This is a genomic window from Stenotrophomonas sp. RS-48, assembly GCF_030053245.1.
Taxonomy (GTDB): Bacteria; Pseudomonadota; Gammaproteobacteria; order Xanthomonadales; family Xanthomonadaceae; genus Stenotrophomonas; species Stenotrophomonas maltophilia_P.
This window is the reverse complement of the sequence record NZ_JASGBV010000001.1, coordinates 1-42,101: the sequence shown is the minus strand read 5'-3', so window position 1 is coordinate 42,101 and position 42,101 is coordinate 1. Positions and strand designations below refer to the sequence as shown.

Genomic DNA, 42,101 nt, shown 5'->3' with positions numbered 1-42,101 from the left:
GGCCGGCGTGGTGAAGCTCTGCCCGGTGACCGCGCCGCGCTCGGCGATGACGGTGGCGAACGCGGCACTGACCTCGGCGAAGCGTTCGCCGCTGACCCATTCCACAAGGTCGCACCAGTGCGAGCCGATATCGGCGAACACGCGCGAGGTGCCGCCCAGCGAGGGGTCGACACGCCAGTTGTTGCTGGCCGGATCCAGCAGCCAGTCCTGCAGGTAGCTGCCGTGGATCAGGTGCAGTGGCCCCAGCTCGCCCTGCGCGATGCGTGCGCGTGCCTCGCGGACCACCGGGTGATAGCGGTAGACGAAGGGGACCGTAGCGACCAGACCGGTCCTGGCGGCCAACGCGGCCAATGCCTGGGCGTCTTCCAGGGTGGTGGCCAGCGGCTTCTCGCAGATCACGTGCTTGCCGGCTTCCAGCGCGGCCTGCGCCATGGCGCGGTGCAGATGGTTGGGCGTGCACACATGCACGACCTGCACCTGCGGATCGCTGACCACCTCCTCGATATCGCGGTAGGCATGCGCGACGTTCCACGCCTGCGCCACCTCCTGTGCGCGCTGCGGGGAAGAGGCCGCCACGCCGCGGACCTCGGCCCCGGCCAGCAGTGCCGCGCGGCGATGCACCGCACCGATCATGCCTGTGCCGACGATGGCGATTCCAAGCTTGGACATCCGATGGGATCCTCAGGGTGCGGTGGGAGCGGCCGCGACAGCGGGGCGGTCGCGGAACAGCAGCAGGAAGGCGATCAGCACCACCAGTGCGACGCCGGCCGGGAACAGCCAGATCTGCTGCCAGTCCGGACCCGCCGCCGTGGTGAAGTGCTCCACCACCGCACCGGACAGGAACGTGCCGATCAGCATGCCTACGCCGTACGTCGCCAGGGTGATGAAGCCCTGCGCGCTGCTGCGCGCGTCGGGGCCGGCGTGTGCGTCGGTATAGATCTGGCCGGTGACGAAGAAGAAGTCGTAGCAGATGCCGTGCAGCACGATGCCGATCACCAGCAGGGAGAACGCACCGCCCGCATCGCCGAAGGCGAACATGACATAGCGCACCACCCACGCGGCCATGCCCACCGCCAGCATCGTCTTGACCCCCAGGCGGACGAACAGGAACGGCATGGCCAGCATCAGCAGCACTTCCGAGACCTGGCCCAGCGACTGCAGGCCGGCCGCGCCGCGCACGCCCAGGTCGTTGAGATACGGATTGGTGAAGTTGTAGTAGAACGCCAACGGAATGCAGATGGCGATGGAGGCGAGGAAGAACACCAGGTAGGAGCGCGACTTCAGCAGCCGCAGCGAGTCCAGGCCCAGGATCTGCCCCAGTCCCGCATCGCGCTGCCTGGCCAGCGGCGGTGTGTGCGGCAGGGTAAAGGCATACAGACCCAGGGCCAGCGACGCCATCGCCGCCATGCGGAAGGTCAGTTCGAGCCGATGCGCCTGCTCCCAGCCCAGCCAGCCGATCAGCACGCCGGCCACGATCCAGCCGACACTGCCGGCCACGCGCACCAGCGGGAACTGCTTCTCAGGCGACTGCATATGGCGCATCGCCACGCTGTTGGCCAGGGCCAGCGTCGGCATGAAAAGCAGCATGTAACCCATGACACAAGCGAAGAACGTGTTGAAGTCCGTCGCCGTGGATGCGAACCACATCAGCACCGCACCGGCCAGGTGCAGCACCCCGAGAATGCGCTGCGCCGCAAAGTAGCGATCGGCTATCAGGCCGACCAGGAACGGGGCGACGATGGCACCGATGGACTGGCTGAGGAAGGCGGTGGCCACCTGGCTGGCGCTGGCCTGCAGCGGGCCCTGCACCAGATACGTCCCCAGGGTCACGAACCACGCGCCCCAGATGAAGAACTGCAGGAACATCATCGCGCCCAAGCGCGACATGGCGTGCGTCATGGCTTGCCCTCCCGGGGCGGTAGTGGCTCAGAGTCCCAGCATGCGGCGCAGTGATTCCGGCGGCGTGCCGCTGCCGGCGAAGTCGTCGAAGGCATGTTCGGTCACGCGGATGATGTGGTCACGGACGAAGGCGGCTCCCTCGCGTGCGCCGTCCTCCGGGTGCTTCAGGCAGCACTCCCACTCCACGACCGCCCAGCCCGGGAAATCGTACTGCGCGAACCGGGAGAAGATCGCCTTGAAGTCGATCTGGCCGTCGCCGAGCGAGCGGAAGCGCCCCGGCCGGTCGATCCAGTCCTGGTAACCGCCATAGACGCCGCTGCGCGCGCTGGGCCGGAATTCCGCGTCCTTGACGTGGAAGATGCCGATGCGATCGTGATACCGGTCGATGAAGCCCAGGTAGTCGATCTGCTGCAGCAGCAGGTGGCTGGGGTCGTACAGCATCTTCGCGCGTGGGTGGTGGTCCACCACATCGAGGAAGCGCTCGAAGGTGGCACCGTCGTGCAGATCCTCACCCGGGTGGATCTCGAAGCACAGGTCCACGCCGCTGGCGTCGAACGCCTCCAGGATGGGGCGCCAGCGCCGGCCGAGTTCGGCGAAGGCTTCTTCCACCAGTCCCGGTGGGCGTTGCGGCCAGGGATAGAAGTAGGGCCAGGCCAGCGCGCCGGAGAACGTGGCATGCGCGGTCAATCCCAGGCGCTGGCTGGCGCGGGCAGCCAGCTTCAACTGTTCCACCGCCCAGGCTTGGCGCGCGGCGGGGTTGCCGCGCTTGTCCAGCGGCGCGAAGCCGTCGAACAGGCTGTCGTAGGCGGGGTGGACGGCGACCAGCTGTCCCTGCAGATGGGTGGACAGCTCGGTGATCTGCAGGCCATGGTCGGCCAGCATGCCGCTGATGTCGTCGCAGTAGGCCTGGCTGCGCGCGGCCTCGGCCAGATCAAACAGATGCGGCGCGTTCGTCGGCACTTGTACGCCACAATAGCCCAGGCCCGCAGCCCAGCCGGCCAGCGTGTCCAGCCGATCAAAAGGAGGTGTTTCGCTGATGAACTGCGCCAGGAACAGCGCCGGACCCTTGAGCGTCTTCAACGTGGTTCGCCCGCGATGCAATCGATTGCATTACCCTAGCAGGGTCTCCCGCAAACCCTGTTGTGCACTGCACAGCGGAAACAAGAACTGACGCCATGGCCACCATCTACGACATCGCCAAGCACGTCGGCGTCTCCGCCGGTACGGTGTCGCGGGCGCTGTCCCGGCCGGACAAGGTGCTGCCGGCGACGCGCACGCGCATCGAACAGGCCGCCGCCGCGCTGGGCTATGTGCCCAATACGGTCGCCCGCACGCTGAAGACGCAGCGCAGCGGCAAGATCCTGGTGACCGTGCCGGACATTGCCAACCCGTTCTTCGCACAGATCCTGCAGGGTGCCGAAGACGCGGCCCAGGCCGTCGGCTACGCGGTCCTGCTGGGCGACACCCAGCATCGACCCGACCGCGAGGAGCGCTATGCGCAGATGCTCCGTCGCAACGAGGCCGATGGCCTGATCGTACTGGGCCATCGCCTGCCGCCTACCGCGCGCGCGATCGTCGAGCAGCAGGGCGCCGCCGCGCCGGTGGTCAATGGCTGTGAATTCGACCCCGCGCTGGGCCTCCCCAGTGTCCACATCGACAACGCTGCCGCCGCGCGTGCGGTGATGGAGCACCTGTACGGACTGGGACATGAGCGGATCGCCGTGGTGAGCGGGCCCCCCGACAACCCCCTGCACCAGCAGCGGCTGGAAGGGGCACGGGCGGCGGGCAGGGCGCGCGGCCGACTGCGCCAGTTGAGTGTTGTGCCGGGTGACTTCTCCGTCGAATCCGGCCATGCGGCGGCGACGGCACTGCTGGCCGCCGCATCGGCGCCGACCGCGATCTTCTGCTTCAGTGACCAGATGGCACTGGGAACCCTGGCGGCCTGCCGGGAACTGGGCGTCCGCGTGCCCGAGGAACTGTCCATCGTCGGTTTCGACGATCTGGCGTCGTCGCGTTACCTCACGCCGCCGTTGACGACCATCCGGCAGCCCATGCGGGAGATCGGCGACCGCGCAGTCAAGCTGCTGCTCGCCATCATCGAAGGTGTCGATGTCCCGCTTCAGCAGACGCTGGACTTCAGTCTGATGCTGCGTGGCTCGACAGCGTCGCCCGGGCACAGGTGAAGGCAGCAGGCAGGAACCCCGGCAGGCCTGCGCCTGCCGGGGATGTTTCATTGCCTGTGATCGCAAGCGCTGGCCCCAATTCCATTCATTTCGGTGTCCGGAGCGTTCCACTACCATGGGCCACCCCGCCCGGACCCATGCCATGCAAGACGCCCTCGTTGCCCAGCCCCGGCCTCCCGTTGCAAGGATCGCGGCCTGGTCATTGATGCTGCTGGGGATGTGGCTGGTACTGAAGCTGGGCCTGGTGGTGACGCTGCTGTCGGGCCTGCTGGTGTTCCAGTTGACCCACCTGCTGGCGTCGACAGTGGAGGGGCGCCTGCCGCCCGGGCGCGCGCGTGCGATCGCGGTGATCGTGCTTTCGGCCGTCATCATCGGCGTGCTCGTGCTGGCCGGCATCGGCGTGGCGTCCTTCTTCCGCACCGAAACCGGCGGGCCGGATGCGCTGCTGGCGCGCCTGATGGACATCCTCAACACCTCGCGCCACCAGGTGCCGGCGCTGCTGCAGCCCTATATTCCCGAGGACATGCCGGCACTGCGTGCGGCATTGAACGAGTGGGCGGCAGAGCATCAGCGGCAGCTGGGCGTCGCCGGCACATCGGCGGTGCAGATCGGCGTGCGCGTGCTGATCGGCATGGTGCTGGGGGCGATGATCGCGCTGTACGACGAGCTTCCATTGCCGACGATGGGGCCGCTGGCGCAGGAACTGATCGGCCGTACCGGCCGCCTGGCGACCGCATTCCGCCAGGTGGTGTTCGCGCAGGTGAAGATCTCCCTGCTCAATACCGTGTTCACCGCGATTTTCCTGCTGGGGGTGCTGCCGCTGTTCGGCGTGCACCTGCCCCTGTCGAAGACGCTGGTACTGATCACGTTCATCGCCGGCCTGCTGCCCGTGGTGGGCAACATCATCTCCAATACCGTCATCACCATCGTTGCCCTGTCGGTATCGTTCTACGTGGCGGTGGTGGCGCTGCTGTACCTGGTGGTGATCCACAAACTCGAGTACTTCCTCAATGCCCGCATCGTCGGTGGCGAGATCCAGGCCCGTGCGTGGGAACTGCTGCTGTCGATGCTGGTGATGGAAGCCGCCTTCGGCCTGCCGGGGCTGGTCGCTGCGCCGGTGTTCTATGCCTATGTGAAACGGGAACTGGTGGACCAGCGCTGGATCTGACAGTTGCCGGTGCCAGCGGGCGCCACTGCAGGGCCACGGTGGGCGCTTGTGGGTGCCGCCAGCCGGCAGCTACAGTGACCGGCAATTCAGGGGAATGGTGAATGGCCCGCAAGGTGTCGCCGATCGGGTTACGGACTTGGGTCTGGATCCTGGCCGGGCTGTTCGTGGTCTGCACGCTGCCCTTGATGGTCATCGCCCTGGTCCAGGGCACGCTGCGCTACACCGCAGCGGAGGACAACCTCGTCAGCCTGCACCGGTTGCGACAGACCTTTGATCTGGCCAATCTGGCCTCGGCCGAGCGCGGGCCTGCCAACAGCCTGCTCGGCAGCGATTGCGCCGATGCCGGCGAACGCGCGCGGCTCGCGGCCGGGCTGGCACAGGCGCGAAAGCGGGTCGATGTGGCGATGACGCAGATGGATGCCGTGATCCTGTCCGGGCCCTCCCTGCCTGACGAGCGCCGCACCCTGTTCGAGGCCCAGCATCAGCTCCGCCAGGCGCGCGGGGCGGTGGACCGGGTCGTGGCCAAGCCGGCAGACGCGCGGACGGTCGACGACGTGGAGCATGCGATCAACAGCATGTTCATGGTGACCGATCGCCTGCATCGCCTGGGTTCGGCGCAGATCAACGTGCTGGTGGCCACCGGGCGCGAAGCGGCGATTCCGGCGATCCAGGGCCAGATCCTGATGGACCTGCGCGAGCATGGCGGCCGACTGGCGTCGAATGTGATGGCCCCGGTGGCGGTTCCCGGGGCCTGGCACTTCCGGCAGGTACGCGCGGCGCAGCAGACCGAGGGCCGCCTGCTCGAGCTGTGGCGGCTGGCAGCCAGCCACGAGTCGGTGTTTCGCAGTGATCCCGAGCTGTCGTGGCACTGGGACATGGCACGCCGGCAGTTCTTCGCCGAGTCGCTGCCGATGATCGAACAGCTGATCGAGGACGGTCGCCGTGGACGGCCTCCGCCGTGGAGCACCGCGGAATTCACTGCGCGCTACGTTCCGACGCTGCAGTCACTGGAGGCGCTGCGCGACGGCTACCTGAGCATGTCCATCGTTCGCTTCGAACAGGCACGGAATCGTGAGGCGACACGGCTGGCCGTGTTGTGGGCCACCGCGCTGGGCACGCTGGCGGTGCTGGGCGTGGCCCTGCGCATCGCCCACCGGCAGATCCTCAGGCCGCTGCTGCAGGCACAGGAACAGGTGGTGCAGATCGCGTCCGACGCGCCGGGCCCCGCGCAGCACGTCACTCATCCATTGGCAGAGATGCAGCGGCTGTTCGACGCGATTGAAGTGCTGCGCGAGACCTCACGTGAGCGTTCCGCACTGACCAGCGAACTGCGCCAGCTGGCCGGCACCGATGCGCTGACCGGGTTGCTCAATCGGCGCGCGCTGGACGAACACGTGCAGCAGCGGCACGCCGCAGGCAACGGCATGGCGGTGGTGATCCTGCTCGACGTCGATCATTTCAAGGCAATCAACGACGGCCATGGCCACGCCGCAGGCGACGAGGTACTGGTGCAGGTTGCGCAGCTGCTGCGCAGGTACCTGCGGCACACCGACAGCATCGCCCGCTACGGTGGCGAGGAGTTCCTTGTGCTGCTGGCGGATGGGGATCTCGGCGCGGGTGGCCGGTTGGCCGAATCGCTGCGCGTCGCACTGCAGCAGTCGGATATCGTGCTGGGCAATGGCAACGTGTTGCGTGTCACTGCCAGTTTCGGTGTGGCCGAGGGCAGTACCGATGCACTGGGCTGGCGTTCCCTGCTGCGTGCTGCCGATGCCGCCATGTATCGGGCCAAGGCACACGGACGCGACCAGGTACGGATTGCCGGTGCACGCTGAGTGCCACGGCGCTGGCGACGCCGGTTAGGGCGGTACATCAGGGGCAGCATGCCCCCTTGCGCCGCACTTCATCTGCATCGCACAGGGCGCGGCCTAGACTTGCAGCCTGACACTGCAGGAGCCCGCCATGTCCGTCGATCCCGCCTTGGCCAGCGCGCAGCCGGCATCCGTGCTGGCGCGCACCGACGCCGATGCGCCACGCCCTCCGTCGCCGCGGCGCCGCGGTGACGGTCGTGTGGCTGTGCAGTGAGATCGGCCATGGCGATGCTGGAGATTCCCACGCTGCATGCCGCACGGTTGCGCCTGCGCCCGCAGCGGCTGGATGATTTCAACACCTATGCGAGCTTTCTTGCATCGCCCCGTGCGCGCGGCATGGGCGGTCCATTTGGTGAGGTCGCGGCCTGGGGACAGTTCTGTCACGACCTGGCCAGCTGGCCCTTGTTCGGCCACGGCGCGCTGATGATCGAACGGCGCGACAGCGGCGCCTGCATTGGACAGGTCGGCATCAATCACGGCCCGTTGTTTCCGGAAAAGGAACTGGGCTGGCTGCTGTACGACGGCCACGAAGGGCAGGGCTTCGCCAGCGAGGCCGCGGCCGTCCTGCGCGACTGGGCGTTCACATCGCTGCAGTTGCCGACGCTGGTGAGCTACATGGCGCCGGACAACCTCGCGTCGCAGGCCGTGGCCCGGCGGCTGGGCGGTGTGCTGGATGCGGACGTGCTGCGCAACGATCCGGACGATCTGGTGTTCCGCTACGCGCGTTGAGGTGAGGGCCCGTCGCGGACTGCTGCGGGCCGGGAGCACGCTGTTCATCCACGGCGCGTGGTTCCTGTGGTATATCGTTTATCGATAAATCCACCCCGGGGCGGCAGGACCACCCCAATACCGGAGGCCGCTTGACCGCTCGTCCCGCCCGCGCCAGACCCGCGCGAGGCTTGTTCACCCTGGCCCAGACCGCCGTGCAGGCCGTGCGGGCCATGTGCTGGCTGGGCATCCTGGCCGCACTGCTGGCCGTGCCGCTGGTCGCCTACGACCGCCGCTGGCTGCTGGATGCCGTGCATGATGCACGCACTGCCGCCGCCCACGGAGGCGATCTGTTCCTGCACTTCTGCATCGGCCTGGGCACCATCGTTGCCCTGCTGGTGCTGTGCCTGGTGTTCCTCCGACACCTCGCGCGGATGCTGAGGTCCGCTGCCCGCGAACGCCCCTTCACCCATGCCAATGCCCGGCGCCTGCAGCGCATGGCCTGGTTGATGCTGGCGATGGAACTGCTGTCGATCGTGATCGGCCTCTACGCTGCCTGGATGGGGCCTGATTTCGCCTGGATGGAGGTGGGCGGAGGCATGTCCATCACCGGTCTGGTCGCGGTACTGATGCTGTTCGTGCTGGCGCGCGTGTTCGCGGTCGGCGCGGCGATGCGCGACGACCTGGATGGCCTGATCTGATGGACCTGACCTGATGGCCGTAGTGATCACGTTGGACCGCATGCTGCAGGCGCGTGGCATGACCCTGTCCGAGCTGGCGGGGCGCATCGACATCACGCTGGCCAATCTGTCCATCCTTAAAACCGGCAAGGCCCGCGCCATCCGCTTTTCCACGCTGGATGCCATCTGCCGGGAGCTGCAATGCACACCCGGCGACCTGCTCGGCTACGACCCGACGCAGGCGCACGATGGCGGCTGAAGCGTTTGTTTTTCCCCCTGACCTACTGACGAAACGGACCCGAAATGGAATGGTTGGCTGACCCCTCGATATGGATGGGACTTGCAACCCTGGTAGTGCTCGAGATCGTGCTCGGCATCGACAACCTGGTGTTCATCGCGATCCTTGCCGACAAACTGCCGCCGCACCAGCGCGACCGTGCGCGGGTGATCGGCCTGACGCTGGCGCTGCTGATGCGGCTGGTGCTGCTGGCCGCGCTGGCGTGGATCATGAAGCTGACCGAACCGCTGGTCACGCTGTTCGGTCACAGCTTCTCCGGACGCGACCTGATCCTGCTGGGCGGTGGCCTGTTCCTGCTGTTCAAGGGCACCATGGAGCTGCATGAGCGGCTGGAGGGCCGCAGTCACCAGGAAGACGGCAAGAAGGTCTACGCCAGCTTTGCCATGGTGGTGGCACAGATCGTAGTGCTGGACGCCGTGTTCTCGCTGGACTCGGTGATCACTGCCGTGGGCATGGTCGACAACCTGGGCGTGATGTATGCCGCGGTGACCATCGCGATGGCACTGATGCTGGTGGCCAGCAAGCCGCTGACCCGCTTCGTCAACAAGCATCCCACGGTGGTGGTGCTGTGCCTGGGCTTCCTGTTGATGATCGGCTTCAGCCTGGTCGCCGAGGGGCTGGGTTACAAGATTCCAAAGGGCTACCTGTACGCGGCGATCGCGTTCTCGATCCTGGTGGAAGCCTTCAACCAGTGGGTGCGCTTCAACCGCGAGCGCAACGAGCGTCGCCAGCCGTTCCGTCAGCGCACTGCCGATGCCGTGCTGCGCCTGCTGGGCGCCCGTCCGGCCAATGGCCACGACGATGCCAGCGAAGAAGACCACGGTGATCCGGAGGAACGCCTGCAGCCGGCCGAACACGAGATGATCCGCAGCGTGCTGGGCCTGGCTGACCGGCCTGTGTCCAGTGTGATGACCGTGCGCGCCGACGTGCAGTGGATCGATCTGGCGCGCGGCCAGGACGACGTGGTGGCGCGCCTGGTGGCGTCGCCGCACACGCGCCTGCTCGTGGGCGAGGGTGATCTGGACAGCCTGCGTGGTGTGGTGCAGAGCCGCGACCTGCTGGCCGACCTGCTGCAGGGCAGGCCGCTGCAGCTGGAAGCCAACCTGCGCCAGCCGCAGTACGTGCTGTCCAGCGCCAGCGCGTTGCAGGCGCTTGAACTGATCCGCCTGCACCCGGTACCGCTGGCGGTAGCGGTGGACGAGTACGGCAGTGTGGAAGGCCTGGTGACCGCCAATGACCTGCTGGCGGCGATCGCGGGCGATCTGGTCGATACCCAGGACGAGCGTTACGGCGTAGTGGCGCTGGACGAGGGCCAATGGGAGGCCGACGGCGCGTTGACGCTGGATGACCTGCAACGGCTGGCCGGAGTGTCGCTGCCCCGCAGTGCCGACTACATGACCATCTCCGGCCTGGTGCTGGACCAGCTTGGCCGCCTGCCGGATGTGGGCGATGCGGTCGAAGTAGCGGATGCCCGCATCACCGTACTGGCCATGGAGAAGCGGCGCATTGTCCGCCTGCGGGTGGAGCGCCTCGGGCTTCCGTAGCGTCCAGCGTGCTCGACTGCGAACTGAGCAGCCGGGCATGGCCCGGCTCTACACAACGCTGTCCGCAGCCGTCACCATGGCGGGCTCTTGTCTTCGTCCAGGAACGTCGCAGTGCTGAGTACGATTGGTTTGCTGATGGGCGTGTATGTGGCCCTTCGCCTGTTCTGGCCGCTGCGCCTGCCCGTGTGGTTGAAGGTACTGCTGTCCCTGCTGCTGGTCGCCATCGCCGTCCAGCTGCGGATCGTGGCCACGTTCTGGGGCACGATGGCCTCGCCGGAAATCCCCAAGCTGGCCATCGCCGTGCTCGCCACCGGCTCCACTGCGGTACTGCTGCTGGCACTGGTGATGCTGGTGATGGACGTGGGCCTGCTTGGCGCGTGGGTTCTGCGCAGGCCCCGTGTGACCGCAGCGCTGCGCGCGCCGTGGCTGCGCCCGGGCGCAGGCCTGCTGGCTCTGCTGGTCAGTGCCTGGGGCGTGAGCCAGGGCATGGCGGTGCCCAAGACCCGACAGATCGAGGTGGCCATTGCCGGCCTGCCTGCCGCGTTCGAGGGTTACCGCGTACTGCAGCTTACCGACATCCACGCCAGCCGCCTGCTGACCGGCGACTGGGTGCGTCAGGTCGTGGCCGAAAGCAATGCCCTGGCGCCCGACCTGGTCGTCATCACCGGCGACCTGATCGATGGCACCGTGCAGGCACGGCGCAATGACTTCCGGCCCCTGGGTGAACTGAGGGCGCCGGACGGGGTGATCGCCATCACCGGCAATCACGAGTACTACGCCCAGTACAGCGAATGGATGCAGGCGTTCCGTGCGCTGCACATGCAGGTACTGGAGAACAGCCACGTGCAGGTGCGGCGTGGGGATGCGGCGATGACGATCGCCGGTGTCACCGATCCGGTGGCCGCGCGCTATGGCCTGCCGCTGCCCGATCTGGAGGCGGCGCTGGCGGGTGCGGATCCGGCCGCCCCGGTGATTCTGCTCGACCACCGCCCACGCAATGCGAAGGACGCGGCCGCACGCGGGGTCAAGCTGCAGCTGTCCGGCCATACCCATGGCGGCCAGATCCTCGGCATGGACCAGCTGGTGAAGCGTGCCAACGGCGGTTTCGTCTCCGGACGGTACCGCGTCGATGACATGACGCTGTATGTGAGCAACGGTGCGGGACTGTGGGCCGGCTTCCCGGCACGCATCGGCGTGCCCTCGGAGATCACCCTGATCACCCTGCGCCGCGCACCCTGAGCCGTCTGCGGTCCGCGCCCGTCGTGCAGCGGGTCCACCGTGCCGTCACCCGCGTGGTGGCACCCTGCGCACGGACCGCAGACAGGGAAACGATGGTGGCGAAGGCGAACAGGCGATGAGTGCGACACAGCAGCGCTCGATGTGGGTCGCCGGCCTGTCCACCGTGGTGGAGTGGTACGACTTTACCCTGTACCTCTATTTCGCCACGGTGCTGTCGCGGGTGTTTTTCGGCGGCGGCGAACAGGCGATGCTGGTCACCCTTGCGGGATTTGCCGTGTCCTACCTGATGCGCCCACTCGGCGCGCTGTGCTTCGGTCACCTCGGTGACCGCTTGGGGCGGCGCTGGATGCTGCTGGCCTCGATGGCGCTGATGGCTGCAGCCATGCTGGCCACCGCGCTGCTGCCTACCGCCGCGACGGCGGGCACGACGGCGGGTGTGCTGCTGCTGGTGCTGCGGTGCGTGATGGCATTCTCGGTGGGCGGTGAATACACGGGCGTAGTCGCCTATCTGCTGGAAAGCGCTCCGGCACGCCGGCGTGGATTGGTGACCTCGTTGGCCTCGGCGGCCAGCGAAGTGGGCGCGCTGCTGGCGGTGGCGATCTCCGCACTGACGGTCGCGCTGCTGCCGCAGGTACAACTGGACAGCTGGGGATGGCGCATTCCGTTCTTCGTCGGTGCTGCACTGGCGCTGGTCATCCTGATCGCGCGTTCGGGCATGCATGAATCGCCGGAGTTCGAGCGGCAGCGTCGCGAGGGCAGCATTCCTGCCACGCCGCTGCGCCACGTGCTGCGCCACCATCCGCAGGCGGTAGCGCGCACCTTCGCCATTTCCGCGCTGGGCTCGATCACCTACTACGTCGGCATCACCTATGTGCCCGCGTTCCTGCACGCACAGGGGCACGACGAGGGCGATGCCCTGTGGCTGTCGACGATCGCGGCGGTGGCCGTGATCGCCATCACTCCCTTGTGCGGTGCGTTGTCCGATCGCTTCGGCCGGCGCCCGCTGCTGTTGGGCCTGACGGTACTGGCGGCGTTGCTGCCGCTGTCGTTGTTCGGCTGGATGGCGCATACCACGCCGTTGGGTATCGCCGTTGCTGCGGTGCTGCTGGCCTGCGTGGCCGGTGGCGTGAGCGCGGTCGCGGCACCGGCCACGGCCGAGCAGTTTCCGGGCGAGGGCCGGGTAAGCGGGCTGGCACTGGGCGTGACCATGGCCACGGCGGTCTTCGGCGGTGCGACACCGTGGCTGGCGCAGTGGTGGGTGGAGCGCAGCGGCTGGGCGGCGGCACCGGGCGCGATGATCGCGCTGGTCGCATTGCTGGTGTTGCCGGTGCTGTGGACGCTGCCGGAAACGGCATCGACGCGGAAGACCCGCCCTGGCAAGCAGGGCGGATCCTAGCCGGTCACACCTTCAGCGTCTGCTCGATGTCGGCCAGCACGGCGGCGGCATCCACGCCAATGGCAATCGACTGCACCACGTGGCCGTCCCATACGCTGGGGCCGAATGCCAGGCCTTCAGGCTTGGGAATGGTCATGCCACGGGCGACGCCGTCGGTGGCCACGCGCACGCTTGCGCGCTCGAAGCGGAACAGCTCCGGGCGGGTGAGCGCGATGCAGGCGCAGCAATCGTGCACGACCATGCCCTTGTGGCCGGCCTGCAGGTAGAAGTCCACGTAATCCTGCGACAGCGCACGCACCAGTTCGGCATCGGCACCCCCGACCGCAGCCAGTTTGTCCAGGCCGTCACGGTCCATCTCGACGCGGGTGGTCACGTCCAGGCCGATCGCGGTGACCGGCCACTGTGCGGTGAACACCACGTCGGCGGCTTCCGCATCGCCCCAGATATTGGCCTCGGCGGCCGGGGTGATGTTGCCGTTGACGTGGAAGGCGCCCCCCATGATGACCACGCCACGCACCAGGCCGGCGATCTCCGGTGCCTGCTGCAGGGCCAGGGCCAGGTTGGTCATGCGGCCGACCGCGACCAGCGTGACCTCGCCTGGATGGGCCCGCACCAGATCGATGATCAGCTGGTGCGCAGGACGGGCGTCGGCGGTCACGTCCAGCTGGGCGGGCACCGGGTGATTGCCCAGGCCATTGTGGCCGTGGATGTGCACCGGCCAGGCTTCCGGAGTGGCATCGGGCTGCAGTGGGCCCGCGGCGCCACGCGCGACCGGCGCAGTCAGCGCCCAGGCCTGCTTCAGGTACAGCGCGTTGTGGGTGGTGGACTCCACCGAGGCGTTGCCGAAGGTGGTGGTAACGCCGATCAGGTCGATCTGCGGATGCTTGTGCAGGTACAGCAGGGCCAGGGCGTCGTCGACGCCCGGGTCGGTATCGAAAATGACTTTCAGCATGTTGTTGTTCTTCTTCTTCCGTGTGGTGCGGGGGGCCCCGGCGGCCAGGAGGCAGGCCGGCGCGCGCTACATTGTCCCATCTTCATGACAGGCAGGGCCATTGGCGGGGCGGCGGGCCATAATGGCGTCGATATCCATGCCGGGAGACGCCTGGTGCTGATCGTGACCCTTCTGCTGGTCCTGCTGGTGCTGGGCCTGAATCTGCTGGCGAGCTGGGTCATTCTGCGTCGGCAGGAATTGTCGTCGGGCAACCGGGCCGCGCAGGTGCTGGTGATCTGGCTGCTGCCGCTGATCGGCGCCGTCGTCTGCCTGCTGGTGGCAGCCGCCGAGGGCCCGCTCGGACTGCAGGCACGCAGCCAGGACGGCGCGATCTGGGCCAGCGATGGCGCCCACGAGGGCAATGCCCCCTCTGCGGACTGTGGCAGCGACGGCGGTAGCTGCGGCGATTGACGCCACAGGAACAGGGTCAGCCACCGCCCGCAATGCGGGCCACGCCCGGCGGGGCGACAGCTCGCTCAGGCACCGCCTTCGGTCGGCAGCGGCGCCGGTACGTTCAGCAGGCCCCCGGCCGCCACGTAGGCGGCCAGTGCCTGGCCCTGGCTGAGCAGGTGCCGCTCCATCGTGCGCTCTGCCGCGTCGGCGTCACGGCGACGGAAGCACTCCATCAGCTCGCGGTGCTCGGCCAGCGACTGCGCAGTGCGTCCGGGCGTCAGCAGCTGCCGGCCGCGATGCATCTTCAGGATGCGGTGCAGGTCGTGGGTGATGCGGATCAGCCACGGATTGCCGGCATAGTGCTGCACGGTTTCGTGGATGAGGTAGTTGTTGCGGTAATACTCGGCGATGTTGCCGTCAGCCGCCGCCGCTTCCATCGCGGCATGCAGGGATTCCAGCTGGGCCACGCCCGCATCATCGATATGCCTGACCGCCTCATGCGCGCAGCGGCCCTCCAGCATGGCCATCACCGGGAACAGCTGGTTGAGGTCCTCCAGCGTCAGCCGGGTTACCCGGCTGCCGCGCCCGGCGTCGATCTGCACCAGGCCTTCGGCTGCCAGCAGCTTCAGCGCCTCGCGCAGGGGGGTGCGGCTGATGCCCAGTTCACTGCACAGCGCAGGCTCGTCGATCCATTCGCCGGGGGGCAGGCGATAGTCATAGATGCGCTCACGCACATGTTCGGCGACCTCCTCGTACAGAGGGGCGCGCTTCTTCGGGGACCGTGGAGCAGGGGCGATGGCCATTGGCAGAGTGTACCCGCTGGCGGGCGTGCCGGCCGTCAGCCGGCACGACCGGTCATCGCCTACATCCAGCCCGGCACCACGAACACCAGCCAGGCCAGCAGCGGCCCCAATGCCACCACCAGGCCGCTGTAGACCAGGAAGCGGCGGAACAGCGTCTCGCGTTCTTCCTTCGCCGCCGATGCCACGACCAGTGCACCGTTGGTGGAGAAGGGGCTGACATCGACGATGGTGGACGACACTGCCAGTGCGCAGATCACGCCGGCTGCACCCAGGTGCCCCTGCATCAGGAACGGCACCGCCAGTGGAATCGTTGCGCCGAGCACCGCCGCGGATGATGCGAATGCGGAGACGATACCGCCGACGTAGCACACCAGCAGAGCGCCCAGCAGCGGAATGCCGATGTTGGAGACGCCGTTGCCGATGAAGTCGACCGCGCCCGCATGCTCTAGCACGCCGATATAGGTCACCACGCCACAGATCAACAGCACGGTCGACCAGCTGATGCCATCCACCGCACCCTTCTGGCTCTGCGGCGAGAGCAGTGCCAGCGCCACTGCGACGGTGATCGACACCAGGCCGACGTTGAGGTTGTAGATCAGTGCCGCCACGCCCAGGCCGAGCAGGCCGACCAGGGTGAACAACCGCTCCCGGGTCAGACCCACTGCATCCAGCGCCGCCGGATCGTTGCTCAGGGTGCCGCCGCCGGCCGCCACCAGCGCGCCATGGCCTTCGATGGCGAACTGCCGCGACGACGCCTGCGGACCACCGGCCATTGCCAGTTCCGCACCGCCCGCGGTGATCGAGCCACGTCGCATCAGCGCGATGCCGCCGAAGGCGAGGAAGCAGATGATCGCCATCATGAAGTTGAAGCCGAGGCTGGTCAGGAAGACCGCCATCTCGGTGACCTCCAGCCCGGCCTTCTGCACCACGCCATTGGTGATGCTGCCGTACACGCTGATCGGCGAGAAGCCGCCGGCCTGCGCACCGTGGATGACCAGCAGGCCCATCATCAACGGGTTGATGTTGTACTGCTTGGCGAAGCGCAGCGCGACCGGACCGATGATCGCCACCGCTGCCGGGCCGAGGGCGCCGAAGGCGGTCAGCACCGCGGTGACCACGAACATCACCCACGGAATGGCCACGATGTGGCCGCGCACCGCGCGTACCGCCCAGTGCACCAGCAGGTCGATGGTGCCGTTCTTCTGTGCGATGGCGAACAGGTAGGTGATGCCGACCAGGGTCAGGAACAGATCGCCGGGAAAGCCGGCGAGGACTTCCTTGCCCCCCATGCCAACCCAGACACCACCGATGATGAAGGCCAGTGCGAAGGCCACTGCGCCCATGTTGATCGGCAGTGCGGTGGCGACGATGAACATGATCACCAGACCGATGATCGTTGCGATTTGTGGACTCATGCGCCCTCCCAGACACGTGGCTCACGTACAGCGCGGATGGAGACCCGCCATCCCCGGGGTAAGGCGACGTACTGCAGTGTTGCGTGATACGTACTGCTCGAACCCGTTACTGCAGGCGCTGCAGCGCACTGCGGACCCATGCCGCAGCGCCATGCAGGCTCTGAAACTCTTCCACCGCGCGGAACTCGCAGCAGGGATAGGACGGCGCGACCATGCGTGCGAGCGCATTGCCCGGGCCCAGCTGCAGGAACACCCGCGCGCCGCGCTCGAAGGCCTGCCGCATCACCTGTGCCCACTCGATGGTCTGTGCCAGCTGTGCCGACAGGCTGTGCACCGCCGTTGCGGCATCGCGCACGGGCCGTGCATCGACGCCCGCCAGCAGCGGCAGGCGGGGTGCCCGCATGCCCGAGCGCTCCAGCGCGGCGGCGAAGGGCGCCACCGCAGCCGCCAGCAGGGGCGTGTGGGCAGCGACGTGGACCGGCAACGGACGCACCTGCGCACCGAGCGCGTGCGCCGCATCGGCCAGCGGCTGCAGGGTGTGCCGGATGCCTCCCACAATGAAGTGATCCTCGCCGTTGACGATGGCGATGTGGGTGCCCTGCGCATCGCACAGCGCTTGCAACGTCGTACGATCCAGGCCCAGCACCGCCAGCATGCCGGCGCCTGCCGCGCTGGCACCGTCCATCAGATGCGCGCGCTGTGCTGACAGGGCCAGGCAGCTGCCAGCGTCGAAGGTGCCGGCAATGGCATGCGCCGCCAGTTCGCCGATGCTGTAGCCGGCCACCACGGTCGGCACCGGCAATGCATCGCGCAGGGCGTGCCACTGCGCCAGACTGGCCGCGCACAGCAGCGGTTGTGCCTGCGCATTGTCGAACCGGTCCTCGGCCGCAGCAGCGGTGAACACGTCGCGCTGCAGCACCTCGCTGGCGGCGAGCAGCACGCCATGCGCGGCGTTGTTGCCGCGCACGTGATCGAACATCGCAGCATGCTGGGCACCTTGTCCCGGACAGAGCAGGGCCAGCATCACGCCTGCTCCTGCAACAGCAGGAAGACGCTGCAGGCCAGCAGATCGGCGCTGCCACCCGGGCTGAGCCGGCGTGCGACGAAGGCATCGCCGATGTCCTGCAGGCGGGGTTGCCAGCCGGCGGCAAAGGCACCGCCGGCGTCGAGGAATCCGCGTGCCTGCTGCTGGGCCCAGCGCAGTCCGGCAACACCGCCCCGATGCAGCAGGTTCAGATCCTCGACCTCTGCGACCAGATGCATCAGGGTATGGGCCAGTGCAGCTTCGCGTGGCAGCCCTGCGCCCAGCGCATGGCGCAGTGCCGGCAGGGCCAGCCCACGCAGCAGGGGATATCCAGCGGCCGCCTGCTCGCGTACGCCGGGCACGCCGTGACGGGCGCGCGCGCGCTGCCCCGGACTGTTCACATCCAGGGGCGAGGTGGCGAAGGCGTCCGCCCATTGGCAGACCGCCTGGCATACCTGTTCACCTGTCGCGGCTCGGCCCAGACGCGTGCGGCACGAGGCTGACGCTGCCACCAGCAAGCCCAGGCTGAAGATCGCTCCGCGGTGGGTGTTGACGCCGCCGGTGGCGCGCAGCATCGCCGCTTCGGCGGCCAGGCCGTGGTCGCGCAGCCGATGGAACGGCGCTTCCGCGGCGCCATCGCGGGCAACCGCAGTGAAATAGTGGCGCAGGGCAAACAGGCTGCGCAGGAACGTACCGGCATCCATGTCGTCATGGCTGCCGCTGTCGAACGGCGTGACCAAGCCGGGCTTGGGCGCACAGGCCAGCTCGGCCTGCAGCGCGACGATCGCCATGCGGCCTAGGCGTGCACTGTCGGGCGCGGTGCTGCGGCCGGCAAGGCGCGGCGCGACGGCGTTCATGCGGCCACCCCGCTGCCCTCGAATAGACGGTGGCGTGCTTCCAGGGCTGCGCCGTCAAGGCGTTTGACCAGCAGTTGACGGCTGCTGCCGGCGTACTCGCGCCAGTTCACCGCAGCGCCACGGGCCAGGCACAGCTCGCCGTCGACCCGCTGCGGATGCTGCGCTTCCCACGCCCGCAGCCGTGTCACCAGCGCATCGGCCCGTGCCGCATCCGGGACCTCCCAGAGCAGGTCGATATCGGAACGGTCATGCACATAGGGCAGGCCAGTAACGTGCTGCCAGGCGAATGCGCCGAACACACGGGCCGGCGCGAGCGTGGCGAGAGCGTGCAACGGTGCCTGCCAGGCGGGGCATACGCCTGCCGCCAGGATGTCGCTCAGTGCCGGCGGCGCCTGCCGACGCTGTACATCCTGCAGCGGCACCCGCAGTGCAAGCCGCTGTTTGCCTTCGCCCGGTGGCAACGGCACACCCAGCCGCAGGCGGGAATCGGGGTCGTCTGCCGCGCGTCGCGCGACCATTGCCGGCAATCCCTGCGCGAACCATGCGGCGAGCCGCGGTTCCTGCGCAGCGACATCGGCCCGCCAGTCGGCGTGGGCCGACAACCAGACCAGCGTGTGGCGGGCCAGACGCTCAGGCATCGCCGTTGGCCACCGCGCCCGCGACGGCAGCCGCCTGCAGGCGGCCCCCCCGTTCGGCACCCAGTGCGGCACGGTGGTCGCCGTCGGCCGGCGCGCGCAGGGCATCCAGCAAGGCCTGCGCCAGCTCGCCCGACCACAGCGACCGTACCGCACCCATGGCCACGTAGTTTTCCACCCCGGGTGCGAACACCGGCGAAGTCAGGCTCAGCGCCTGCAGCTTTTCCAGCGGTTGCTTGGTTACGCGAGCCATCGCCCGCAGGTCCATCACCCGAACCTGGGCATCCGGCAGCGCATGGATCGTGTCCGCCATCAGGCCGAACGAAAGGAAGCCACCGCTGACCGACTCGCCATGGACTAGGGTCACCAGCCGTGCGCCGCGTCGCCGCGCGACGTCCAGGCATTGCGCGAGGTGGGCGAAGTAACCGTTGATGCCGAGCAGTTCGTCGCGGCGCGAAAGGCGTTGGCCTGCGGTATCCACCAGCATCACGATCGGTCGCTGCGGATGTGCGGCGGTGCTGGCGAGTACTGTTGCCGCCAGTGCCAGCGCATGATCGACACCGACTTCCAGCTTGTCAGTGGTGCCGATGACCGTGACCTCGCCATCTTCGGTACTGGCGCTTCCCGTCAGCACGGAATCGTGCACGGTTACGTCGTGGCCGCGCGGGAACAGCGCGTCAAGCAGGGGCTGCAGCTGCGCGGTCATGGCAGTTTCCTGTGGGCGGTGGCGGCGAGGAACGCGTCGGTGTCCAGCAGCGGCAGGCGCTCGGGATGATCGATTCCCTGGCGTGCCCAGATCTCCAGACCATCGCGGCAGTCCCCCCAGGCCTCTGCCCGGGCCTGCAGGGCGGCATGTCGCTGCTGCAGCGCGGCCAGCGCGGCATCGGCGTCTGCGCTGGCGGCGTCTGGCTGCAGCGCCTCGAATGCGGCCTGGGCGAATGCATCGATGGCATCGGGAACCAGAACCTGCGCCTGGTCGATGAGGTAGCGGTGCTTGCCGCCTGTCACCCGCCATACGAGGGCACGGTCACGCGAGTCGAACTCCTCTACGCCGCGCACGGTCTCGATCACTTCCGGCCCGGACAGCGACAGTCGCCCTTCCTCGGACATGATCACCGTGGTGCAGCAGCGGGCGACGATGCCCATGCCGCCGAAGGCGCCGTTGCCGCTGCCGATGAGGGCCACCACCGGCACGCCGGTGGCGCGCGCGTCCAGGGTCGCGCGCATGATCTCGGAGATGGCGATCAGGCCCGCATTGGCTTCATGCAGGCGCACGCCGCCGGTGTCGAGCAGCAGCAGCACACCGTCGGGCCTGTGTTGCGCGGCCCGGCGCAGCAGGCCGGTCAGCTTGGCGCCATGTACTTCGCCGACACCGCCCCCCATGAATTCGCCCTGCTGTGCAGCAATCAGCACGCGCCTGCCACGCAGCGAGGCCGCACCGACCACGATGCCATCGTCGAACGCGGCGGGTTGGTCCAGCTGTGCCAGGTGCGGGCTCATGGCGCGCCGGGCCGGCCCGAGATACTCGGTGAACGATCCGGCATCGACCAGCCCGGCGATACGGGCACGGGCATCGGCCTCGTGGTAGCTGCGTCGTGGCATCGGATTCATCGCGGTTCTCCGGCGAGCAGTGTCTCCACCGCCTGGTCCAGGCGCAGGCTGACCACCGCCGGGGTGGCACCGGCATCGTTGATCGATACGCGCACGTCGCGCAGCGGATGCCGCCGGGCGAAATCACCGATGACCGCCTGCCAGATGGTGCCGAAGCCCTGCGCGGCGGTGACGACATGTACGGTCATTGCGCCGTCCTGCGCGGCAGGTTCCAGCAGGACTTCCAGATTGCCGGACGCCAGCACGCCCACCAGCACTGCGTCGTGCGGGAACCGCACCGGGGTTCTTCCGTCGAATCGATAGTCGAGGGTTTCCATCGCGTGCCCCTTACCAGTTGCGGAAGCGCTTGGGCGGGTCGTAGAGACCGCCGGACCAGCGCACCAGGTCTTTCACCGAGCGCGCGGCCAGCAGGTCACGACTGGCGTCGCGCACCGAAATGCCGAGATCTTCCGGCCGCCGGATCACGCCCCGGTCGCGCAGGTTCTCCACCATCGCGCGATCGCGGCCCAGACCGACCGTGGTGTAACCGGCCACGCCGCGGATCGCCTGTTCGCGCTCCTCCGCGGTGCGGCACAGCAGCAGGTTGGCGATGCCTTCCTCGGTCAGCACATGGCTCACGTCATCGCCGTAGATCATCACCGGTGGCAGTGGCATGCCAGCGCGTTCGGCCAGCGCCCACGCATCGAGGCGGTCAACGAACGCGGGTGCCATGTGTTCGCGGAAGGTCTCCACCATCTGTACCACCAGCTTGCGCCCGCGTGGCATCTCGCCCGGGCGTGCGGCCTGCTGGCCGGCCTTGATCCAGGCGTCGCTGGCATGACGGCGGCCGCGCGCATCCGAGCCCATGTTCGGCGCGCCACCGAAGCCGGCGATGCGGTCGCGGGTGGCGGTGGAGCTGTTGCCCTGCAGGTCGACCTGCAGCGTCGAGCCGATGAACATGTCGCACGCATACAGGCCGGCGGTCTGCGAGAACGCGCGGTTGGAGCGCATCGAGCCATCGGCGCCGGTGAAGAACACATCACCGCGCGCGGCGATGTACTTCTCCATGCCCAGTTCCGAACCGAACGAGTGCACGGACTTCACGAAACCCGACTCGATCGCGGGAATCAGCGCCGGATGCGGATTGAGCGCCCAGTGCTGGCAGATCTTGCCCTTCAGGCCCAGCGATTCGGCATAGGTCGGCAGCAGCAGTTCGATCGCGGCCGTGTCGAAGCCGATGCCGTGATTGAGCCGGTTCACACCGTATTCGGCGTAGATGCCCTTGATCGCCATCATCGCCATCAGCACCTGGATCTCGGAGATCTGTGCCGGGTCGCGGGTGAACAGGGGTTCGATGTGGTTCGGGCGCGGTGCCTGCACGACGAAGTTGACCCAGTCGGCGGGGATATCGACGCGGGGGAGGGTGTCGACGATCTCGTTGACCTGGGCGATGACGATGCCCCCGCGGAAAGCGGTCGCCTCGACGATCACCGGCGTGTCTTCGGTGTTCGGCCCGGTGTAGAGGTTGCCGTCGCGGTCGGCGGCCTGCGCTGCGACCAGGGCCACGCGCGGCGTGAGGTCGATGAAGTAGCGGCCGAACAGTTCCAGGTAGGTGTGGATGGCCCCGATCTGGATCCGCCCTTCGGCCACCAGGTTGGCCAGTCGCACCGATTGCGGGCCTGAGAAGGAAAAGTCCAGCTTCGAGGCAATGCCCCGCTCGAACACGTCCAGATGCGAGGGCAGCGACAGCACCGACTGCACCATGTGCAGATCATGCACGCGGGCGGGGTCCAGCCCGGCAAGGCATTCGGCCAGGAAGTCGGCCTGCTTCTGGTTGTTGCCCTCGAGGCAGACCTTGTCGCCGGGTTCAAGCAGGGCGTGCAGCAGCTCGCCCACATCGTCGGCGGCCACTGCACGGCCTCTGCTCCAGGGCGCAGCCCGCTGCAGACGTGCCTGGCGGCTGCGTTCCAGCGTGTCCCAGCTCGGGTTCATCGACCGGCTTCCGATTGGCGTTGAGATAATTACGACATAATTACGGAAGGCGACGCAACCTGCAGCGCAGCAAAAAGAAGGGCCCGCCAATGGCGGGCCCATTCAGGTTGCAGGCTTTCAGCCGGTCGTTCTCAGAACTTCCAGCGCAGGCTGGCGGCGACGAAGCGCGGTTCGCCGTAGTTGTTGTAGTCCAGGTTCGCCCAGTAGGTCTTGTCCAGCGCGTTGCGCACGCTCAGCGTTGCCGTCCAGTTGTCGCTGATGCGGTAGTTGGCGTTGAACTGCACGAGCGTGTAGGCCGGCTGGTTCACGGTTACCGTGCCGCCCAGCGGGTAGGGGATGTTGTAGCCCTGCACCTTGCTCTGCCATTGCACGCCGGCGCCCAGGCTCAGGCGTTCCAGTGCACCGCGCAGGCGCACCTGCGTGTTGAGCTGCAGCAGGTCTTCGGGCGGGTTGGCGTACAGCAGGTCGGTGGCGGCGCGGGTCACTTTGACATGGGTGAAGCCGGCGTTGACCGTCCAGCCCGGCAGGATCTCGCCGTTGACGTCCATTTCCCAGCCACGCGACTTGGTGCCGTTGACGCCGATGTAGGCCGAGGTGCCATCGCTGAGCGAGCCTTCCGGCACTCCCATGTCGCGCACGGCATAGTTGTCCTGCTTGGCCTCGAACACAGCGGCGTTGGCGGTCAGTCGCCCATCGAACCACTGCGTCTTGATGCCCGCTTCCAGATTCGAGCCCTGCACCGGCGCCAGCAGGTTCTCGTTGCGGTCCTTGAAGTTCTGCGGGTTGAAGATCTCGGTGTAGCTGGCATAGACCGAGAACTGCGGCGTGACGTCGTAGACCAGTCCCACGTACGGGGTCACTTCATCACTGACCTTGTAGGCCCCGCTGGTCCCGGTATACGCACCGGCCACGCTGTAGGAGCGGCTGAGGGTTTCCCAGCGGCTCAGGCGCGCACCCGCGATCAGCGACAGCGGATCGGCCAGGCGCAGGCGCGCGGCCAGGTAGACGCCGCTCTGCGTGGTCTTCTGCACGCGGCGCGCGCCGGTACGGGTGTAGGTCACCTCGGGGATGTCGCCGTTCCAGTCGTACACGTTGGGGATGTAGTAGCAGCGTTCGCGGCCGCAGGTGGCCCAGTCGCGCGGGTAGTTCAGGGCAACAGTGTGGGTGGTGCCTTCCAGATCGGACCACTGGGCACCCAGGGTGACGTCATGCTCGCGGCCGAACAGCGGGAACGTGCCGGTCAGGTAGGCATCGATGTTGCGGCGGGTGTCCTCCGAGTCGCCAGCGGCAGTGCGCAGGTAGATGCCCGCACCGGTGGCCGGATCGGGATTGCCGGTGCCGTACAGGCGCATGTTCTGCACATTGCCACGGGTGTGGGCGGTGTTGATCTTCAGCAGCCAGTCCTCGCCGAAGCGCTGCTCCAGGTTGGCGAACACCGTGCTGGTCTCGCGCTGCCAGTAGCTCCATTTCGGTGCCAGGTTGGTCGAGCGCGGCAGGTGCGCGAAGTCGCCGCGGCTGTCGAAGAACGGCACGGTACCCCAGGTCGAACCGACCGGGTTGTTGTCCTGGGTCTGGTAGCCGAGGGTGACCGTGGTGCTGTCGGTCAGGTCGCCCTCCAGCACCGCCATGCCGGCCATCTTGTTCTCCTTGTAGCGGTCGTAATAGAAATCACGATCGGTATAGGCGGCGACCACGCGGCTGCGGAACCGGCCATCTGCGGTCAGCGGCGCGGTGACGTCGGCCTCCATGCGCCGGTAGTCCCAGCTGCCGGCGCTCACCGAGAACGAGGCGTCGAAGTCCTTGCCGGGGCGCTTGCGCAGCAGGTTGACCGTGGCCGAAGGCACCCCCGCGCCGCTGAGCAGGCCGTTGGCACCGCGGATCACTTCGATGCGGTCATAGAAGGCGGTGTCGTATTCCTGGTTGGTGGAGCCGCTGTAGGTCGGAATGCCATCGACCTGGAAGTCCGTGATGGCAAAGCCGCGGGCGTAGTACAGCGGGCGCTGGGTGTCATAGAAGGACACGCTGACGCCGGTGACGTTGCGCAGCACGTCGTTGATGCTGAACAGCGATTCGTCCTGCAGGCGCTGCAGGCTGATGGCCGTGGCCGACTGCGGCGTTTCCTGCAGGGTGATCGGCAGGCGGGTGCTGCTTGAGGGCGGCGCAGCCTGGTCGGCGCGTACGCTGACGCGGTCCAGGGTCTTGGCATCGGCTGCGGCATCGCCGGCGGCGAACGCTGACGGTGTCGACAGGGCCAGGGATGCGAGCAGCGCGGCCGGCAGCAGCGCGCGACGGAGCGGGCGGGTAGGGGAGTGCAGGGACATCTTGGTGGGCTCGATGCGGGAGAGTCGGAAGGGCGGCAACAGCCGGGCGGTACCCGGGGCGGCGGCTTCGGGCTGGGTCAGGTCCGTCTGGTGAGCGCGGGCGGTCCGCGCGAGGCGCAAATGTAAATCGTTCTTAACAACATTACAATTCGCCCGGGCTGGTCGATGCCTGGGACACGCACCGCGAGCCCCGGCAGAGCCGAGCTCCCTGAATGCGAACGGCCACCCGAAGGTGGCCGTCCGTAGGTGTCATCGAAGAACCGGGCTCAGAGCGCCTGCAGTTCCTCGTTGGCGTTGCGCTTTTCCTTGCCCGGCGCCGGCGTCGGCGCCGGCGGTGTGGCCGGTGCAGCCGTGGCATCGGCCGGCACTTCCAGGTAGGGCAGCTTCAGGGTCTGGCTGGTCATCGAACGGATCTCGTTGACCAGTGCCGCACTGTCGTTGAGCTTGCGCCCGTAGGAGGGCACGATCTCACGCAGGCGCGCTTCCCAGCCGGCCTTCATCTGCTCGGGGAAGGCCTTGGCCATCAGATCCAGCATGATCGGCGGCGACGTCGAGGCACCGGGCGAAGCGCCCAGCAGCGCAGCGATGGTGTGGTCCTTGTCGGTCACGATCTCGGTACCGAACTGCAGCACCGCACCCTTCAACGGGTCGCGCTTGATGATCTGCACGCGCTGGCCTGCGGTGACCAGCTTCCAGTCGCCCGGCTTGGCATTGGGGAAGTACTTGACCAGTTCGGCCTGGCGGTCGGCATCATTCAGCCGCGCCTGGCTCATCAGGTACTGCACCAGGTCCAGGTTGTCCTTGCCCACTTCCAGCATCGGCGCAACGTTGTTGTGGGTCACCGACGAGTACAGGTCCCACCACGAGCCGTGCTTGAGGAACTTGGTGCTGTACAGCGCGAACGGTCCGAACAGGACCACCGGCTTGCCGTCCAGCTTGCGCGCATCCAGGTGCGGCACCGACATCGGCGGCGAACCGGTCTCGGCCATGCCATAGGCCTTGACGCCATGGCGCGAGGTCACGTCCTGGCCCTGGAAGGCGAGGAACTGGCCGCCCACCGGGAAGCCGGCGTAGTCCTTTGACTCGGGAATGCCTGACATCTGCAGCAGCTTCAGCGCGGCGCCGCCGGCACCGATGAACACGAAGCGGGCGTGGGTGGTGCTCTCGGTGCCGGCCTTGAGGTCCTTCACCGTGACGTTCCAGCTCTTGTCCGCGTTCTGCCGCAGTGCCGAGACTTCGTGGTTCAGGTGCAGGCTGAAGTTCGGACTGCGCTGCAGGCCGGCGGTCAACTGGCGGGTGATCACGCCGAAGTTGACGTCGGTACCCAGTGGCATCCAGGTCGCAGCGACCTTCTGCTTCGGATCGCGGCCTTCCATCATCAGCGGAGCCCACTGCCGGATCTGTGCCGGGTCTTCCGAGTACTGCATGCCGTAGAACAGCGGGTTCTTCACCAGCGCCTGCTGGCGCTTATGCAGGTAGGCGATGTTGTCATCGCCCCAGACGAAGCTCATGTGCGGCGTGGGGTTGATGAAGTCGCTGGGCTCGCTGAGCCGGCCTTCCTTCACCTGGTGCGACCAGAACTGGCGCGAGACCTCGAACGATTCGGCGATGCCGACCGCACGCTTGGTCTCGATGCTGCCGTCGGGCAGTTCCGGGGTGTAGTTCAGCTCGGCGAATGCCGAGTGGCCGGTGCCGGCGTTGTTCCAGCCGTCGGAGCTTTCACCGGCGACGCCGTCGAGGCGTTCATAGACCTGGATGTTCCAGTCCGGCTGCAGTTCCTGCAGGTAGGTGGCCAGGGTGATGCTCATGATGCCGGCGCCGACCAGCACAACGTCGACAGGCTTGTCGTTGCTGGCGGCGGGTACGGAGCGCTGGGTCAGCGGCCAGTACAGGAACACGGCGGCAGCCAGCAGGAACAGCACGAGCAGGGCGAGCAGGGCCTTGCCAAATTTCTTCATGGGGGCGGGATCGTTGGCGGAGGGGAGGAGATCAGGATGCGCGCTGGGCAGGGGAAGGGCGTGAAGAAACAACGCCTTGCAGCATCCTTGCAGAGGATTCTACCCGGAACGGGTCCGGTTTTTGTGCAATGCATCATCCTGCCGGCGGTCGCTCCGGGGTAGACTTGTCGGCTGATTCCAGAACGACCACCGGCCACGGAGGGGCCGCGCAACGATGTCACGGATGCTGATCGTGGTGGGTGACGCCCTGCAGACGGGCGGTTCGGTCCTTACAGGTTCCCCGCATACCGATATCGAAGGGCGCGCCGTGGCGCGTGTCGGCGACCGTGTCATCTGTGCACGCCATGGTCCGGGTTCGATCGTTTCCGGCGATGCCACCCTGGTCATCGATGGCCAGCCGGTCGCCCGCGACGGCGACAGGGCCAGCTGCGGTTGCGCACTGGTATCGGGCAAGCAGCAGCGCGCCCACGTGGTGGCCGGCGGTGGAGGGCGCGCCGGTGCAGGCGCCGGAGTGGCGGCGATCGCAGCGATCGTCGCGCCGTTGTTGAAGCCGACCCTGCAGACACCCCCCTTCGCAGCGCCCGGCACCGCCGTGCGCGACGAGGACGCGCCGCAGTGCTGGGTGGCGGACCATGATGCGCAGATCGACCGTGACGTGGACGGGCGCTACTACGAAGCCTATGACGTCAATGGCGACAAGCATGACTATCCTTTCCAGGTCAGCTACCGCATCGATGTTCCGCTGCAGGCCCAGGGCGAGGTGGTGGTGTCGATCAAGGTGCAGGTGATGCCCAAGCCCGGCGTCACCGCTGCCGAGGTGGCGGCGGTCAAGGCGCGCATGGAGCGCGGCATCGATCAGTTCTGGAACGGCCGGTTCACGCTGGACGTCCATGATCCCGCGTGCGGCACCCGCAGCTTCCCGATCCGCTACGAGGTGCGGTGGGTGCAGGGCGGCAGCGACTACAGGCTGATCGTTCATCGCACCTATGACCGGGAGCAGGTGGAATTCCCGGATATCGATGTCTCCGTGTCGACCACGGCCTGGACCTTCGCCCACGAGTTCGCCCACACCCTGGGCGTGCCGGACGAGTATTCGTATAACGACCCGGACGAAGAGACCGTGCGTTACGTCCAGCCCGATGGCACTCTGGATCCGGAGTTGCTGGTTGCCGTTCCGGATTCCCGTGAGCTGACCGATCCGGCGGCGACCATCATGAATTCCGTGGACTGCGCGGTGACCCGGCCGCGTCATGCCTGGAACATCGCGCGGGAAGTACGTGAACTGCTGAGCCGGGAAATCGGCCGGGAGATAACATGCACCGTCAAGTGATTTCGTTGATTGCCACTTTTGCCGCTGCCGCAGCGCTGCCGGCCCACAGCAAGGAGCTTCCTCCCATGATCGAACTTCATGCGCGCTGCGTGGACGATGCCCAGTGCCGTTTCCGTGGCGACACCCTCAACGTCGAACTGGAACTGCGCAACAGCGGCAGCGAGCCTGTGTCGCTGCCGCTGGAGTACATCCGCAGCCGTGGCCCGTCGGTCAGGGTGAAGGACAACCACTCCGAGAAGACCACGGCGTTGCGCAGCGGCATGGCCTCGGCCGCGCTGCGGCAGCAGATGCAGGAGCTGCGCGCGGGCCAGTCCCTGCGCATCGGTTTCCCGATCAAGCCGCAGGAGCTGACACGCTTCGCCCTGCGCCCGATGGATGTGACCCTGCAGTTCTCGATCAATCTGACACCCGGTTCCACCGGCGCCGAGGCGCAGGTGGTCCAGGCGCAGCTGCACGTGGTCGACGCCGACTGACCGCAGCGGCCGGCACTCCGCTTGGGGTCAACGCAGTTCGAGAATCTCGTCGCCGGTTTCGTCGATCTCGCCCGTCGGGCACCAGCCGAGATGGCGGTAGAAGCCATGCGAGCGCGATCGCGGGTCGGCCGAGCACGCAAGGAACAGCCGGTGGTGACCGGCATCCCGGGCCAGGCTGACCACATCCTGCAGCAGACGTCGGCCGATGCCCAGATTCTCGTACTCCGGCAGCAGGGCCAGAACCAGCACCTCGCCGCTTTCGCGGTCGGCAAACCCGTAGCCGGCCATGCGCTCGCCGTCGCAGGCGATGCGTCCGATGAAATCTCCGTTGCAGATGCCTTCGGCCCAGCTCTGCGTCGTGATGCCCAGCTCGGCAAGCTGCGCGGCACTGAAGGCATTCTCGCGGGTACGCCCGCGCAGGTCGATGCAGGCGGCGGCATCGTCGGGATGGGCATCGCGGTAACGGATGGTCATGGCACCTCCTTGTGACCGGGCGCTGAAGGAACTGCCCGTCTCGTTCAATCGTTGCCGATTGTGAAGTATTCGGCGGTGAAATAGCCGATCTGGTAGAGCAGGGTGGCTGCGGCCAGTCGCAGCTGTGCCCGGCTGGAGTGCAGTTTCCAGCCCAGCAGGACCACCAGCAGCATCAGCAGGGTGTGGACCGGATACGCCGCGCCCAGCAGATGCCACCGGCTTGTGCCCTTGATCGCGGTGTCCACCAGATCCAGCAGCGTCAGCGCGCCGATCACGCCGAATATCCAGCGTCGGCGCTGCATCAGGTAATTGCCGTAGCTGCCGTAGTCGCGCAGGTCATCCGGGAACAACAGGGCGCAGAGCAGGAACCAGGTCGCGCAGTAGCAGATCACGAACAGATAGGTCTCGAACGTCCACCGGTGGACTTCGATCAGGCGGAACTCCCACCACCAGAAGGTGACCAGCGACACCAGCGTCCATGCCACCCAGCACAGATGGAGTGCCGAGCAGCCGCGTCGCTGCGGATGCTCGATGATCTGCGCAATCCCTTTCAGCAGGGTCGTGATCGACAGGCCCAGGATGATGCCCATCACCACGCGGATATGCAGGAACAGCGGATCGGTCTGCATCGCGGCGCTCCGTGTCGGTTGCTTCGATGCTGGCACAACTGGGCGACCCTGAACGGACCTCGGTCACGCGGAGAAGAGAGGACGGAGGGCGCCAAGTCGCTTTGCCTTGGTTTGTCCACGGCTGGCGCCGGGCAAGTCCTGGCTGCCAAGCGCTGCATTCCCAACGCTCGGCTGCCTTGGTGGCATCAAGGCGAAATGAGGCCCTGCTGTCGCAGCAAGGCAAGGTACTTACTACCGTCATCATCGGCGTCGAATATGTCCTCGCCATCCAACGCGTACGCCCTTAGCAGGTATTCAAGGGCCTGGTCGCGTTTCCCCAGTAGTTCATTGCATTGGCCAATGCGATACAGGATGAAGGGATTGATATGCCCGTCCGGGCCATTCAGCGCATCCATGAAGTACTTTAGGCCCACCGGGACATCGCCGGAAAGAAGGCTCGCGTCTCCTAGTGAGGCGCACAGCCAGGTATAGGCCTCCCAATCCTTCGCAGGCGCTGGCAGCATGCCCAATGCCTGCAGCCAACAGCGCATCGCACCAGCATGATCATGGGCATCCATGCGGACGTTTCCCTGCTCCGAGAGATCAGTGACCCGCTGATAGATTTCGTCAGGAAGTTCCATTCGGTTTGACTCACAGTTGATGAACCTTCCAGCTTACGTAATACAGTTGCTCCGGTCGGCGGGCAATGACGCCACACCGTGTCGTAATTGCCGCAATTTCTAAGGTTGCGGCGCGAAGACCCTGTCCACCAAAGTCGCTGCATCTGAGTACAGTCAGCAATTCAGCGCCTGCGCCGCACCAGCGTCGAGGATGCCTCCAGCACCGCGCGGGTCAGCAGGGCCATGGTCTGTACATCGCCCTTCCAGTGCTGCCAGTACAGCGGCACGTCCTCCCACGCGCGCTGTCGCACGTAGACCAGGCGGCCGGCATCCAGGTGCCGCTTGACCAGCGGCAGGGGGTTCATGGTCCAGCCCATGCCGCCCAGGTTGGCCTGCACGAAGGCACGGGTGGAGGGAATCCACCAGGTCGGCGCGGTGCTGGGCAGGTCATCGCCGGCCATGCGCCGGGCAAAGCGCGACTGCATTTCGTCCTTGCGGTTGAACACCAGTACCGGTGCCTGTGCCAGCGCCTGCGCGGTCACGCCCTTGGCGAAGTGCCGTTCGCGGAACTCCGGCGTGCAGGTGGCCGCGTAACGGATGCTGCCGAGTGCATGGATCTGGCAGCCCTGCACCGGCTCGTCCAGGGTGGTCACCGCGCCGAGCACCGTGCCTTGCCGCAGCAGCTCCACGGTATGGTCCTGGTCTTCCACGCGCAGGTCGAGCGTGGTGCCGGTACCCAGTGCGAACTGCTGCGCTGCCTGCGGAAACCAGGTTTCCAGGCTGTCGTGGTTCACCGCCACCGGAATGCTGGCCTGGGGCAGATCTTCATCGGCCAGGCCCATCCGGTGCAAGGCGTCATGCTCGAGCAGGGCCGTCTGCTCGGCCAGCTGCACCAGCACCTGGCCTTCGGCGGTGGCAGTGGCGGGGGCGCCACGCTTCACCAGAAGGCGTCCGACACGATCCTCCAGCGCCTTGACCCGCTGCGAGATGGCCGAGGGGGTGACATTCAGCGACTGCGCCGCGCGATCAAAGCTGCCTTCGCGGATCACGGCGGCGAGCGCGCGCAGCTGGGCATGGTCGATGCGCATGGTATTAAGTTCCGCTAATGTTGGTTTAGGAAGTTTAGCTCGTCTTTTCTATGTTGCGGCGCGACAATGGCGCCCGTACCCGGTGCTGTCCGCCTTCGCGAGGCACCGTCCCCCCAGCAAGACAAGGCAGTGAATCCCATGTTTTCGGTCATCTCCGCCGGCACCGGCCTCGGTGCCTGGTTCTCTGGTGCAGCCACCGGCATCGGCCTGTTCGCCGTGGTCGGTGCCCAGAGCGCCTTCATCCTGCGCCAGGGCATCCTGCGCAAGCACATCGTGCCGGTGGTCGCCACCTGCGCGGCCATCGATGCGTTCTTCATCTTCGCCAGCGTGGCCGGCCTGCGCACGTTGACCTCGGCGCTGCCGTGGCTGACTTCGGCCGTGCTGTGGACCGGCGTGGCTTTCCTGGCCTGGTACGCGATGAAGTCGGCGCGCCGCGCCATTGCCGGTGGCGGTGGCATGGGTGAAGCCGACAGCGACGACGGCAGCCGCCGCGCGGTGCTGATGGCGGCGGTCGGCTTTTCGCTGATCAACCCGCACTTCTGGCTGGACATGATGGTCATCGGCTCCATTGCCGAGAACTTCGGCCACGCACGCATGGCCTTCGCGGCCGGCGTGGTTACCGCAAGCTGCCTGTGGCTGACCGCGCAGGGTCTCGGTGCGCGCCTGCTGGCGCCGCTGTTCACCAAGCCCAGCACCTGGCGTGTGCTTGACGGCACCATCGCGGTGATCCTCAGCATCCTGGCCCTCACCCTGGCGGTGCGCGGGGTCCGCTGACCCGGCGCACGCCCCCCGAACCCACGTCCTGACTCTCTCTCCAAGGCAGTGGCAACGACGGCACCGGCAACGGTGCCGTCGTCTTTTCCGGCTCTGGCGGGACAGACGGCGCCTGCCTAGAATCCGTGTACAGGACAAGGTGTCCATCGGAGCAGGGGGAAGGATGCGCAGGACGATGTTGACGGCCGCACTGGTCGTCGTGGGTAGCGTTGCCGCGGGCAGCGCATGGGCGGTGGATCTGACGCAGTTCCTGCGCCAGGAGACCTTCACCGACATCAAGATATCGCCGGGGGGCGAGTATGTCGCTGCCACCGTGCCGATGGAGGACAGCACCGCGATCGCGGTGATGCGGCTGGCCGACAAGCAGCTCGTGGGCAGCTTCCGCCCGCCGCAGAAGAATCACGCCTACGAATTCGACTGGGTCAGCAACGAACGGCTGTTGATCGGCCTGGCCGAGAAGTGGGGCGCGCTGGATAAGCCCAATCCCACCGGCGAGCTCTACGCCATCGATGCCAACGGCAATCGCGGCGAGCTGCTGGTCGGTTACCGCGTCGAAAGCAAGGGCCCGGGTACCCGCATCCAGCCGAAGAAAGTCGAGGCGGTCGCGGCGTTCCTGGCCGATGATCTGCCCGGCGACGAACGCAACGTGCTGGTGACGGTATGGCCGTTCGCGGAGGATCCGTTCACCCGCGTCGAACGCATGGACGTGGCCAGCGGCAGGCGCGTGCGCATGGCCTCCTCGCCAGTGCGGCGCGGTGAGTTCACCACCGATGGCCAGGGCGAAGTCCGGTTCGTCCACGGGTCCGGCAGCGACAATGTCAACAAGCTGTACTACCGCGAGCGATCGGGCGACAGCTGGAAGATGATCAACGATGAGGCAGTGAGCAAGCGCATCGAGACCGCGATCGGCTTCTCCGCGGATGGCAGCCTGGCGTACCTGCAGGCCGAGCAGACGCAGGGGCCGGATGCCATCGTCAGCTGGAATCCGCAGACCGGTGAGCGCGCTGTCGTGCTGCGCGACGAGGTGGTCGATCCGTACCGCATCATCCACCGGCCCGGCACCCATGTGCCGGTGGGCGCCCTGTACATGGGCGACACACCGCGGACCCGGTTCTTCGACGAGAAGTCGCCGGAGGCTCGCCTGTACCGCAGCCTGGAGGCGGCCTTCGGGGGGCCGGTCTACATCACCTCCAGTACCCGGGATGGCCGCGTGGTGCTGGTGGAGACCTGGTCAGGCACCAATCCCGGCGACTTCTATGTGTACGACACGGAGGCCCGCAAGGCTGAGCACCTGATCAGCCGCAGCGACTGGATCGACATCGATCGCAGTGCAACGGTGCGTCCGGTGGCACTCAAGGCGCGCGACGGATTGCCGCTGCACGGCTTCCTCACCGTGCCCTCCGGCAGCGACGGACGCAACCTGCCGATGGTGGTGATGCCGCACGGTGGGCCGTTCCACGTGTTCGACAATGGCCAGTACGACCGCGAGACGCAGATATTGGCCGCTGCCGGCTACGCCGTGCTGCAGGTCAACTTCCGTGGCTCGGGGAACTATGGCCGTGCGCATGCCCAGGCCGGCGCCCAGCAATGGGGCGCCGCGATGCAGGATGACGTCACCGACGCCACCCGCTGGGCGATCGCGCAGGGGATCGCCGATGCCAGACGCATCTGCATCTACGGTGCCAGTTACGGTGCCTACGCCGCGATGATGGGCGCTGTCCGCGAACAGGGGCTGTACCAGTGCGCGGCCGGCTATGTCGGCGTGTACGACCTGCCGCTGATGTTCGCCCGCGGCGATGTGCAGGAGCGCGACTCGGGCGTGACCTTCCTGCGCGAATGGCTGGGTGATCCGGCCAAGCTTGGCGCGGTTTCGCCGGTGAACCTGGCCACGCAGATCAAGGTGCCGGTGTTCCTCGCGGCCGGTGGCGAAGACAAGCGTGCGCCGATCCAGCACACCGAGCGCATGGAAGCGGCACTGAAGCGTGCCGGGACGCCGGTGGAAAGCCTGTACTACAAGACCGAGGGGCACGGCTTCTACACCCTGGCCCATCGCACCGAGTACTACGACAAGCTGCTCGCATTCCTGTCGCGCAGCCTGGGAGGCAAGACCGCCCAGGCATCGGCGCCGGCAGGGAAGGGCAAGGCGCCGTAAACGCAGAGTGGCGGCGGATCCACGATCCGCCGCCGCGCAGTGCAGTTACCTGACCCCGTGCATCATCCGCTTCAGCAGCGGCGCGGCGATGAAGGCCAGCAGGGCGCAGCCCAGGCCGATCCACATCAGCAGCCAGAACAGGTGCGCATACGCACCGGCCGCCGCCGCCATGTCCAGCGTGCCGCCTTCGGGCACATCGATGGCCGCCAGCTTGCCGAACAGCGCGGCAAGCGTCTCGGAGAAGGCTGTGGCCAGGAACCAGGTGCCCATCATCAGGCTCATCACCCGCGGCACGGCCAGCTGCGTTACGGCCGACAGGCCCACCGGCGACAGGCACATCTCACCACTGGCCAACAGGAAGTAGGCCAGGACCAGCCACCACACGCTGGCCATCTCGCCGGTGGCGCCGACCTGCTGTGCGGCCAATGCGAGCGGGACGAACGAGAGCGCGCCGATCACCAGGCCCCAGGCGGATTTGACCGGCTTGCCCGGCTCCCAGCCGCGACGGTCCATCCAGGTCCAGAGGGCGGCGAAGGCCGGCGCCAGCAGCACCAGGAACAGTCCGCCCAGATAGGTCAGGGAGCCGGCGGTCTGCGGAATCACCAGGCAGTCGCGCACCAGCAGGACCAGCATCAGCGCGACGATGGCAATGAAGAACCGGCGCGGCGCGGCCGACCTCGGTCGACGCTCGGTCAGGCGCGCGCTGACCACGAAGCCCAGCGGCGCCAGCAGCAACGACAGGATCGACCAGGGCAGCGGCGTGCCGTCGGTGATCACCAGCGAGGGAACGATGTCCTTGGTCAGCAGGCGATCGGTGAACGTCACCCACGAGCCATAGGACTGCTCGTACAGGGTGAAGAACACCAGCGCCAGGAAAATCAGCACCATCAGCGCGATCATCTGCTGGCGCTGCACCGGCGTGCACTGGCTGCCGGTGAACCAGGCGAACCAGACCAGCACGCCCCCCAGCACCACCAGCATCAGCATCAACGCCAGGCTGATTTCGCCGCCCAGAGCGAACGCACCGTTACCGGCGGCCCACATCAGCCACGCCAGTGGCAGCACCGCGAGCACCGCGCACAGATAGATCAGCCATTCACGCGGCAGGCCCAGCACCCGCTGTTTCAGCGCGGCCGGCTGTGGCGGCTCGGCATGCCCGTGCAGGTACTTCTGCCCCCACAGGAACATCGCCAGCCCGGCCAGCATGCCGATGCCCGCCGCGCCGAAGCCATACTTCCAGCCATAGGCCTCGCCGAGGAAGCCGCACACCAGCGACGAGAACAGCGCCCCGAGGTTGATGCCGGCATAGAACAGCGAGAAGCCCGAGTCGCGGCGCGGATCGTCCTTGGCGTACAGCTTGCCGACAATGGTGGAGATGTTCGGCTTGAGGAAGCCCACGCCCATGATGATCAGCGCCAGCGACAGATAGGTCACCGCCAGCGCTGAGGTGTCGCGCACCACTTCACCGTTGACCCGGTATGCCGCGTGGCCTTCGAAGGCCATGCCGAGATGGCCCAGCACCAGCAGGATGCCGCCGAACAGCACTGCACGGCGCATGCCCAGCCAGCGGTCGGCCAGCATGCCGCCGAACACCGGGATGCAGTACACCAGGCCACCGTAGGCGCCAAGCAGGTCCAGTCCGGCCTTGTCGCCGAACAGGTGGTACTTGGTCAGGTACAGCAGCAGCAGCGCCTTCATGCCATAGAAGGAGAAGCGCTCCCACATTTCGGTGAAGAAGCAGACGTAGACGCCCTTGGGGTGGCCAAGGAAGTCGTCGGAAGCGGGAGCGGCAACGGTCATCGACGGCGGGCACTGCGGAAAGGGCGCGATTATAGGCCCGCCGCCGCGCCCGTGGCGGGCAGCATCAGGCCGCGCCCGGCGAGCGGGGTCACAGGTATCGCAGCCAGCCCAGGTCGCGCCGACGCGCCTTGAACCGCGCGAATGCCCGCGTCGGCGGGTACAGCAGCACCGCCAATGCACAGGCCACCAGGATCAGGCCGGCGACCGAATCGAGAGCGTACAGGCTGCCGTGGGTCGGCCCCCAGAACCCGAGCGCCGCCAGATACAGCAGCTTCAGCAGATACAGATGCAGCAGGTAGAAGAACATCGGTGCTGCGCCGATGTCTGCCAGCGGCCTCAACGCCCGTGCCATCGCAGGCCACTCAAACAGGCGCAGCCACAGCAGGCCAACGCCCAGGGTCAGCAACAGGAACTGCAGTGATGGCGGATACTTGGTCACGTTGAACACGCTCATCCAGGTGCGCAGCGCGTCCTGCTGGAACTGCCAGGGCGTATCGCCATAGCCGTTGCCGAACCGCAGCAGGGCGAACATGCCCAGCGCTGCCAGCCCAGCCCACACCAGCCAGCGGTGACGCTGCGCTGGCATGCGGTCCGCCGCGAACCAGGGCCCCATCAGATAGCCGAGCGCGATCACCCCGATCCACGGCAGCACCGGATAGGACGTGCGCAGCCGGAGTGCACCGGCCTCGATCCAGTCCCGCTGGTGCAGCACCTTCCACAGCACCGGCAGCACACCGTCGCCTGCCACGCGCACGCCGTCGAGCAGGTTGTGGCCGGCCACCAGCAGTACCGCCAGCGCCAGCAGCGCCGCGCGAGGCAGCCACAGCAGGCCGGCCAGCGCGACCATGCTCAGGCCGATCGCCCAGATCACCTGCAGGTACACGGTGTCCGGAGGCAGCTGGAAGGTCCAGGCGAAATTCACCAGGGTCAGTTCCAGCACCACCAGGAACAGCCCGCGTTTGAGCAGGAACGCGGCCGTGGCCCGGCGCGGATCCGCCTGGCGCTGGCCATACAGCCAGGCCGACAGGCCGGTCAGCAGCACGAACACCGGTGCGCACAGGTGGGCCAGTAGGCGGCACGCGAACAGCGCGGGGGAGACCGTGGATACGTCCATCGGGTCGCTGACCTGGTGCTGCAGGAAAAAGGTCTCGCGCACGTGGTCGAGCAGCATCAACAGCATGACGGTGCCGCGCAGCTGGTCGATGGAGGTGAGGCGGGCCGGTGGCGGAGAGGGCATGCGGGCGGCGATGTCGTTCAATCGAAAAGATATAACATATCGTTTGCGGGATGCCCAGCCGGAATGTGCCGGATGCGTCTGCTGCCTGTGCCTGATCGGTGTCCTGCCTGATCCGCTGGCGCTTGTCATGCTGCGGTGTGCTGGACTTGCCGCCCCCTGAACGCTAGCGTGGCAGGGATTTTTTGCCAGCAGGGGCTCCCATGAACCACGACGCTGCGCCCAAGCAGCTCACCTTCCGCGCAGTGGCCCTGGCCATCGTGCTGGCGGTGGTGCTGTCCGCGGCCAACGCCTACCTCGGTCTGTTCGCAGGCCTGACCATCGCCACCGCGATTCCCGCCGCAGTCATTTCCATGGGCGTGCTGCGCCTGCTGGGCGGTGGCTCGATCCTCGAGAACAACATCGTGCAGACCGGCGCCTCGGCCGGTTCCTCGATCGCCGCCGGTGTCATCTTCACCATCCCCGCGCTGGTCATCATGGGCTACTGGCCGGACTTCAAGTACTGGTGGGTGCTGGGCATTGCCGGCCTGGGCGGCCTGCTGGGCGTGCTGTTCTCGGTGCCGCTGCGCCGCTCGATGATCGTCGAAGATCCTCTGCCCTTCCCGGAAGGCAAGGCGGCGGCGGAAGTGCTCAAGGCCGGTGAGAACCCGGGTCCGGGCCTGAAGATCCTGGGTCTGTCGGCGGTGATCGGCGCCTTCGTCAAGCTGGCCGCGGAAAGCGGCATGCGCCTGATTCCCGATGCCTGGGCCACCTCGGCCTACGTGGGCAGTTCCAAGGTCACCGCGTTCATCGGCACCAACCTGTCGCCGGCGCTGCTGGGCGTGGGCTACATCGTCGGCCTCAACGTCGGCATCGTGGTGGTGTCTGGTTCGATCCTGACCTGGCACATCGCCATCCCGCTCTACCAGGCGTTCTTCATGAACACCGATCCGGCACTGGCCGCGTCGGTGGCCGCTGCGTCCTCCACCGAGGCCGCATTCGCCATCTGGGGCGCGAAGATGCGCTACCTGGGTGTCGGCGCAATGCTGATCGGTGGCATCTGGACCCTGATTTCGCTGCGCAAATCGCTGCTCAACGGCGTCAAGAGCGGTTTTGCCGCCGCCCGCAAGAGCGGCGGACCGGTGCTGGCGCACACCGAGCGCGACCTGCCGATGAAGTGGATGCTGGTCGCCCTGGTGGTCTTCGTGCTGCCGCTGCTGGCCCTGTACCAGGCCATCGTCGGCCAGTGGCACGTGTCGATCCCGATGACCATCATCATGATCGTCGCCGGCTTCCTGTTCGTGTCGGTCTCGGCCTACCTGGCCGGCCTGATCGGTTCGTCCAACAACCCGGTCTCGGGCATCACCATTTCCACCATCCTGTTCGCCTCGGCGGTACTGGTCGTGCTGCTGGGTGCCGATGGCCTCAAGCCGGTCGGTACCGGCGGTGCACCGCTGGGTGCGGTGGCGGCGATCATGATCGGCGCGGTGGTGTGCTGCGCTGCCGCCGTCGGTGGTGACAATCTGCAGGACCTCAAGGCCGGTTACATCGTCGGCGCTACGCCGTGGAAGCAGCAGCTGATGCTGGGCATCGGTGCGTTCTCCTGCGCGCTGATCATGGCCCCGGTGCTGAACCTGCTGGCCACCGCCTATGGCATCGGCGTGAAGACCGAGCTGCACCCGAACGCGCTGGCTGCGCCGCAGGCCAACCTGATGGCGTCGGTGGCCAAGGGCCTGTTCGGTGGCGAGCTGCCGTGGACCTTCATCGGCATCGGTGCCGTGGTCGGCGCCGTCATCATTGCCTTCGACAGCTGGCTGAAGGCGCGCAACGCGCGCTTCCGGGTGCCGGTGCTGGCGGCCGCCATCGGCATCTACCTGCCGCTGGAGCTGATGGTGCCGATCTTCCTCGGCGGCCTGATCGCTTACCTGGTCGAGCGCTTCCACAAGGTGCGTGCCGATGATGAAGAGGGCCGCGACCGCGTGCACAAGCCGGGCGTGCTGTTCGCCGCCGGCCTGATCACCGGCGAGGCGCTGATGGGCATCGCCATCGCCATTCCGATCGTGGTCAGCAGCCGGGCCGACGTGCTGGCCGTGCCGTTCCATCTGCCGGCCGCGCAGTGGATCGGCCTGGCCGTGCTGTTCCTGGTGGGCTGGCTGATCTACCGCACCGGCAAGTACGCCAAGGCGTAAGGGATGGGTCGGATCCCTCCCGGAAGGGAAGGGCTCTGACCCCACGCCGGAGGCGCCCGGGTTCAGAGCCGATTCCTGCGGAATCGGATCCGACCCCGGGTCCACCCACAAACCGCGCTACGGCGCGGTTTGCTGTTTCTCGCGGCTGCCCGATCACGGCCATGACCGATGGCCTTGGCAGCCCCGGGCTGCGGGGCCTACCATCGCGTTTTTGCCGTCCTGCGGAGATCCCGATGAAACTGCGTCATGCCCTGCTGCCACTGAGCCTGCTGGCCGCTCTGCCCAGCGTCGCCGCTGCCCGTGGCCTGGAGATCCGCGACATGGTGGCCATGGATCGCGTTTCCGCGCCGGTGCTGAGCGCCGATGGCGGCACCGTGGTGTTCGCCAAGCGCAGCACCGACGCCAACCTCAAGGCCAGCACCGCCCTGTACGCACGCAACCTGCGCACGCGTGACGCGGCACCGCCGAAGCAGATCACCCCGGCTGGCTGGAACGTCAATTCCGCCTCGCTGTCGGCGGACGGCCAGACGGTGTACTTCCTCAGTGCCAAGAACGGCAGCCAGCAGCTGTACGCGCAGGCGATCAGCGGCGGCGCCCCGCGCCAGCTGACCGATTTCCCGGTGGATGTGGACAGCTACCACGTCTCGCCACAGGACGACCGCGTGCTGTTCAGCGCCGGCGTGTTCCAGGCCTGCGCGTCGGACCTGGCCTGCACCGAGAAGAAGCTGAAAGAGAAGAAGGACGCCAAGGCCAGTGGCCAGGTCTGGGATTCGATGTTCGTGCGCCATTGGGATACCTGGAACGACGGCCGTCGCAACACCCTGTTCGTCGCGCCGCTGCCGGGCGCCCAGGCCGGCCCGGTCAAGGGGGCTTCAGCGCTGAGCGCCACCCTCGATGGCGATGCGCCGTCCAAGCCATTCGGTGGCAATGATGACTTCGTGTGGTCGCCGGACGGCAGCAGCGTGGTCGCCAGCATCCGCGTGGCGGGCCGCGAGGAACCGTGGTCGACCAACTTCGACCTCTATCGCTTCGATGCTGCCGGCCGTCAGGCACCGGTGAACCTGACCGCCTCCAACCCGGCATGGGATGCGGGCCCGGTGTTCAGTGCCGATGGCAAGACGCTGTTCTACCGTGCGATGAAGCGCCCCGGCTTTGAAGCTGATCGCTTCGGCCTGATGGCGATGGATCTGGCCAGCGGCAAGAGCCGTGAGATCGCCCCGCAGTGGGATCGCTCGGCGGGTGGCATCGTGCTGTCCGCCGATGGCGCCAGCATCTATACCACCGCCGATGATCTGGGCGAGCACCCGCTGTTCCAGATCGATGTCGCCACCGGCAAGGCCACCCGCCTGATCGGCGATGGCAGCGTGACCGCCGTCGATGTGGCCGGCACCAGCGTGGCGATCACCCGCAACAGCCTGAAGAGCAACGACCAGGTACTGGTCGGCCTGCTGCCAGCCGCCGGCCAGCCGATGGGCGAGCTGCGTGCGCTGACACCGTCTGCCGGCGACGTGCTGAAGGACGTCAGTTTCGGCGATTTCGAGCAGTTCTCGTTCAAGGGCTGGAACAACGACACCGTGCACGGCTATGTGGTCAAGCCGCACAACTACCAGGAAGGCAAGTCCTACCCGGTCGCGTTCCTGATCCATGGCGGTCCGCAGGGCAGCTTCGGCAACGGCTGGAGCTACCGCTGGAATCCGCAGACCTATGCGGGCCAGGGCTACGCGGTGGTGATGATCGATTTCCACGGCTCCACCGGTTACGGTCAGGCATTCACCGATGCGATCAGCCAGCACTGGGGCGATCGTCCGCTGGAGGACCTGCAGAAGGGCTGGGACGCGGCACTGAAGAAGTATTCGTTCCTCAACGGTGACAAGGCCTGTGCTCTGGGCGCCAGCTATGGCGGCTTCATGGTCAACTGGATCGCCGGCAACTGGAACGGCCCGTTCAAGTGCCTGGTCAACCACGATGGCGTGTTCGACCAGCGCATGATGGGCTACGCCACCGAGGAGCTGTGGTTCACCGAGTGGGAGCAGGGCGGCACGCCGTACCAGAAGGCGGCGAACTACGAGAAGTTCAACCCGGTCAACCACGTGGCGGACTGGAAGAAGCCGATCCTGATCATCCATGGCCAGCAGGACTTCCGTATTCCGGTCGAGCAGGGCCTGGCGGCATTCACGGCGGCGCAGCGGCAGGGGATCGAGTCGAAGTTCCTGTACTTCCCGGACGAGAACCACTGGGTGCTCAAGCCGCACAACAGCATCCTGTGGCATGACACGGTCAACGGCTGGCTGAAGCAGCATATCGGCGAATAAGCCGGTCCGGCGCCGCCCCCCAGGGCGGCGCTCTGCTTTTTGTAGAGCCGAGCCATGCTCGGCTGCTCTGTGCCTCCTTTCCCGCCAACAGCAGCCGAGCATGGCT

The 42,101-nt window shown here is 67.1% G+C and carries 38 protein-coding genes; 17 read left to right on the top strand and 21 right to left on the bottom strand.

Annotation, left to right across the window (positions count from 1 at the left end; translation table 11 throughout):
- The 3 genes from QMZ25_RS00190 to QMZ25_RS00180 all read right to left on the bottom strand — a co-directional run.
- Nucleotides 1-669 (bottom strand): Gfo/Idh/MocA family oxidoreductase (locus QMZ25_RS00190; protein WP_283218930.1); only part of this gene is annotated, 669 nt, incomplete at its 3' end.
- A 12-nt stretch (nt 670-681) separates the two neighbouring features.
- Nucleotides 682-1,899, bottom strand: coding sequence for a nucleoside permease (locus tag QMZ25_RS00185; protein WP_262100211.1), 1,218 nt, complete (start codon nt 1,897-1,899; stop codon nt 682-684).
- Nucleotides 1,900-1,926: 27 nt separating this feature from the next.
- Nucleotides 1,927-2,979 (bottom strand): sugar phosphate isomerase/epimerase family protein, encoded by a 1,053-nt coding sequence (locus QMZ25_RS00180; protein WP_053516242.1) that lies wholly within the window; start codon nt 2,977-2,979, stop codon nt 1,927-1,929.
- 95 nt (nt 2,980-3,074) lie between these two features.
- On the opposite strand from QMZ25_RS00180, the gene QMZ25_RS00175 reads away from it, so the two are divergent.
- The 10 genes from QMZ25_RS00175 to QMZ25_RS00130 all read left to right on the top strand — a co-directional run bounded on the left by QMZ25_RS00175 (nt 3,075) and on the right by QMZ25_RS00130 (nt 12,983).
- Nucleotides 3,075-4,082 carry a LacI family DNA-binding transcriptional regulator gene (locus QMZ25_RS00175; protein WP_283218929.1) on the top strand — a complete coding sequence of 336 codons (1,008 nt, stop codon included), beginning with the start codon at nt 3,075-3,077 and terminating at the stop codon, nt 4,080-4,082.
- A gap of 142 nt (nt 4,083-4,224) precedes the next feature.
- Nucleotides 4,225-5,250 (top strand): AI-2E family transporter, encoded by a 1,026-nt coding sequence (locus QMZ25_RS00170; protein WP_053516238.1) that lies wholly within the window; start codon nt 4,225-4,227, stop codon nt 5,248-5,250.
- A gap of 101 nt (nt 5,251-5,351) precedes the next feature.
- On the top strand, nt 5,352-7,082 hold the full coding sequence (locus QMZ25_RS00165) for a GGDEF domain-containing protein (protein ID WP_283218928.1): 1,731 nt from the start codon (nt 5,352-5,354) through the stop codon (nt 7,080-7,082).
- A 127-nt stretch (nt 7,083-7,209) separates the two neighbouring features.
- Nucleotides 7,210-7,332: a hypothetical protein gene (locus tag QMZ25_RS00160; protein ID WP_283218927.1), complete on the top strand. Its 123-nt coding sequence runs from the start codon at nt 7,210-7,212 to the stop codon at nt 7,330-7,332.
- Between the two features lie 8 nt (nt 7,333-7,340).
- Nucleotides 7,341-7,847 (top strand): GNAT family N-acetyltransferase, encoded by a 507-nt coding sequence (locus QMZ25_RS00155; protein ID WP_283218926.1) that lies wholly within the window; start codon nt 7,341-7,343, stop codon nt 7,845-7,847.
- 212 nt (nt 7,848-8,059) lie between these two features.
- Nucleotides 8,060-8,527 (top strand): DUF2975 domain-containing protein, encoded by a 468-nt coding sequence (locus QMZ25_RS00150; protein WP_065174736.1) that lies wholly within the window; start codon nt 8,060-8,062, stop codon nt 8,525-8,527.
- A 13-nt stretch (nt 8,528-8,540) separates the two neighbouring features.
- Nucleotides 8,541-8,765: a helix-turn-helix transcriptional regulator gene (locus tag QMZ25_RS00145; RefSeq protein WP_065174577.1), complete on the top strand. Its 225-nt coding sequence runs from the start codon at nt 8,541-8,543 to the stop codon at nt 8,763-8,765.
- A gap of 44 nt (nt 8,766-8,809) precedes the next feature.
- Nucleotides 8,810-10,348, top strand: coding sequence for a TerC family protein (locus tag QMZ25_RS00140; protein WP_065174578.1), 1,539 nt, complete (start codon nt 8,810-8,812; stop codon nt 10,346-10,348).
- 111 nt (nt 10,349-10,459) lie between these two features.
- The gene (locus QMZ25_RS00135) at nt 10,460-11,587 is read left to right on the top strand and encodes a metallophosphoesterase (RefSeq protein ID WP_065182384.1); all 1,128 of its coding nucleotides are present in this window, start codon (nt 10,460-10,462) and stop codon (nt 11,585-11,587) included.
- Nucleotides 11,588-11,702: 115 nt separating this feature from the next.
- A complete protein-coding gene (locus QMZ25_RS00130; RefSeq protein WP_065182383.1) occupies nt 11,703-12,983 on the top strand; it encodes an MFS transporter in 1,281 nt (426 codons plus the stop codon).
- A gap of 4 nt (nt 12,984-12,987) precedes the next feature.
- Here the strand turns inward: QMZ25_RS00130 and QMZ25_RS00125 are convergent, their stop codons facing one another.
- Nucleotides 12,988-13,935, bottom strand: a complete 948-nt coding sequence (locus tag QMZ25_RS00125; RefSeq protein ID WP_065174581.1) for a nucleoside hydrolase — start codon at nt 13,933-13,935, stop codon at nt 12,988-12,990.
- 153 nt (nt 13,936-14,088) lie between these two features.
- On the opposite strand from QMZ25_RS00125, the gene QMZ25_RS00120 reads away from it, so the two are divergent.
- Nucleotides 14,089-14,385, top strand: a complete 297-nt coding sequence (locus tag QMZ25_RS00120) for a hypothetical protein (RefSeq protein WP_065174582.1) — start codon at nt 14,089-14,091, stop codon at nt 14,383-14,385.
- A gap of 65 nt (nt 14,386-14,450) precedes the next feature.
- Here the strand turns inward: QMZ25_RS00120 and QMZ25_RS00115 are convergent, their stop codons facing one another.
- From QMZ25_RS00115 to mqo, 11 genes are all read right to left on the bottom strand, one after another.
- Entirely contained in the window at nt 14,451-15,170 is a 720-nt protein-coding gene (locus QMZ25_RS00115; RefSeq protein WP_065174583.1) for a GntR family transcriptional regulator, read from the bottom strand.
- A 59-nt stretch (nt 15,171-15,229) separates the two neighbouring features.
- On the bottom strand, nt 15,230-16,585 hold the full coding sequence (locus QMZ25_RS00110) for an SLC13 family permease (protein ID WP_053516216.1): 1,356 nt from the start codon (nt 16,583-16,585) through the stop codon (nt 15,230-15,232).
- 106 nt (nt 16,586-16,691) lie between these two features.
- Nucleotides 16,692-17,612 carry a malonate decarboxylase subunit epsilon gene (gene mdcH / locus QMZ25_RS00105; RefSeq protein ID WP_065182382.1) on the bottom strand — a complete coding sequence of 307 codons (921 nt, stop codon included), beginning with the start codon at nt 17,610-17,612 and terminating at the stop codon, nt 16,692-16,694.
- Complete coding sequence (gene mdcB, locus QMZ25_RS00100) at nt 17,609-18,466, bottom strand: triphosphoribosyl-dephospho-CoA synthase MdcB (protein ID WP_283218925.1); 858 nt, start codon at nt 18,464-18,466, stop codon at nt 17,609-17,611. The genes mdcH and mdcB overlap by 4 nt, the downstream gene beginning before the upstream one ends.
- Nucleotides 18,463-19,104, bottom strand: coding sequence for a malonate decarboxylase holo-[acyl-carrier-protein] synthase (gene mdcG / locus QMZ25_RS00095; protein WP_053516207.1), 642 nt, complete (start codon nt 19,102-19,104; stop codon nt 18,463-18,465). Before mdcG ends, mdcB begins: the two co-directional genes overlap by 4 nt.
- Entirely contained in the window at nt 19,097-19,807 is a 711-nt protein-coding gene (mdcE, locus tag QMZ25_RS00090; RefSeq protein WP_283218924.1) for a biotin-independent malonate decarboxylase subunit gamma, read from the bottom strand. Before mdcE ends, mdcG begins: the two co-directional genes overlap by 8 nt.
- Nucleotides 19,804-20,712 carry a biotin-independent malonate decarboxylase subunit beta gene (locus QMZ25_RS00085; protein WP_283218923.1) on the bottom strand — a complete coding sequence of 303 codons (909 nt, stop codon included), beginning with the start codon at nt 20,710-20,712 and terminating at the stop codon, nt 19,804-19,806. The genes mdcE and QMZ25_RS00085 overlap by 4 nt, the downstream gene beginning before the upstream one ends.
- On the bottom strand, nt 20,709-21,029 hold the full coding sequence (gene mdcC, locus QMZ25_RS00080) for a malonate decarboxylase acyl carrier protein (RefSeq protein WP_053516201.1): 321 nt from the start codon (nt 21,027-21,029) through the stop codon (nt 20,709-20,711). Before mdcC ends, QMZ25_RS00085 begins: the two co-directional genes overlap by 4 nt.
- A 10-nt stretch (nt 21,030-21,039) precedes the next feature.
- Nucleotides 21,040-22,683 carry a malonate decarboxylase subunit alpha gene (gene mdcA, locus QMZ25_RS00075; RefSeq protein ID WP_065174588.1) on the bottom strand — a complete coding sequence of 548 codons (1,644 nt, stop codon included), beginning with the start codon at nt 22,681-22,683 and terminating at the stop codon, nt 21,040-21,042.
- 131 nt (nt 22,684-22,814) lie between these two features.
- Complete coding sequence (locus QMZ25_RS00070; protein WP_283218922.1) at nt 22,815-25,004, bottom strand: TonB-dependent siderophore receptor; 2,190 nt, start codon at nt 25,002-25,004, stop codon at nt 22,815-22,817.
- Between the two features lie 266 nt (nt 25,005-25,270).
- Entirely contained in the window at nt 25,271-26,962 is a 1,692-nt protein-coding gene (gene mqo, locus QMZ25_RS00065) for a malate dehydrogenase (quinone) (protein WP_283218921.1), read from the bottom strand.
- Between the two features lie 214 nt (nt 26,963-27,176).
- Here mqo and QMZ25_RS00060 point away from each other — a divergent pair, with 214 nt between their 5' ends.
- Nucleotides 27,177-28,292 carry a PAAR domain-containing protein gene (locus QMZ25_RS00060; protein ID WP_283218920.1) on the top strand — a complete coding sequence of 372 codons (1,116 nt, stop codon included), beginning with the start codon at nt 27,177-27,179 and terminating at the stop codon, nt 28,290-28,292.
- Between the two features lie 65 nt (nt 28,293-28,357).
- Complete coding sequence (locus tag QMZ25_RS00055; protein WP_053516196.1) at nt 28,358-28,765, top strand: hypothetical protein; 408 nt, start codon at nt 28,358-28,360, stop codon at nt 28,763-28,765.
- A 27-nt stretch (nt 28,766-28,792) separates the two neighbouring features.
- Here the strand turns inward: QMZ25_RS00055 and QMZ25_RS00050 are convergent, their stop codons facing one another.
- From QMZ25_RS00050 to QMZ25_RS00035, 4 genes are all read right to left on the bottom strand, one after another.
- Nucleotides 28,793-29,239 (bottom strand): GNAT family N-acetyltransferase, encoded by a 447-nt coding sequence (locus tag QMZ25_RS00050; protein ID WP_065182375.1) that lies wholly within the window; start codon nt 29,237-29,239, stop codon nt 28,793-28,795.
- Between the two features lie 44 nt (nt 29,240-29,283).
- Nucleotides 29,284-29,868 (bottom strand): hypothetical protein, encoded by a 585-nt coding sequence (locus QMZ25_RS00045; protein ID WP_053516192.1) that lies wholly within the window; start codon nt 29,866-29,868, stop codon nt 29,284-29,286.
- Between the two features lie 185 nt (nt 29,869-30,053).
- Entirely contained in the window at nt 30,054-30,488 is a 435-nt protein-coding gene (locus QMZ25_RS00040; protein WP_128989338.1) for a hypothetical protein, read from the bottom strand.
- Nucleotides 30,489-30,649: 161 nt separating this feature from the next.
- Nucleotides 30,650-31,555, bottom strand: coding sequence for a LysR family transcriptional regulator ArgP (locus QMZ25_RS00035; RefSeq protein WP_053516191.1), 906 nt, complete (start codon nt 31,553-31,555; stop codon nt 30,650-30,652).
- 138 nt (nt 31,556-31,693) lie between these two features.
- Between QMZ25_RS00035 and QMZ25_RS00030 the strand changes: the two genes are divergently transcribed.
- Together QMZ25_RS00030 and QMZ25_RS00025 are read left to right on the top strand one after the other, a co-directional pair.
- Nucleotides 31,694-32,329: a LysE family transporter gene (locus QMZ25_RS00030; protein WP_283218919.1), complete on the top strand. Its 636-nt coding sequence runs from the start codon at nt 31,694-31,696 to the stop codon at nt 32,327-32,329.
- 163 nt (nt 32,330-32,492) lie between these two features.
- The gene (locus tag QMZ25_RS00025) at nt 32,493-34,481 is read left to right on the top strand and encodes a prolyl oligopeptidase family serine peptidase (RefSeq protein ID WP_262219212.1); all 1,989 of its coding nucleotides are present in this window, start codon (nt 32,493-32,495) and stop codon (nt 34,479-34,481) included.
- 45 nt (nt 34,482-34,526) lie between these two features.
- On the opposite strand, the gene QMZ25_RS00020 is transcribed toward QMZ25_RS00025, so the two are convergent.
- Together QMZ25_RS00020 and QMZ25_RS00015 are read right to left on the bottom strand one after the other, a co-directional pair.
- Nucleotides 34,527-36,281, bottom strand: coding sequence for an oligopeptide:H+ symporter (locus QMZ25_RS00020; protein WP_283218918.1), 1,755 nt, complete (start codon nt 36,279-36,281; stop codon nt 34,527-34,529).
- An 88-nt stretch (nt 36,282-36,369) separates the two neighbouring features.
- A complete protein-coding gene (locus tag QMZ25_RS00015) occupies nt 36,370-37,518 on the bottom strand; it encodes a heparan-alpha-glucosaminide N-acetyltransferase domain-containing protein (protein ID WP_164151812.1) in 1,149 nt (382 codons plus the stop codon).
- Between the two features lie 200 nt (nt 37,519-37,718).
- Here QMZ25_RS00015 and QMZ25_RS00010 point away from each other — a divergent pair, with 200 nt between their 5' ends.
- A complete protein-coding gene (locus QMZ25_RS00010; RefSeq protein WP_053516183.1) occupies nt 37,719-39,683 on the top strand; it encodes an oligopeptide transporter, OPT family in 1,965 nt (654 codons plus the stop codon).
- A 233-nt stretch (nt 39,684-39,916) separates the two neighbouring features.
- The gene (locus QMZ25_RS00005) at nt 39,917-41,995 is read left to right on the top strand and encodes a S9 family peptidase (RefSeq protein WP_065182372.1); all 2,079 of its coding nucleotides are present in this window, start codon (nt 39,917-39,919) and stop codon (nt 41,993-41,995) included.
- Nucleotides 41,996-42,101: the final 106 nt, after the last annotated feature.

Excerpts from the sequence above, each read along its gene's own strand:
- QMZ25_RS00070 (WP_283218922.1), bottom strand. The coding sequence starts at position 25,004 with ATGTCCCTGCACTCCCCTACCCGCCCGCTCCGTCGCGCGCTGCTGCCG.
- QMZ25_RS00085 (WP_283218923.1), bottom strand. The coding sequence starts at position 20,712 with ATGAATCCGATGCCACGACGCAGCTACCACGAGGCCGATGCCCGTGCC.
- QMZ25_RS00060 (WP_283218920.1), top strand. The coding sequence starts at position 27,177 with ATGTCACGGATGCTGATCGTGGTGGGTGACGCCCTGCAGACGGGCGGT.
- QMZ25_RS00010 (WP_053516183.1), top strand. The coding sequence starts at position 37,719 with ATGAACCACGACGCTGCGCCCAAGCAGCTCACCTTCCGCGCAGTGGCC.
- mdcE (WP_283218924.1), bottom strand. The coding sequence starts at position 19,807 with ATGACCGCGCAGCTGCAGCCCCTGCTTGACGCGCTGTTCCCGCGCGGC.
- mdcA (WP_065174588.1), bottom strand. The coding sequence starts at position 22,683 with ATGAACCCGAGCTGGGACACGCTGGAACGCAGCCGCCAGGCACGTCTG.
- QMZ25_RS00160 (WP_283218927.1), top strand. The coding sequence starts at position 7,210 with ATGTCCGTCGATCCCGCCTTGGCCAGCGCGCAGCCGGCATCCGTGCTG.
- QMZ25_RS00025 (WP_262219212.1), top strand. The coding sequence starts at position 32,493 with ATGCGCAGGACGATGTTGACGGCCGCACTGGTCGTCGTGGGTAGCGTT.
- mdcB (WP_283218925.1), bottom strand. The coding sequence starts at position 18,466 with ATGAACGCCGTCGCGCCGCGCCTTGCCGGCCGCAGCACCGCGCCCGAC.
- mdcC (WP_053516201.1), bottom strand. The coding sequence starts at position 21,029 with ATGGAAACCCTCGACTATCGATTCGACGGAAGAACCCCGGTGCGGTTC.
- QMZ25_RS00185 (WP_262100211.1), bottom strand. The coding sequence starts at position 1,899 with ATGACGCACGCCATGTCGCGCTTGGGCGCGATGATGTTCCTGCAGTTC.
- QMZ25_RS00175 (WP_283218929.1), top strand. The coding sequence starts at position 3,075 with ATGGCCACCATCTACGACATCGCCAAGCACGTCGGCGTCTCCGCCGGT.
- QMZ25_RS00125 (WP_065174581.1), bottom strand. The coding sequence starts at position 13,935 with ATGCTGAAAGTCATTTTCGATACCGACCCGGGCGTCGACGACGCCCTG.
- QMZ25_RS00130 (WP_065182383.1), top strand. The coding sequence starts at position 11,703 with ATGAGTGCGACACAGCAGCGCTCGATGTGGGTCGCCGGCCTGTCCACC.
- QMZ25_RS00165 (WP_283218928.1), top strand. The coding sequence starts at position 5,352 with ATGGCCCGCAAGGTGTCGCCGATCGGGTTACGGACTTGGGTCTGGATC.
- QMZ25_RS00035 (WP_053516191.1), bottom strand. The coding sequence starts at position 31,555 with ATGCGCATCGACCATGCCCAGCTGCGCGCGCTCGCCGCCGTGATCCGC.
- QMZ25_RS00005 (WP_065182372.1), top strand. The coding sequence starts at position 39,917 with ATGAAACTGCGTCATGCCCTGCTGCCACTGAGCCTGCTGGCCGCTCTG.
- QMZ25_RS00045 (WP_053516192.1), bottom strand. The coding sequence starts at position 29,868 with ATGCAGACCGATCCGCTGTTCCTGCATATCCGCGTGGTGATGGGCATC.
- QMZ25_RS00155 (WP_283218926.1), top strand. The coding sequence starts at position 7,341 with ATGGCGATGCTGGAGATTCCCACGCTGCATGCCGCACGGTTGCGCCTG.
- QMZ25_RS00055 (WP_053516196.1), top strand. The coding sequence starts at position 28,358 with ATGATCGAACTTCATGCGCGCTGCGTGGACGATGCCCAGTGCCGTTTC.
- QMZ25_RS00030 (WP_283218919.1), top strand. The coding sequence starts at position 31,694 with ATGTTTTCGGTCATCTCCGCCGGCACCGGCCTCGGTGCCTGGTTCTCT.
- QMZ25_RS00145 (WP_065174577.1), top strand. The coding sequence starts at position 8,541 with ATGGCCGTAGTGATCACGTTGGACCGCATGCTGCAGGCGCGTGGCATG.
- mdcG (WP_053516207.1), bottom strand. The coding sequence starts at position 19,104 with ATGCCTGAGCGTCTGGCCCGCCACACGCTGGTCTGGTTGTCGGCCCAC.
- QMZ25_RS00140 (WP_065174578.1), top strand. The coding sequence starts at position 8,810 with ATGGAATGGTTGGCTGACCCCTCGATATGGATGGGACTTGCAACCCTG.
- QMZ25_RS00110 (WP_053516216.1), bottom strand. The coding sequence starts at position 16,585 with ATGAGTCCACAAATCGCAACGATCATCGGTCTGGTGATCATGTTCATC.
- QMZ25_RS00170 (WP_053516238.1), top strand. The coding sequence starts at position 4,225 with ATGCAAGACGCCCTCGTTGCCCAGCCCCGGCCTCCCGTTGCAAGGATC.
- QMZ25_RS00115 (WP_065174583.1), bottom strand. The coding sequence starts at position 15,170 with ATGGCCATCGCCCCTGCTCCACGGTCCCCGAAGAAGCGCGCCCCTCTG.
- QMZ25_RS00015 (WP_164151812.1), bottom strand. The coding sequence starts at position 37,518 with ATGCCCTCTCCGCCACCGGCCCGCCTCACCTCCATCGACCAGCTGCGC.
- QMZ25_RS00050 (WP_065182375.1), bottom strand. The coding sequence starts at position 29,239 with ATGACCATCCGTTACCGCGATGCCCATCCCGACGATGCCGCCGCCTGC.
- QMZ25_RS00040 (WP_128989338.1), bottom strand. The coding sequence starts at position 30,488 with ATGGAACTTCCTGACGAAATCTATCAGCGGGTCACTGATCTCTCGGAG.
- mqo (WP_283218921.1), bottom strand. The coding sequence starts at position 26,962 with ATGAAGAAATTTGGCAAGGCCCTGCTCGCCCTGCTCGTGCTGTTCCTG.
- QMZ25_RS00150 (WP_065174736.1), top strand. The coding sequence starts at position 8,060 with ATGTGCTGGCTGGGCATCCTGGCCGCACTGCTGGCCGTGCCGCTGGTC.
- QMZ25_RS00020 (WP_283218918.1), bottom strand. The coding sequence starts at position 36,281 with ATGACCGTTGCCGCTCCCGCTTCCGACGACTTCCTTGGCCACCCCAAG.